Consider the following 49,297-nt stretch of genomic DNA (forward strand, 5'->3'; position numbering starts at 1 on the left):
GTGTGGTGGGCGGCCGAGCGTATTCGTGATCAGATACTGGGTATTACACCTGCGACCGCTGATGCTGAGATGAATAGGTTGGATGCAGCGGTGCATCCGGGGCGTTTTAGGTTGCGGCCTTGGCGCAAAGGTCAACTATTAGGACACACACTATGAGGGTCGCTATGAAGGGCGTATTGTTGATGCTGGCAGTGCTGCTATTGCATGGCTGTGCTAGCTATAAACAACAAACTGAGCCAGCCAGACAAGCCTTGCTTGTGCAAGATTGGGCGCTGGCAGAACAGGCCTTGGTGCGTGATTTAGATGGACAGCGGCGTGAAAAAATTCTGCTGAATTTAGAACTTGGTATGCTGCGCCACTTGGCCAGCGATTATCAAGCCAGTCATCTGTTATTTGAGCAAGCCAAAACCGATGCAGAGCTGGCCCAAACCACCTCGCTAACCGAAGAGTTGCGCGTACTGATGACCAGTCCACGACAACGCATGTATCGTCCGCAAACCTTTGAGCGTTTGTTTATTGAATATATCCAAACGCTAAATTTCCTTGCCTTGAGCGAAGCAGCGGTCACGTCTGATGAACAGCGACAAGCGTTAATCGATGCGCGTGTTATGGCGCGTCAAATGGAAGTGCAGCTGAATGATTTAGCCGCGCAAGTGCTGGATTTTCAGGCCGCCGCCGAGCAGCGCGAAACGCCTTTTTATCGTCTGCTGGCGATTTTACGTTTGTTGAATGGCGACTTGTTCGATCGTAGTGAGTATGTGTTGCGAGATAATGCTTGGCTGCGCTATGTCACCGGCATGGTCTATGAGCAGCGAGGCGAGTGGTCACCGGCGCGGGTGGCCTATCAACAGGCCGCCCAGCTATACGAGCAGGGCTACAGTGAGCAAATGGGTTTAAGCGAACAGGCGGCACAGCAGGCCTGGTTTGATACTTTGCGTATGATGAAGCGTTTAGGTCAATCGGATTGGCCAAAGCTAGCCGAACAAAAACTATCAACCGAGCAGCAAGCGCTTCTCCAGGCCTGGCAAACGGACTGGGTTGAACTCGTGCAGGTGGTTCATCAAGGCTGGATTCCGCAACGAGGTGAAATGAATGCGATGTTGATTGTGAGCCATCGCACCCAGAATATGGAAGTCTATCCGATTATCCTTGCTGCAGGCGATGAAGGGCTGGCGCAGTCAATATGGTTTTATTTGATGTACACCGATAAAGGCCTTGCTCGTTTGGCACTCAATATTTATCAAGATGGCTTACGCGGCATAGTGCGCGGTGCGGTTGGCAGTAAAACGCTATTTTTAGGACCGATTTGGCCGCAAGTGCAAGCGGTGGGCTTAGATCGTGCTGCGCAAACCCCCTTACGGGTGACGATTCCCTATTATGATTTATTGGCCTGGCCGCAGCCAGTTCAACCTAACTTGAGGGTGAATGATCAAGCCTTATCGGCTGTGATGATGGATGCACCTGCCGTGCAGGCGGTGTATGCGCAATTACTCGCGGCAAATGAAGATTTTTATGCCGCCTTGGCGCGTGCCATGATTAAACGTTTAGGCGTGCAGGCCGTAACCCAAGACAATGCCTTGTTGCGCTTGCTGGGCGATTTAGCAACATCGGCAACTGAAGCGGCTGAAACACGAAACTGGCAAACCTTGCCGGCTTATATTCATCTGCACCGTCAATGGGTGGAACCAGGCAAACTTAGCTGGATTGATCCGCAGGGACAAGCTCAGCAAGGTAATTTTGCACCGGGTGAACGTATTTGGTTGCCGGTAACGCGTCTGCAATAAAAGCGTGAAAATGAGAAGGATTTGCAGGTAAAGCAAATAAATATTGGTAAAATGCATCAACTTAAATACCTTTGTGGAGGTTGTAAAATGAAACAGACAATATCATGGTCACCCCTTAGCCGAGCAGGCCTGTTGATGGGTGTGTTAGCGCTAGGACTAGGCATTCAGGGTTGTGCTGGAACCAAGGTTGAACGCGTTGATGCGGCAGAAGAAATTGCGCTGACCGATCAGTGGAATGCGACCGATTCGCGCCTCGTCGCGGATTCAATGATTGATGACATGCTCAGTTTTCCGTGGATAGAGCGTTTTCAATCTGAAACGGGTCAAGTTCGTCCGGTGGTGATTATTCAAACTGTTGATAATCGTACACATCAACAGATTCCAGTAGAGACATTTATTAACGATTTACGACGTGCTGGGATTCGATCAGGTCGAGTTGATTTTGTTGCAGCGGCAGATCAGCGTGGTGAGGTTCGTGAAGAGCGTGCTGCTCAACAAGAATTTTCGCGGCCTGATACGGTGACACCATTTGGTGAGGAAATTGGCGCTGATTTTGCTTTAAGTGGCACAATTACCTCGATTGTTGATCAATTAAATAATCGTCGGGTGACTTTTTATCAAACAGATTTAGTATTAATAGACTTAAAGACTAACCGTCAAGTATGGGCAGGTCAAAATAAAATTCAAAAAATACAACAACGTTCAAGGTTTGGACTGTAAATGTTCTTTATTAAAACACTCGTTTGGTTGCTATTAATTGCCCTGTGGATTGTTGCCATTTTATTGGACTGGGGGCCGGTTCGAGATTACTCGATTATCGCGCTTGAGTCGCTGACTGGCTGGGTTGAACAGTTAAGTCACTTTGGTGATTGGTTAACATCACAAGCGGAACAAGCACAACAAGACGCAAGCCAGTAGCTATTGCCATTAATATAAAATTAAATAGGAGTCAATTTATGAAAAAAACACTTCAAGCACTTGTTGCATCAGCATTGGTCGGTGCAAGTTTACCTGTTGTCGCACAAGGTGGTGAAATGGGCGTTAATGTCCAGCTCGCCAATGATTCGGCTAAATTTGGCTTTTTCAGCAGTGATCTATGGATGCAAGAGACCTATCGTTTTGACTTAGGTTATCAATACAACAGTGATAAAGATTATGTGGTGGATACATCGTTTGCTTATATTGGCAAAGGCGTGCTTGATGCTAATTTAGACCTAGGCGTTAAGGGCAAGTTTGCCTATGCGCAAGCAAAGGATATTGATAAGTTAGGCACGGGTGTGATGTTGGGTGTGCATGCTGCTTACTGGTTACCAACAGCAACGCCCAGCAACGTAACTTTAGAGTATCTAGTTGCGCCAGATATTTTAGCTTTTAGTGATGCCGAGAACTTAAACGAGCTATCAGTGCGTGCAAATATTCGTTTATTGCGTAACCTTGAAGGGTTTGTAGGTTATCGTCGGTTTGAAGTGGAATACAAAGAAGCGAAAGTTAAGTTTGATGATGGCGCGCACATAGGTTTTGAATTAAGTTTTTAATATTAGTATAATCTAATGTTGTAGTTTTGATGGGGTGCTGTTGAAATGTCCCCACAAAATCCTTTGAACACAGAGGTTTAAAATATGTCATCTCTATCGGCTTTAAGCGGCATTAATCGCCGTAAGTTTTTATTGGGTGGTGCTGCAGCTATGGCCGCTGTTGCAGGTCTAGGTGCTATTCCTGCGCGTGCAGAACAATCCAATGCAAAGATTGTTATTACTGGCGCGGGTGCGGCCGGTATTAGTATCGCTAATCGTTTGGCTAAAGCCTTACCTAATGCCAATATTACCATTATCGATCGTCGTGAAACCCATTACTACTGGCCTGGTCTGACCCTGGTGGCTACCGGTGCTTGGGCCAAAAGCAAAGTATTGGATCGCAATGCCAGCTTTATGCCGTCTCGAGTCAATTGGATTAAAGAAATGGCCGATGTGTATGAACCTGATAACAAACGGGTCATTACCGATACGGGTCGAGTGGTCGAGTATGATTTTCTGGTTGTTGCATCAGGTGTTGAATATAACTACGATGCAATCGAGGGTATGGATGTCAATGCGATTGGTCAGAATGGCTTGGCCAGCGTTTACAATAGCCCGGATGCGGCTGCGAAAACCTGGGATGCGATTCGCAAGTACAGCGTTGACGGGGGTAATGGCATTTTTACGCTACCCAGTACGCCGATTCGTTGTGCGGGTGCACCCTTAAAGATGACCCTGCTTACCCTAGACCGTTTACAACAAAACGGCGGGGCAGATAAAGCGCAAATGAGTTTTTATTCAGCGTTAAATGGTGTCTTTGGTTTGCCTTGGTATAACGACTTCCTACTTAATCGTTTTGCAGAACATGACATGGATGTTAAATTCCGTCATGAGTTATCGGCTGTCGATATTGGTGCGCGCAAAGCGACCTTTACCCAAGAGGATGGTAATCAGTTCACAACAGAGTATGACTTGTTGCATGTTGTACCGCCCATGCGTGCACCTCGTTCGGTTCGTGAGTCTAATTTAGCTTGGACTGAGGGGAATATGGCTGCTGGTGGTTGGTTAGCCGTAGATCGTGATACTCTGCAGCATCTGACCTACCCAGAAGTGTTTGGTTGTGGTGATGTGAACGGTACGCCACGCGGTAAAACGGCCGCAACGGTAAAAATGTCGGTGCCCATTGTGGTGCAAAACCTCATTTCAGTGATTGCTGGAGAAGAGCCTGAAGCGACATTTGACGGTTATACCTCATGCCCGCTGTTAACACGTTTTGGTGCAGCCATGTTAATTGAGTTTGATTATGATGGAAACCTAACGCCAACCTATTCATTTATTGACCCGAAAAAAGAATCGTGGTTTGCTTGGATTATGAAAGATCAAATGCTCAAGCCCACTTATTTGCAAATGTTAAAAGGGAATGTGTAAAGTGCTATGGAAGGTTTAAGTTTAGGTTTTTATATGATGGTGGGTTATGCCCAAACGCATTGGTTGGTTATCGCGTTATTTATTCTGGGCGCCATTCTTTTAAATGCGGCTTCGGTCATGAAGTTTGGTGGCCTCGTTAAGCAGTCGGCCTTGAAGCCCACGCTTATGGTGGGCTTGGCAATAGCTGTTGTGTTGTTCTTAGCTATTCCAACCCTTTCCGGTTCATCTTTTGCGTTTATGGCATATTGGCTAGATTGGGCACTACTAATATTTATGGCCGTGGGTTATGCAATCGCACTTTTGTTATGGGTGCATCCGATTGTACGTTTGGTTAAGGGCGTATAAGTAAGTGCATTAAGATTGTCTTATACTTTATGCTTATTTTGCGGCCACTGAATGTGGCCGTTTTTGTATAGTAGTCTACTGGGTGAGTCAAGGAGTGGTGATGGCCGGTATTGGTTTAGTCGTAATCGGTGATGAAATTCTATCCGGTAAGCGTCAGGATCGTCATTTGGCAAACTTAGCGCGGCTATTAAAGCCGCGTGGGTTGACCCTGAACTGGGTGCGATTTATCGGGGATGATCCTGAGATTTTACGACATCAACTTAGTCAAACCCTAGCCTCAGGCGATCAAGTATTTTGTTGTGGTGGTATTGGTGCGACGCCAGATGACCGTACCAGGCAATGTGCTGCCCAGGCGATGGGTTTGCCTTTGGAGGTGCATGAAGAAGGGCGAGGAATACTAGAAGAATTATTTGGCGAACAAGCCTACCCTAATCGGATCAAAATGGTTGAGTTTCCACTCGGTGCGCAGTTAATTCCGAATGGTTTTAATGGCGTGCCTGGTTTTTACTTGCAACAGCACTATTTTATGCCTGGTTTTCCACAAATGGCTGAGCTCATGATGGGCTGGGTGTTGGCTAACCCTTTAGCGGACTTGAGTGGGCGACATACTATTGAACGCGCTATTAGATTGATCGACGCGAGTGAAGCGGAGTGGATAGATTGGATGGTTGAACTTGAAACGGCGTATCCAAATGCGCGTATTTTTAGTCTGCCACATTTTGATCAGCAACGCCGACGTTCTATAGAAATGGGGGTAGAGGCAGGGCCAGAGATTGTAGAAAAGGTGATGAGCCTTTTAAAACAAGAAGCGAATCGGCGAAACCAAGCTTGGGAAGTGATCACAGAACGAGTGGATACCTAATGAGGCCAAAATCCTACGATGTGGTGATCATTGGGGCGGGTGCCGCAGGAATGTTTTGTGCCATTGAAGCGGGTTACCGGGGTCTAAATGTATTGTTGGTAGACCATGCGCCGAAGCCAGGTGCCAAGATTCGGATTTCTGGTGGCGGAAAATGTAACTTCACCAACCGTCGTGTTGAACCGAAGCACTTCATTTGCGCTAATCCGCACTTTGTTAAATCAGCCTTAGCACGCTATCAACCCGACCTATTTATTGAGCGACTAGAAAGGCATAATATTGCCTATGAAGAACGCGATAACGGCCAGCTTTTTACGCTTGACGGTGCAGGCCAAATTATCGCCATGCTGCGCACAGAACTCGATTGGTCCGGTGTTGAGCTGCAGCTAAATTGTCATATTAATTCGGTGCTTAAGCAGCAGGGTGCTTGGACAATAGAAACCTCAATAGGTCAATTAACTAGCACTAAGTTGGTGATTGCAACTGGCGGCTTATCCTATCCTAAGCTGCGTGCGTCTGATTTTGGAATGGCATTAGCTAAGCAGTTTGGATTGGCGGTGATTCCTTCACGACCTGGACTGGTGCCATTAACCATGCCAGCACGTCAGCAGGCCTGGTGGTCAGACCTAGCCGGTTTGAGTTTAGACGTAAAGGTAACTGCACAGCAAGGCCCCACATTTCAAGGCGCGATGTTAATTACTCACCAAGGCTTAAGCGGGCCATCTATTCTACAGGTATCAAACTATTGGCAGTCTGGTGAGCCGATTAGCCTGAACTTGCTACCCAGTCTTACAGATGTCTTGGATTGGTTATGGCATTTAAAGCAAAACGCACAAAGTTTATCAGGTGCACTCAAGCCCTTTTGGCCAAAACGTTTTATACAGGCTTGGCAAGTGAAGTTTGATTTTGCAGATGATTTGGCAAACTACAATCAAGCAAGGCTTGATCAGCTTGCAAAACAGCTCACCGAGTGGCAAATCTATCCCGATGATACAGCGGGCTATGCTAAAGCCGAAGTCAGTCTGGGAGGCGTAGCTACAAGCGAAGTATCGTCAAAAACATTTGAAAGTAACAAGGTCCCAGGGCTTTATTATATTGGTGAAGTACTGGATGTGACTGGGCATTTAGGTGGCTATAATTTTCAGTGGGCTTGGGCATCGGCTCATGCTTGTGCTCAAAGTATATAAGGCCCTCATAAAACGAATAAAGGAGAATTATGAGCTTGTTTAGCGCGGATGAATCCCTGCGTGAACCTTTTAATACGCTTGTAGATAGGTTATTGGCAGATGTCGAATTAAAACCCGCTGATATTTTTCTGCATGCACTAGAAAGCGAGGCGGATACTCAAATGAATTATTGGGTAGTTCGCTTGCTTATCGAGCGCGAGGAGGTTGATCCTCATCATGCGGTGTCTCAAGATTCTGCTGGTGCGGCCGTTATGCCATTACATGCAGCTTGTTTGCTAAAGAATATGGGTGCGCTGGCCGCAATGCTTGATTTGGATGCTTATCAAGGCAGTCCACTTGGCTCGGAGTTTGGATCTGCCTTACGGATCTGTCAGACGCAGGGGTTTGATCATGGCGCAGGATTAATGATGGCACATGCCAAACAGCATGACCTATTAGAAGCTTTGCTTTTGTCCTTGCAAGGGGTGAAACCGCACTGAAAAAAGCTTTCTTTGTCACAGTGTTATGCTAAAATTTTAATAAGAAAATTAACTAACTGTTTCTAGGAGAAACGAAATGAAATTAAAAGTAACTGGAATCGCGATCGCAAGTTTATTTGCCATGAGCATGAACGCCCATGCTGGCGATATTCATCATAATGGCTCATCGGCCTATGTGATTAACTCAGATGGAAACATTGTTCGTACTACTTGGGGTGGTTGTGTCCGTAGTATTCACTGGTCTAAAGAAACAGCCATTGCTAAGTGTGAAGGTTGGGAAGAGCAGGTAGCTGAAAAGACTACAACAGTTGCGCCAGCTCCGGCACCAGCGCCAGCACCCGCTCCTGTTGCAACAGCACCTGAAGCGCCTGAAAAAATTGTTGGTTTATTTGGTTTTGACCAAGCCGATCTCAACTCAAATGATTTCGAGCGTTTAGATCGCTTTGCCGCCTTCTTAAAAGCGAATCCTAATGAAAGTGCAGTAGTGCATGGTCATACCTGTACGATTGGTACACCTGCCTACAACTTAGCTTTGTCAGAGCGTCGTGCTAATGCTGCAAAAGCTTATTTATTAAACAAAGGTGTGCCTGCAGATCGTATTGAAACAGTTGCATTTGGTTTGACTCAACCAGCAGCAAGTAATGATACTGAAGCTGGTCGTGTTCAAAACCGTCGTTTTGAATTGATGCTTGCTGAATAATTAAATTACCAGCGGAACTAAAGTAGGGGTGATAGCTTTTAACTATTGCCCTTATTTTTATTTATAATTATAAAAAAATTATATGCCGCTATAATTCTTACAACTGATAAGTTAATTTTTATAGATAAATCTTTAAGGAGATAGCAATGGCGTTAGTTAATAAAGAAGGTCAACAAGTTCCAAACGTAACCTTTCCAACTCGTCAAAATGGCGAATGGGTCAATGTCACTTCAGATGAGTTATTCAAAGGCAAAACGGTTATCGTATTTGCATTGCCAGGTGCTTTTACACCAACCTGTTCTTCAACCCATTTACCACGTTACAATGAACTAGCACCTGTTTTCTTTAAAAACGGTGTCGATAGCATTGTTTGTCTATCTGTAAACGATACCTTCGTTATGAACGAATGGGCGCGTGATCAAGAAGCGGATAACGTCATTTTGCTACCTGATGGTAATGGTGAGTTCTCTGAAGGTATGGGAATGTTGGTTGATAAAAACAACCTAGGTTTTGGTAAGCGTTCATGGCGCTATTCGATGTTAGTTAAAGATGGCGTTGTTGAAAAAATGTTTATCGAGCCAGAAGTAGACGGCGATCCATTTGAAGTATCAGATGCCGATACCATGTTACATTACATCAACCCTAATGCGGCTAAGCCACCTGTTGCAACCATTTTCACCAAAATCGGTTGCCCATTCTGTGCTAAAGCAAAAGCAGCCTTAGAAGATGCTGGCATTAAATTTGAAGAAATTATGATCAGCAATAGTGGTTTAACGTCACGCACCTTACGTGCAGTTGCTAACCGTGATACTGTACCGCAAGTATTTATCGAAGGCCAGCATGTTGGTGGTTCAGACGATTTAGAAGCTTATTTGGCAAAACAGAAAACCGCCTAATTCCGGTCGTTTTGTTAATAAGTAAGTAACAAGCAGGGAGTAAAACCTAATGTTAGGGTTTTGCTCCCTGTTTTATTTCTAGTCTTTAATAGATAGATGCTATAAGGATAATAGATGAAATATGATTATGATTTGATTGCAATTGGTGGTGGTAGCGGCGGTTTGTCGGTAGTCGAGCGAGCCGCTGAGTACGGTAAAAAGTGTGCGGTAGTTGAAGCTAAAAAGCTTGGTGGCACTTGTGTCAATATCGGTTGTGTGCCTAAAAAAGTCATGTGGTTTGGTGCGCACATTGCCGAAGCCTTGCGTGATGCCCCTGATTACGGTTTTGATCTGGATGTTAAAGGGTTTTCTTGGGCTAAGTTAGTTGAGCAGCGTGAAACCTATATTAAAAACATTAACACCTGGTTTGGTGGTTATATGGAAAAATTGGGTGTCGATGTATTGCAAGGCTGGGGCAAGTTTGTGGATGCGAATACCATCGAGGTTGATGGTAAGCGCTATACGGCAGAAGTAATTGTGATCAGTCCCGGTGGCGTACCGGATATTCCACAAGAGACCGAAGGCGCTGAATTAGGTCTGACGTCAGATGGCTTTTTTGCGTTAACCGAGCAGCCTAAAAAAGTCGCGGTAATCGGTAGTGGCTATATTGCAGTTGAACTGGCTGGTGTATTCCAGGCACTAGGAACGGATGTCAGTTTATTAAGTCGCAAGGATTTGGTCTTGCGCGGCTTCGATGACATGATTCGTGAAAATCTAACCGATGCGATGATTGAGAGCGGCATCCACAAGGAATACCATTTCCGAGTTAAAAAACTGGAACGGGTTGCTGATGGCACGATTACCGTGACCAGTGAAGATGGCCAGTGTCTGACGGGGTTTGACGAGGTGGTCTGGGCAGTAGGGCGTCGTAACCTACTTGAACCTTTAGCACTCGAAAATGCCGGCATTGAACCAACTAATCGCGGCACCATTGAGGTGGATTCTTGCCACCATACCGGTGTGGCGAATATCTATGCTATCGGTGATGTAACCGGTCAACCCCAATTGACCCCCGTGGCCATTCGTGCCGGACGTTTTTTAGCAGAACGTTTATATAATGGTAAGCCTCATTTAAAGCTGGATCTGCATGCGGTGCCGACAGTCATTTTTTCGCACCCTCCGGTTGGTACGGTGGGCTTAGCGGAACATGATGCGCGTAAAGCCTATGGTCATGACAATGTGAAGGTGTATACCTCAGTATTTACGCCAATGCGTTATGCCTTTACGCAGCACCAAATCAAAACCGCTTTAAAGCTGGTGGTCTATGGGCCTGAAGAGCGAGTAGTCGGGATTCATATTGTGGGTGATGGTGCCGATGAAATGTTGCAAGGCTTTGCGGTTGCCGTGCAAATGAACGCGCGTAAATCAGATTTAGATGCGACCATTGCGATTCATCCTAGCTCAGCTGAAGAGCTGGTTACGATGCGTTAAGCTTGAGTTAACGACCTTAGTCAATTCGGCCTAGCGCAAGTCGGTAGGCCGTTAACACATCCGGTTGTTGCGCAATAAGTTGTGCTGCGCGAGTGCCATAACGCTCGCGCAGCGCAGCGTTAGTCAGTAGCTGATTAAGTCGCTGTTGCAGTTTTTCATAATTAGGGCAAATAATTAGCCCGCCTTCCTGTTCAAACAAGGCCGCCTCTGGCGCAAAGTCACGATTATCCGGCCCGGTTAGAATGCATCGTCCGTATGCAGCGGCCTCTAAAAAGTTATGCCCTCCTTTCGTTACAAAAGATCCTCCCATAACGACGATTTTGGCATGTTCAAACCAAGCTAATAGCTGCCCAAAACGCTGCTCAATACACACCAGGCCTGGTGGCGGTGTTGCGGGGAGTGTGTCAGCCAAGCAGACCATAACACCGCGCTGCTGCAGGGTTTTAAACAAGCGTCGCGCGTGATGCGGATGGCGGGGTGCCACAACCAATAATTCGGTGCGCCCCAAGGCTAACCAATGTTCAATCAAAGCGATATCTTCACCTTGATGCGTTGAGGCCATGACGACATAGTCTGCACTTGTCGGTGCGGGTTGATGTCGAGGCTGTTGAAGGTTACTGAGTTTTAGATTCCCCACTACCTGTATTTTGTTAGCGGCCGCACCCAGGCTAATAAAATCCTGCTTATCAGTGGGGTGGCGTACCATGATGCTGTCGCAGGCAGTAAAGCAGGCCTGGTAAGCCTGTTTTAGCCAAGCGGGTGCGCGCAGGCTTTTGGCTGAAAGGCGGCCGTTAATTAAATGAATGGTCAGGCCTGCTTTTTTGGCGGTTTGATATAAATTAGGCCATAGTTCCGTTTCTACTACCCACAGTGCCTGCGGCTGCGCTAGAGCTAAAAAGCGCTGAATGGCACTGGGATAGTCGAGCGGTAAATAGGCGAGTTGAAGTCGTGGATGGCTAACCGACTGCGCGGCACGCATACCGGTAGGGGTGTTGCAGGTGATAAGCCAGGCCTGCTCAGGTTCAGCTTGGATTAATGGCGTAATTAGGCGAACTTCGCCTACTGAAGCGCAATGAATCCAAATAGGTTGAGCAGGCCTGCTGGTGAAGCGGTAGTCAAAGCCTAATCGCTGCAAAATAAAGCGCCAGCTCCCTTGTCGCTTAATCGCCTCCCAAGCTAGCCAAATGAGTAGCAGCGGTGCGATTAAGCGAATAAGCAGTTGGTAGCGCCACATCCGAACAGGACCTAGTGACCCGATAATAACAAGGCTTCCATGATCTCTAGATCACCCGGCACATCAACTTCCGGGGAATCGTAGCGGCTTTCGACCACCTTGATTTTATGCCCCTGTTCTAACACGCGCAGTTGCTCTAGCTTTTCAATATCCTCTAAACGACCTAATGGCCAGCGCGCATATTGATCGACAAAAGACTTGGTGTAAGCATAGACACCGAGATGCTTGTAGGAGTCGTGATCCCAATAATCACGACCATGCGGGATGGTCGCACGTGAAAAATACAGCGCAAAGCCATGAATGTCGGTGACCAGTTTGACATCTTTGGGGCTAGTGATTTCGGCTTCATTAACAATCTTGAACGACAGGGTGCTCATGGCAAATGAGCCATCATAATCGGCTGATTTAAATGGCGCAATCACCGCCTCAATCGACTCGTGATGAACCAACGGCTGATCGCCCTGTACATTGACGATTAAGCAATCATCAGACAAATTTAATGCCGCGGCGGCGGCGGCAATGCGGTCCGTGCCTGATGCGGCTTCTACCGGTGTCATAACCACATCACCGCCAAAGTCACGCACCACGTTTGCAATGCGTTCATCATCGGTTGCCACATAGACACCGGCTAAGCCGTCTGCTTTGGCAATCCGCTCATAAACATGCTGAATCATCGGTTTGCCGGCAATCAGCTTTAACGGTTTGCCTGGCAGCCGTGAGCTGCCGTAACGCGCGGGAATAAAAACGACCGTTTGCATTACATCTTCTCAAATAATGAGCGTAACAATGCGGGGGTGACATGCTGCTGCCAGTCTGGGCCATAAACGTTATCCCATAATGGGGCGAGGCCTGAGGATACCCGAATCATTTTTTGCATATCGTCTTCCGACATGCCTTTGGTGATACCTTTTGGCAGGGTGATATTGTGTTTTTTCATCATGTCACGGAATTCGCGCACGCCTTCAGGATAAAACTCATCCAACACATCCATCACAATACAGTTGCCGATGCCGTGGTGATAACCTAACACATAGGACAAACCATAAGATAAGGCATGACAGGCACCGACTTGGCTATAGGCGATGCTTTGACCACCCATGTAAGAGGCCATCATCAGTTTTTCATCTGCATCAGGATGATCGTCTAGATAAACTTGACGACAAAGATCAAGCGATTTTTCGCCAAAGGCGCGAGCAAATTCATTGATATAGGTGCCATTTAGCGCTTCAATCCCGTGGATGTAGCAATCCATGCCGGTATAAAACCACTGATCAGTAGGCACACCCTTAATTAAATCCGGGTCCATGATAATTTGGTCAAACACCGTATAGTCAGAGTTCATGCCCAGTTTTTTGTCAGGGCCGGTCAATACCGTAGTACGTGATGCTTCTGCTCCGGTGCCGGAAAGTGTTGGAATACCAACATGATGTACGGCTGGGTTTTTAATCAAATCCCAACCTTGATAAGACGCTGAACCACCTTCATTGGTCAGCATTAACGAAATGGCTTTAGCTAGGTCAAGGGTAGAGCCGCCACCTAAACCAACCACGGATACAGGATTGTTGCCTTTACCAAATTTTTGTACTTCAATAGTTAATGCATCTACATAGGTAGTTTTGGGTTCATCGGTAACATCAACCCATAAAATCATGTCCTGTGGTAGTGCTGGAATACGTCCTTCAAGTGGCTTGCCTTTATGCACGCTATCGACCGCAAACACCACAAAGTCTTGGTCAGTTTGGCGTTGTTCGGCCAGCACATCATCAAGCTGCTCAAATGAACCACGACCAAAAATCATGCGTGGCACGGTTTTAAAATTACGAAATTTCATGCGGGAATCCTTACTTCTTAAATACAGTGGCAAACGCATCGAGGCGTTTCTGAATATCGGCGTCTGTCCAGCTCAAATTAATCAGCATCGACAGGGTGCGGCTCATAATGGCATCCGATTTAGGGGTTTTTACTTGCGTATAGTCTGGGCGATCAGCAATCAACTCAATCGGTAATTTGGCCGGTCCCTTCATTTTCTGAATGTGCTGCCAGTTTTTCAAATAGTGCCAATTATTACCATACCAATAGAATACGGCTGGAATACCGGCGGCCTGCAGGCCTGCTAATACTTCACTAGTACGCGCTTCGGTTGGGAGCATAAAACTTAAAAAACCGGCGTTTTCATTGGCTTCATCGGCGATATCACGGAAACTCACTTCGCTATAGTCGGCAAGGGCGCTTTTAAGCGTTTTTTTATTCTGACGCTGAATATCCAATATGCGTGGCAGTTTTGCCCATTGCGCCACACCAACGGCGGCATTCATTTCTGAAATGCGGTAGTTCGCGCCCATAATCGGGTGGCTTTCCGCGCCACGATCCGAACCAATATGGTCGTGCCCATGATCAGAGTATTGATGGGCGTTATCGTAAATGGCGGTATCGTTGGTAATGACTGCGCCGCCTTCGCCACAAGATACGGTTTTAACCGAGTCAAACGAGAAGGTACCCACTTGTCCCCAAGTACCTAATGCGCGCCCCTGATAGGTCGCGCCAGTGGCTTGGCAGGCATCTTCCATCAGAATGATGTTGTGTTTGTCGCAAACGGCACGGACTTTGTCCATATAACCGCCGGAGCCACACATGTGTACAAAGTTGACCGCCTTGGTGCGGGGGGTAATTGCCGCTTCAATGCCTTCAGGTGACAAACACAGGGTTTCATCAATTTCGGCAAACACCGGAATCGCACCAGCCAGCACAATCGCTTCGACTGAGGCGACAAAGGTAAAAGGCGGTACAATGACTTCATCGCCGGCACCAATGCCGGCGGCGGCCATGGCAACGGTTAGCGCCGCGGTACCACTCGATACTAAATGGGCATGTTTAACCGGTAAATCCGCTTGAATCATCTGCTCCATTTCACGGGCTTTCCAGACACCGTTGCGCATGCCATCAAAGTTATAGCGGAAGGTAAACCCTTTCTCCATAACTTCAGCGACCTGCTGTTTTTCTTGTTCGTCAAAAAGTTCAAAACCTGGCATAAGGACTCCGCAATTAGCTTGGCATAAGTTGGTCTAAAAGACTGGCATGTTTAATTTTTTGATAGTTGAGTGTTTGACGCTTGGCCACAAACACACTATGCAAATGCAATAGCGCACTATCAAAGTCATCATTAATAATCAGATAATCAAATTCGTCGTAATGGCTTAATTCACTGACCGCTTCATTCATGCGTTTTTCAATGACTTCAGGCGCGTCAGTACCGCGACCCTTTAAGCGACGTTCTAGTTCAGTGAATGAAGGCGGTGCGATAAAAATACTGGTGAGCTGCTTAAATTGTTGGCGAATTTGTTGCGCACCCTGCCAGTCAATTTCTAAAATGACATCCAAGCCGGCATCTAACTGTTGCATCACCGTTGCACGACTCGTGCCATAGTAGTTGTCGAAAACCTTAGCATGCTCAAGAAATGCGCGCTCAGTTACTTGCTGTTCAAACGTGGCTTTGTCGACAAAATGATAGTTTACGCCATCACGTTCACCGGGTCTGGGCGCACGTGTAGTGGTGGACACCGATACTTTAATCATCGGGTCTATTTCAAGTAAACGGGTGACGAGTGAGGTTTTACCCGCACCGGACGGCGCGGAAATAACATAGAGTTGGCCTAACATAAAAAACACACATAGAATGATTAGTTATACAGTTTATCAAAAAAGCACCTATTTTCCTGTAGGTTTTGCGCATTAACAACGAAATTTTGGATACAATTTGTTTTATGAGCAAACAAAGTATCTTTTTAGTTGGGCCGATGGGGGCCGGAAAATCCACCGTAGGGCGTATTTTGGCCGAAAAATTGGGTTATGAATTTATTGATAGCGACCACGAAATCGAGGCACGAACCGGTGTAACAATCCCGGTTATTTTTGATATTGAAGGTGAAGCCGGATTTCGTGCACGCGAGAGTGCGGTGATTGATGATATTTCGCAACGACCAGGCCTGGTGCTTGCCACCGGTGGTGGCGCGGTATTGTCTGCCGATAATCGTCGTCATTTGGCCGCACGTGGGTTTGTGGTTTACTTGCGTTCCTCGCTTGCTGCGCTGGTTCAGCGAACCAAAAATGATCGTAATCGTCCATTATTGCAAACCGACAATCCAGAGGCGGTGATTGAACGTTTATTAACAGAGCGCGGCCCGCTTTACGAAGACGTCGCAGACTTAATTGTTGATACGCAACAGTCGTCTGTATTTCGAGTTGTGCGGCATATTCAAGACCAGTTGGTGCGCGAAGGTGTCGTCGCCTAATCGCCCTTTTGCTAACGCATCATTTTAATTTAACCTGCTTAGTGTAGATAGCCTACTTTAGGATAGTCCATTGATAACCTTAACCGTAGATTTAGCTGAACGTAGTTATCCGATTTATATCGGCCAAGACCTATTGCAAAAACCTGAACGCATGACCCCGTTTGTTAAAGGCACGCAGGTGATGATTGTGACCAATACCACTGTTGCACCTTTGTATTTGGAGGCCTGCAAGGCGTTGTTTACCGGGTTTAAAGTGGACGCGGTGGTGCTGCCAGATGGTGAAGCTTATAAAAACCTTGAGATTTTGAACCGTATCTTTGATCAGCTGATTGGCGGTCATTTTGATCGTAAATGTACGCTGGTTGCATTAGGTGGCGGCGTAATCGGTGATATGACCGGTTTTGCGGCGGCGGCCTATCAGCGTGGTGTGCCGTTTATTCAAGTGCCGACCACGCTCTTGTCGCAAGTTGATTCGTCTGTCGGCGGCAAAACCGGGGTGAATCACCCGCAGGGCAAAAATATGATTGGTGCGTTTCATCAGCCACAAGCGGTGCTGATTGATACCAATACCCTGAACACGCTGGAAGACCGTCAACTATCAGCAGGCCTGGCGGAAGTGATTAAATATGGCCTGATTCGAGATTTGCCGTTTTTTGAATGGTTGGAGGAGCATCTTGAAGGTTTGATGGCGCGTGATCCAGTCTTGTTGGCCGAGGCGATTGAGCGTTCGTGCCGAAATAAAGCCGAGATAGTGGCGGCAGACGAAACCGAACAAGGCCAGCGCGCGCTGTTGAATTTAGGCCATACCTTTGGGCACGCGATTGAAGCGGGCATGGGTTATGGTGCGTGGTTGCATGGTGAGGCGATTAGCGCCGGGATGATGCAGGCGGCCTATATGTCACAGCTGTTGGGCGATTTGAGCGCGGCGGATGTGGCGCGGATTGCGGCCTTGTTTAAACGCGCTAACTTACCGGTTTATCCGCCGAATGAACTGAGCAACGCACAGTTTATGCAGTATATGGCGGGTGACAAAAAAGTGCAGGCCGGGGGGGGGCGTTTGGTATTGATGAAGTCAATCGGTCAGGCTTATATTAGCGGTGATTACCCGGCGGACACGCTGACACAAACTCTCAACGATTGGCGTATTTAACTAAGTTCATCTTAAAGAGGGTCTTAGCTATCCCTGAACGCCGCCTCTTTTTGCGCAGCAAAAATCGAAGGCGGGAGGGGATAGCTAAGGCCAAATTTACGGCCTCAAATTATTTCATTTCTTCAACGTCTAAGGACCTACCATGCTAGACCATTTGCAACAGCGTTTTGATCACCCCAATGTGCGCTTTTATCAGCGTGACCAATTAATCATGATTGAATTACAAAACGACTATGGTCAAGCGACCTTAACCACTCATGGCGCGACCTTATTAAGCTATATTCCTGCTGGTGGGCAGGATTTATTGTGGGTTAGTGACACCGCTATTTATGATGGCACCAAGCCCGTGCGTGGTGGCGTGCCAGTATGTTGGCCGTGGTTTGGCGCCTACGATGCCAGTAAGATGGGTGCGCACCCAACAGATGCCGCTAAAAAAGCTCATGGCTTTGCGCGCTATGAGTTGTGGGATGTTGAATCAGTGGAAAGTGTGGGCGATGCCACGCGTTTGGTATTAAGTCTTGTATCGAATGCACGGATTCAGCAGGCCTGGCCGTATGATTTCAAATTGAGTTTAGTGGTTACTCTAGGCAAACAGTTATCTATTGAGCTGATTGGCGAAAATCGCAGTGACCAGGCCTGGTTTGTGACCGAAGCCTTGCACAGCTATTTTAAGGTCGCCCATGCACCAGGCCTGGTAATTGAAGGTTTAGAGGGCGTAACTTTTTATGACAAAAACCAAGATTTTGCGCCCTTCACGCAGCAAGACACCCTAAGCCTTCAGCCACCAATGGACTGCGTTTATGTGGATCATCATGCAGCGGTTGTGATCAAAGATCAAGGGCGTGATATTGTGATCGATAAAACGAACAGTGCCAGCACCATTGTATGGAATCCGGGGGCCGAAGGCGTTAAAGCCTTTGCCGATATGCCTGATGATCAATATCAATATATGGTCTGTGTTGAGTCCGGTAATGCGCTGCAAAATGGCTACGAGCTGGCACCGGGTCAGCGTCATGTCATGAGTATGGTTTTATCTTGTCGGTGTTAGGCTGAAGCAAAGAGGAGCAGGTAAATGATTAATGAGCTGGTCAGTGGGGTATTAACCGGTTTTTCTGGTTTAATTCGTCCCTATTTGAGTGAGTTGGGGCTAGCCATGATGGCATCCCTGCTCGTTGTTTATGGTAATGACATTATGAACTTACTTAAACAACAAATTGGCGCATTAAATTTTGTACTTAAATTAACCCTGTTTATTGTTTTTTGCGCGGTGGGCTTTGGCCTGTTAACCAGTCTATTCACACCTTGGTTGATTTCACTTTTGGCTGAGTTAGACGACCTATGGCTGGGCTTGGCGGTATTAGGCTTGTTCTATTTGATAGGCTTTTTGGCTAAAAAGCGCGGCGTGCTTTAGAAGAAGTTGTTAGTTGCAACTAGGCCTGCAAAAGCAGGCCTGCTAATGTCTTGGTTATTTGTTTACTTGATATAGCTCATCAACTTTGTTCCAGTTGACCACGTCCCACCAAGCATTGATATAGTCAGGACGACGGTTTTGGTAGCGTAGGTAATAAGCGTGCTCCCAAACATCTAAACCTAAGATAGGCGTGCCTTTAACCTCGGCAATATCCATTAATGGATTGTCTTGGTTAGGGGTTGAGGTAATTTGTAACTTGCCTTCGCCGTTGACGATTAACCAAGCCCAGCCAGAACCAAACCGGGTGAGGCCGGCTTGGGTAAATTGGGTTTTAAAACTATCAAAATCACCAAAAGTGGCTTTAATATCATCAGCCAGTCCACCTGTTGGAGTACCCATGCTGTCGGGTGTCATCAGGCTCCAAAAAAAACTATGGTTCCAGTGACCACCACCATTGTTCCGCACTGCGGGTGATATCGCACCCGCATTACGAACCAAGTCTTCCAGGTCTTTTCCGTCATGCTCGCTGCCAGCTAAGGCATTATTTAGGTTGGTGATATAAGTATTATGGTGCTTAGAATGGTGGATTTCCATAGTTTGGGCATCAATAGCAAATTCTAACGCGTTATAGTCATAAGCTAAATCAGGCAAAGTGAAGCTCATAGTCTGTTCCTTTGATTAAGATTGTGAATGTTTTAAAACTGTAACAAACAATATTCTATATGCAAATGCGACAAGGTGAAAGCCCTAGTATTTTACTAGGGTATTAAAAAATATTATCTAAGCGCTCAGGTGGCGGTGCCATATCACCTATCTTTTCAACTTCTTGCGGTGGCAATTGAATGAAATAGCCTTTCGTTTGCAAAGCGTCCCAGACTTTCGTAGGATCCTCACGCCCCATTTTGCGAGTGGGTGTCATTTCAAAATCCAGCACATGTTTCGCTTCACCAAACATGACCAGCAACTCTTGGGGTAAATCACTCAGTTGCGTTGTTTGTGGAACCATAATATAAAGCTCGTCTTTTTTGCTGCTTTTGTAAGCTGAAACCGCAAGGCTGGATTGCACTGACGCCATAGTATCTCCGAATTTGACTAGATAAATAAATCATTACGCGCTATTGTAACCGATTAGTAGCGTTGTTTTCTGGCTTGACCGAGCTCAGCCTTTTACTTAATATGCTGCACAATCTTTAAAACATGCTATCACAGCGAATTCACTTAGATAGGGTTGCATAACAGATGATGAAATTTGGTAATAAAGTCGTGGTGCTGGGCGCCGGTGGTTGGATGGGTCGTGAAGTCATTGCACGTTTAAGTGAGCAAAAATACCAGGTCACAGCCGTGGTAAAACGTGCATCACGTAATCGTGACCTTGCCCTGTTTCCACAGGTTAAGGTTCGAGAGGTACAAGACTGGTCGCTCGAAAAAGTGCAGGGCTATTTAGCGGGTCAAGAAATTGTCATTAACCTATTAACGGATCAATCTGTCAGTCATGAAGCCTGTCACGATGAGGCATTGCGCGAATTACAAGCAGGCCTGGTATTAGTTGCAGAAGAGCAAGCTATTGCACGTTGGATTCAACTATCGCACTTAGGCGCAGGTACGCAAGCCGATTCACCCTGGGCACAATTATGTGGCTTGCTCGATGAGATGGTGATTGCCTCACGCTCAATGCTGGTCACTATTTTGCGAGCTGGCCTGCTTATCGGTCAAGGCGACGACACGACAACGCTTTATCAGGCGCAGCTACAAAGATCAAAATTGATGCTGATGCCCAACGCAGAACGCCAAGTACAGCCGCTATGGGTGCGTGATTTTGCGCGCGCCCTGGCCGGCGCTATTAAGCAGCCCGCAAGTTATGGCAAGATCTGGGAGTTGGCAGGTGATGAGGACATGAGCCTACAGGATTTAGCCAGCTGGGTGGCGCAGTTCCAAGGTGTGCAAAATCCAACCTTGCTACCTATGTGTCAAATGAATGCCAAGTTTATGGCGCTACTCGGTCCGCTGGCGCCTTTTAGAGTGACCACGGCTTACCAGAACAAGCGCATGGCCAATGACCAAATCACCGATCAAGCTTTTGCAGATTTAACCGGCTTTAAACCGCGTCAAATTGAAGCGGTACTCAGTGACTATATCAGTCAAATGAAAACGCGCCAGCGTTACGATTTTTTGCGCCGTAATGCGGGACGCAAAACCACGACGAGTGCTTAAAGGTGGACGTCTACCTAGTGGGTGGCGCGGTTAGGGATGCATTATTAAGTATCCCTGTATCTGACCGTGACTGGGTGGTCGTCGGTGGCAGTGTCCAGCAAATGCTCGACCTAGGTTGCCAACAAGTGGGTAAAGATTTTCCGGTATTTCTCCACCCGGTTAGCCGTGAGGAATATGCGCTAGCACGTACCGAGCGCAAACAGGGTAGCGGTTATCACGGCTTTGAGGTGACGGCGGATGCCACTGTGACCCTTGAAGAGGATTTATTGCGCCGTGATCTCACCATCAATGCCATGGCAGTGGCTGAAAACGGCGACCTTATCGACCCTTATGGCGGTAAACGTGACCTAGATGCGCGCATTCTTCGCCATGTCTCGCCAGCGTTTAAAGAAGATCCGTTACGTGTTTTGCGAGTAGCACGATTTCGCGCACAACTTGCCGACCAAGACTTTACCATTGCCCCTGACACACAAGCGCTGATGCAACAGATGGCTCAAAGTGGCGAGCTTCATGCTCTCGTGCCTGAGCGTGTTTGGCAAGAAATCAGTAAAGCCTTGATGACACCCAAACCCAGTTTGTTTTTCAAAACGCTGCACGAAGTCGGCGCTCTGGCCGTTTTGCTGCCAGAGTTAGATGTGCTCTTTAACGTACCTCAGTCACCGCAACATCATCCAGAAGGCGATGCCGGCACTCATAGTTTAATGGTGCTCGATGCCGCCGCCTATTTGCGTGATGATTTAGCGATTCGCTTTGCCGCTTTGGTGCATGATCTGGGTAAAGGGCTGACACCGGAGGATTACTGGCCGTCCCATCCTCAGCATGAAATAGCCGGTGTGCCTTTGGTCAACGCCGTTTGCCAGCGTTATCGCGTGCCAAAAACAATTCAGCGCCTAGCCGTACGAGTCACCGAATGGCACGGCCAGATTCATGCCGGCGGCCCCACTATGCCGTTAGCTGATCAGCTGGCGGTGCTTAAAGGCTGTGATGCTTTCCGTCAGCCTGACGAATTTGATGCGATTTTAACAGTCTGTGAAGCAGATAGTCGTGGCCGACAAGGCTTTGAAGACACCGACTACAGTCAAAAAGCCTATTGGCGTGGGGCGTTATTAGCCGTGCAAGGGGTGGACGCACGGAGTTTGGTATCCGCAGGCCTGCAAGGTGAAGCGATGGCGCAGGCGATCGAGCAATTACGTTTAGCCTGCTTAGATAATTTTTGTACCCGCTGGCTAGACGAGCAAGATTCATAAAGTATTCATCATAACCCCGTCGCAGTTTAGCAGACTTAGCGCATTTAAAATTCGATCTTAAAGGGATGCCATGAAGGCCATTTCACGTGTTAGATGGTTAGCCAAAACAGTTCTCTTGCCCCTGCTCATTTTATTACTGGGCTTTGGGGTATTTAGCTACCTTAAAAACAGCAAACCTATTGCCGAACCGGTTGAAATTGATGAGCGTGCCTGGCCAGTTGAAACACTGTTATTAACCCAGCCACAAACAGAATCGCAATTAGCGCTTGTTGGACGGGTAGAAACCCAGCAACGTATCCGCTTGCATGCGCCCCTTAGTGCCGATTTAATTGCGCTGCCATTACAGGTTGGTGACGCATTTACAGCCGGCACCGAATTAATGGCGTTTGATGAGCAGCAGGTAGCTTGGCAAGTGCAATCCGCACAAGCTGATTTAAGCGAAGCGAAGGCTTTGCTGGATGCTGAGCGAGCTCGTCATGCCAGCGAGCAACAACAACTGGAGCGCGAAGCGGCCATGCTAGCCTTGCGGGAAACCGATGTAGAGCGAAATCAACAGCTGGTTACCCGCGAACTGGCTTCTGAGCAACAACTCGATCAAGCAAAAGAGGCGCTCAATCGTCAGGCTTTAACCTGGCTCAATGCCCAGTTACAGGTTGATCAGCAGGCCAGTCGATTTGCTCAAGCCCAAGCGCGTTTAGATCGTGCGCGTGTGCAGCTAGATACCGTGCAACGTCAAGCCAAGCAGGCGCGTTATGTCGCGCCCATGGCCGGTCGAGTCATGGCACGCCATGCTGCCGAAGGTGAGCCGCTTTCGCAAAATAATCCCGTATTGGATTTTTATAGCCTGGATAGTCTAGAGTTGCGTGTGACCCTGTCCGAAAACCAAGTGACTGCTGTGCGAGATGCGCTGGCTCAAAATCATGACATTACTGGGCGCGCCCTGCCAAACGATGAGGCATTGCAATTTTCGCGTTTCGATGCCAGTGCCACGGTGCGTGGCTTGGATGCGTGGTTAGCCTTTAAGCAGCCAACACAAAGCAGGCCCGGTGAAATGCGTGAGTTGCTGCTGTCAGTGCCCTTGGCGCAACCGGCTTTTGCTGTACCCTACAGTGCGCTTTATGGTCAAAATCGTGTCTATGTTATCGATGGTGAGCGCTTAGAAGCGCGTGATGTGCAGCGCGTGGGTGATTGGATGCAGGGCTCGCAGCGTTGGGCGCTGGTTCGTGGAGAATTGGCCAAGGGCGAGCAGCTATTAATCACCCAGTTGCCTAACGCTGTAGGCGGCTTGCGCGTGCATGCGCTCAATGTGGCAAATGAGGCTAGGCCATGAGTAAGCGCAGTCGTCGAGGTCTCATTGGCTTGTTTACCTACCACAAGGTTGCAGCCAACTTGTTAATGTTACTAATGATGCTGGCGGGTGTGCTGGCATTGATGCGGTTAAACGTACAATTTTTTCCCAATTTTGATTTGGACTACGCGCAGGTTCGGGTGATCTGGCCTGGTGCGAACGCCCAAGACGTTGAGCAAAGCGTCACCAATCCCATTGAGCGAGTACTACGGACCGTTGAAAACCTCGATGAAATGACGTCAACTTCCGCGTTGGGTTCATCTGTGGTGACACTCAAATTTAAAGAAGGCACCAATATGATCGAAGCCGTCGATCAGGTGCGCCAACGGGTGACCGAGCTGCGTAATCTACCGCAAGATATTCAAACGCCGACCATTGAGCGTATCCTGCGTTATGAGCCCATCGCCAAAATATTATTGCTAGGACAGCCCGGTGATGCTGATGGCTTGCGTGATATGGCGCGACAATTTGAGCGCGAGCTGTTAGAACGTGGTGTGGATCAGGTGACCTTTAGAGGGCGCGCGACAGAAGAATTAGCCATTGAATTACCGCTAGCCGTTCAGCAGGCTTATCAACTGAGTATTGCGCAAGTTGCCGAACAAGTAAGCGGTGTCAGCCGCGATGTGCCAGCCGGTCAAGTCGGTTTTGATGATGCGGCGCGTGATGTCCGCGCGCTTGAACAGCGGCGCGAGGTAAATCAGTTTGCAGACTTGCCTTTGCAGGTCAGTGATACCGAGCAACTGCGTCTGGGTGATGTTGCACAGGTGACTCTGCGTCCAGTGCGCGAATCGACTTATCTGAAAGTGGACGATCGTCCTGCCATAGAACTCTATTTACAACGGTCTGAAACAGGTGACACCCTAGCGTCATCACGCATAATGCAGGACTGGTTAGCGGATACTTTACCGCATTTGCCGCCTGGCGTTGATTTAGTCGTTTATGACGAAACCTGGTCACTGGTTAAAGAGCGAATTATGTTGCTGGTCAAAAACGGCCTAGGTGGTTTGCTGCTGGTATTGGCAATTTTATATATCTTTTTAAATGGCCGCGTGGCTTTTTGGGTGGCTGTGGGCATTCCTGTGTCCTTTTTGGCGACCTTAATGGTGCTGTATTTAGCGGGCGGCAGCATTAACATGATCAGCTTGTTTGCGTTGATTATGGCATTGGGGATTATTGTCGATGATGCCATTGTGGTGGGTGAGGATGCGCTCACCCACTATGAGCAAGGGGAGTCCCCCGGAGAGGCCGCTGCCGGCGGTGCAAAACGCATGTTTACGCCGGTTATGGCCTCATCCTTAACCACCATTGCCGCCTTTTTACCACTGATGATCATTGGCGGTGAAATCGGCGGTATTCTAGTGGCGATACCGATGGTGATTATTGCGGTCATTTTGGTGTCGTTGGTGCAATGCTTTTTAGTTTTACCCGGTCACCTCCGTTTTGGATTAGGCTTATTTCAAGGCGCAGAGCCGCGCTGGCGTAAGCGATGGGATGCGGCGTTTGGGCGTTTTAGGCAAGTGTACTTTCGTGCAGTGATTCGCTGGGTGCTTAATAATCGGGTCAGCATGGTAGCGATGACCTTTAGTTTGATTTTGTTGATTATTGGTCTAATTGCCGGTGGGCGGCTGAGCTTTACCTTTTTTCCTTCACCTGAATCGAATCGGATCAATGCCTCGGTACAATTTGTATCGGGCACGCCAGAACAGGTCACAGCAGACTTTATGCAGCAGGTATATCAAGCGCTGCGTGATGCCGAAAACGCCCTAGAGCCTGGCATCGTGAGCACTGCTGTGTTGGCGTACAATCAAGGTTCGAGTGCCAGCAGTGGCGTGTATGGCGCGATGCAAGTCGAACTCATACCATCGGATCGGCGTCAAACACGCAACGGCGAGCTGATGCAGTTATGGCGTGATAAAGTACCGGCAGCACCGGGGTTAGAAAACTTTAACATTGCGGCCCAAAGCGGTGGGCCGCCAGGGCGTGATATTCAAATTCAATTTACCGGTGCTGATGCAGACAGATTAAAGTTAGCCTCAGAAGCGCTGCAAGCGGTCATAGAAGATCTGCCGGGTGTTAGTGGCGTGTCAGACGATCTGCCTTATGGGCGTCAGCAAATGGTCTATCAATTGACCCCTTACGCACATGCGTTAGGCTTTACCACCCGCTCAATAGGCACACAGTTAAGCAGTGTGCTTTCGGGGCAGTTGGCGCAAATTTTTACCCTAGGTGAAGACGAAATCGAAGTGCGGGTTATGTTGCCGCGGGAAGAACAGGCGCAATTAGCGCTACTTAACCAGTTGCAACTGGTCGCGCCCAACGGTGAGTTTGTCAATCTAGCGCAGTTGGTAGAATGGCGAACCCAGCAAGGGTTTGATGTGCTGCGCCATTTTAATGGTCAGCTTGCGGTAACGGTGCTTGGCGATGTAGACCGGAGTCAAAATAATGCCAATCAAATCCTAGCTAACCTTGCTGAAACGGCCTTGCCAGATATTCAGCAACGCTATGGCGTAAACTACAGTTTTGAAGGCACCGCAAAAAATCAAAGTAACACCTTTGGTGATATGCTGATTGGGCTGATGCTTGGCTTAATTCTGATTTATATTGTCCTTGCCTGGGTGTTTCAATCCTACGGTTGGCCGCTGGTGGTGATGCTGGCCATTCCATTAGGCCTTATTGGCGCGATACTCGGTCATTATGTGATGGGTATTGGACTGACGATTTTGTCCCTGTTTGGCTTATTTGGTTTAGCGGGCATCGTGGTAAACAATGCCATTATTTTAGTGAGCTTTTACCAGCGTTTGTTGGCCGAGGGGTTAAGTGTTAATGAGGCCTTAGAAGAAGCGTCGGTGCAGCGTTTTAGGGCAGTATTAGTTACCAGCTTAACCACTATCGCAGGCTTAACGCCGTTATTATTTGAAACCTCGTTGCAAGCGCAGTTCTTAATTCCGATGGCCGTGTCGATAGCGTTTGGTTTAGCCTTTGCGATGGTGCTTATTTTGTTAGTTATTCCTGCATTATTGTCTCTTTATGAGGGCGGTGTCCGCCGTGTTTCCGGCTGGATTGGCCGTCCTAAGGCGCCTGAAATGTCAAGCTAAATGCTTCGCCCACTTGAAGAATTTAGCAAATTAAGCGAAAATAAGCGACCATTTGTTTTTTGAAGCAAGGCACAGGCCTGCTTTACCGGTTTTAAAAACCCCGAATTTTTTTAATGATTGAGGACGTTGATATGCCAACTCGTAGAGAACTCGCTAACGCCATCCGTGCACTTAGCATGGATGCGGTACAAAAAGCCAAGTCAGGTCATCCTGGTGCCCCAATGGGTATGGCTGATATAGCCGAAGTACTGTGGAATAGCCACATGAAGTACAACCCAAAGAATTCAAACTGGGCAGACCGTGACCGTTTTGTACTGTCAAACGGCCATGGCTCGATGTTGATCTACTCGTTACTGCATCTAACAGGCTTTGATCTAGGCATCGAAGATATCAAGCAGTTCCGTCAGTTACATTCTAAAACAGCGGGGCACCCAGAGTATGGTTATGCCGATGGTATTGAAACCACTACCGGGCCATTGGGTCAAGGTATCACCAACGCAGTCGGTATGGCGATCGCGGAGCGCACTTTAGGTGCCCAGTTTAACCGCCCTAACTTCCCAGTTGTTAACCACCACACCTATGTATTTATGGGCGATGGTTGTTTAATGGAAGGTTTATCACATGAATCTTGTGCGATGGCCGGTGCGTTAGGTTTAGGTAAACTAGTTGCCTTCTGGGATGACAACAATATTTCTATCGATGGTCACATTGACGAGTGGATGGAAGAAGATGTGCCAGGCCGTTTCGAATCTTATGGTTGGCACGTTATTCGTGGTGTCGATGGTCATAATGCTGACGCAGTGAATACCGCGATTCAAGAAGCTAAGTCAATTCAAGACAAGCCGACCTTAATTTGTACTAAAACCACGATCGGCTTCGGTTCACCTAACCTTTGTGGCACTCACGACTGTCACGGCGCGCCATTGGGTGATCAAGAAATTGCCCTAACTCGTGAAAACCTTGGCTGGGAGCACGAACCTTTCGTTATTCCGCAAGACATCTATGATGGCTGGGATCACACGGCTAAAGGTGCTGAAGAAGAAGCGGCTTGGAACGAAATGTTTGCGGCCTACGAAAAAGAGTATCCAGAGCTCGCATCTGAATTTAAGCGTCGTATGTCCGGTGAATTACCGGCTAACTTTGCAGTGGAAATGGACAAGTTTATTGCTAAAACGCAACAAGATATGCCAAACATTGCCTCACGTAAAGCATCACAAAATGCGATTGAAGCGATGGGTCCTTTGTTACCAGAGCTATTTGGCGGTTCAGCTGACCTAACCGGTTCAAACCTAACCAACTGGTCAGGTACGGTTAAAGTCAATAAGCAAAATGCAAACGGTAACTACATCTCTTGGGGTGTACGCGAGTTCGGCATGGCGCACATGATGAACGGGATGGTGTTACACGGTGGCTTTAAAGTTTACGGTGCAACCTTCCTAATGTTTATGGAATTCATGCGTAACGCATTACGTATGTCAGCCTTGATGAAAATCGGCACCATCTATGTTTACACTCACGACTCAATTGGTTTGGGTGAAGATGGCCCAACGCATCAGCCGGTAGAGCAGATTGCGACGATGCGTATGATTCCGCGTTTCCAAACCTGGCGTGCGTGTGATGCGGTTGAATCAGCCGTGTCATGGAAAGTCGCAGTGATGCGTAACGAAGCACCGACTGCGTTGGTCTTCTCGCGTCAAAACCTAACCCCGCAACCGCGTACCGCTGAGCAAGTAAGCAATATCGAGAAGGGCGGTTATGTCCTAAAAGATTGCAACTGTGAAGGCGCGTGTCAAGCAGACTTGATTATTATCGCCACCGGTTCTGAAGTCGATCTAGCGGTTAAAGCAGCGGATCAGCTTAACGCAGCAGGTTCTAAAGTACGTGTTGTGTCTATGCCGTGTCCAGAAATGTTTGCAGCGCAAGATCAAGCTTATCAAGATTCAGTATTGATTCCTGGTGTGAAACGTTTGGCCGTTGAAGCAGGGGTTACTGCCTACTGGTATAAGTGGGTTGGTTTAGAGGGTGATGTTGTGGGTATCGATACCTTCGGCGAATCAGCGCCAGCAGGCGAGCTATTTAAAGAGTTTGGTTTCACGGTTGAAAATGTTGTGGCAAAAGCGCAAGCCTTGATCGCCAAGTAATTAGCAGTAATTGATTAAATTTTTGTTTGTTAACTAAACAGGGCTTCGGCCCTATTGAAAGCACGGCAGCAATGCCGGTTTTCCTCAATAGGAGAAAAGTATGACAATTAAAGTAGGCATTAACGGTTTTGGCCGTATCGGTCGTATGGCGTTTCGTGCAGCGGCTAAAGATTTTCCAGGTATTGAAGTCGTTGCAATTAACGACTTGTTAGATCCAGAATACCTAGCCTATATGTTGAAGTATGATTCGGTTCACGGCAACTTCCAGGGTGACGTTGCAGTTGAAGGTAACAGCATGGTTGTGAATGGTAAAAAAATCCGTTTAACGGCTGAGCGTGACCCAGCAAACTTAAAGTGGGACGAAGCAGGTGTTGATTTAGTTATTGAATGTACTGGTTTCTTCTTGACTGAAGAATCTTGTCAAGCACACATCCAAGCAGGCGCGAAAAAAGTGGTTCAGTCTGCACCGTCAAAAGACCATACCCCAATGTTCGTTTATGGCGTAAACCACAATGAATATGCTGGTCAAGCGATTGTTTCAGCCGCTTCTTGTACCACTAACGGTCTAGCCCCTGTTGCAAAAGTATTAAACGACAACTTCGGTATTAAACGTGGTCTAATGACTACAGTTCACGCAGCAACTGCAACGCAAAAAACCGTTGATGGCCCATCACAAAAAGATTGGCGCGGTGGTCGTGGTATCCTAGAAAACATTATCCCATCATCAACCGGTGCCGCTAAAGCGGTAGGTAAAGTATTACCCGCGCTTAACGGTAAGCTTACTGGCATGGCCTTCCGCGTACCAACCTCAGACGTCTCTGTTGTAGACCTAACGGTTGAACTAAACAAAGATGCTACTTACGAGCAAATTTGTACGGCAATGAAGCAAGCATCTGAAGGCGAAATGAAAGGCGTATTGGGTTACACCGAAGAATCGGTTGTATCAACTGATTTTCGTGGTAACTCACACCCATCTATCTTTGATGCCGGTGCAGGTATTGCGCTAGACGGCACCTTTGTTAAGGTGGTTGCTTGGTATGACAACGAATACGGCTATACCTGTAACATGATGCGTGTTGTTGAACACGTTGGCAAATAATCAAGGAGCCAAGTATGTCTTTTATTCGTATGGCAGATTTGGATCTTAAAGGTAAGCGCGTCTTAATTCGTGCTGACCTGAATGTTCCAGTTAAAAATGGAAAGGTCACATCAGATGCGCGTATTCGTGCGTCGATGAAAACCTTTGAAGCGGCGATGAATGCCGGTGCAAAAGTGATGGTGATGTCTCACTTGGGCCGTCCAGAAGAGGGTGTATTCTCTGAAGAAAACTCATTAGCACCAGTTGCAGCTGATTTGTCAGCTAAACTAGGCAAAGACGTTCGTTTAATCAAAGACTACCTAGATGGTGGCTTTGAGGTTGCGGACGGTGAGCTAGTATTGCTTGAAAACGTCCGTTTTAACGTCGGCGAAAAGAAAAACACCGAAGAGCTGTCACAAAAATACGCTGCACTTTGCGATGTGTATGTGATGGATGCATTTGGTACCGCTCACCGCGCCCAGGGTTCAACCCATGGTGCTGGTGTTTATGCCTCCGTAGCTTGTGCAGGCCTGCTATTAACTGAAGAGCTAGAAGCTTTAACGAAGGCTTTAAAAGAGCCAGCACGTCCTTTAGTGGCGATTGTTGGTGGTTCTAAGGTATCAACAAAGCTAACCGTGCTTGAATCTTTGTCAACGGTCGTGGATCAGTTGGTTGTCGGTGGCGGTATCGCCAATACCTTCATCAAAGCGGCAGGTCACAATGTTGGCAAATCTTTGTGTGAAGACGACCTCGTTCCTACTGCGAACAAATTGAATGACATCATGAATGGTCGCGGTGCGTCCATTCCGTTAGCGCAAGACGTAGTAACCGGTAAAGAATTCTCTGAAACCGCTGCGGCTGAAACTAAAGATGTTGCTGCGGTAGCCGATGATGATATGATTTTTGATATCGGGCCTAAGTCTGCAGCCGAATTAGCTGACATTATCAAAAATGCCGGTACCGTTGTTTGGAACGGCCCGGTTGGCGTATTTGAATTTGATCAGTTTGGCGAAGGGACGAAAACCATCTCTAACGCTATTGCGGAATCAAGCGCTTTCTCAATTGCTGGCGGTGGCGACACCTTGGCGGCGATTGATAAATACGGTATCGCTGATCAAGTGTCCTATATCTCAACCGGTGGTGGTGCATTCCTTGAATTCTTGGAAGGCAAAAAACTACCTGCAGTAGATATGCTAGAGCAACGCGCTAAATAGGTGCATGCTTACCAGGCCTGCTAACGAGCAGGCCTGATTTTATTAATCTTAACAATTAACCTACAACTGTCATCTTAATTGCAGCCCAGTACAAGGATGACTCGAGAAGTGAATTGAACCAAGGCCGAGTGGTCTTTCCCCAGCACGGGGAAGCAGTTTATTTTACGAGACATCTTGCCGCGGTGAATGTAAGACGCAGTGTGATAACCGAAAGGAATCTTGCCAAGATGGCTGAAACATTACGCAGAACTAAAATTGTCGCAACGCTGGGGCCGGCTACCGACCGCCCCGGTGAACTTGAACGCATTATCAAAGCCGGTGTCGATGTGGTTCGCATTAACATGTCACACGGTAACCCAGAAGACCATTTAACACGCGCTGAAAATATTCGCCAAACAGCGGCACAGGTTAACCGTGAAGTCGCCATTTTGGTTGATTTACAAGGCCCCAAAATCCGCATAGCTAAGTTCCAAAATGGTCCGATCGAGCTGAAAGAAGGCGATCAATTTGCCCTTGATAATCATGTTGCAAACGAAGCCGGAAATCAGCAAGAAGTAGGCTTAACCTATAAAAACCTGCCCTACGATGTTAAAACCGATGATCTATTGCTATTAGACGATGGCCGCATTGTAATGAAGGTTGATCAGGTCGTCGGCGAGCGTGTTGAATGTACTGTAACCGTTGGTGGCACCCTGTCTAATAACAAGGGGATTAACCTACTAGGCGGCGGCTTATCGGCCAGTGCCTTGACTGAAAAAGATAAACAAGACATCCTAACCGCAGCCAAGATCAATGCAGATTATCTAGCCTTATCCTTCCCACGCTCAGCGGAAGATGTGGATTATTGCCGTAGTTTGGCGGAACAAGCTGGTTTGAAATGCGGTATTGTGTCTAAAATTGAGCGTGCAGAAGCGGTTGCAGACGATGAAACCCTAGATGGCATCATCCTCGCATCGGATGTGGTAATGATTGCGCGTGGTGATTTGGGTGTCGAGGTCGGCGATACGCAATTACCCGCGTTGCAAAAGAAAATTATTAAACGTGCGCGCCAGTTGAATCGCGTGACCATCACCGCAACGCAGATGATGGAAACCATGATTGACAACGCGATTCCAACCCGTGCCGAAGTATTTGATGTAGCTAACGCCGTGATGGACGGCACCGATGCGGTGATGCTATCGGGTGAAACCGCCACCGGTCGATCGCCACATCAAGTGGTCGCCACCATGGCAAAAATTTGTCATGAAGCGGAAAAATCGCGCTCAACGCGTCATTCTACCCACCGCATTGAAGAAACCTTTCAAGCAGTGGACGAAACGATTGCAATGGCCACCATGTATGCGGCCAATCATTTCAATGTAAAATGTATTGCAGCTTTAACCGAATCAGGCAATACGCCCTTGTTAATGTCGCGTATTAGCTCAGGCATGCCGATTTTTGCTTTAACGCCGCATCAAGCAACACGTCGTAAGGTATGTATGTATCGAGGGGTGTATCCTTCGATTGTTGATTTTAAAGATTTTACCGACGATGAAGTGACCGAATCTATCCTGAGTCAGCTAAAACAATTCGGTCGCGTGAATGCCGGTGATCTAGTCGTGGTAACCCGTGGTCAGCGCCAAGGGGAAATGGGCGGTACCAACCGCATGGAAATTGTTAAGGTTCCATAACAACTATTTTTTAAACTAAAAAAGGAGTATCGCAGATGGCGATGATTACACTTCGTGAATTGATGGATTACGCAGCAGAACACCAGTTTGGTATGCCAGCGTTTAACGTAAACAACATGGAACAAGTACGCGCAATTATGCGTGCGGCAGATGCGGTTAATTCTCCGGTTATTCTGCAGGGTTCTGCGGGCGCACGTAAATATGCCGGTGAGCCAATGCTTCGTCACATGGTCGCGGCAGCCGTAGAAATGTATCCACACATTCCGGTTGTTATGCACCAGGATCACGGTTCAGATGTAGGCGTATGTTTGCGTGCAATTCAGTCTGGTTTTACCTCGGTCATGATGGACGGTTCTTTGATGTCAGACATGAAAACCCCTGCATCTTATGAGTACAATGCCGGTATTACTGCTGAAGTTGTTAAGATTGCCCACGCAGGTGGTGTATCTGTTGAAGGTGAGCTAGGTTGTTTAGGTTCACTAGAAACCGGTATGATGGGCGAAGAAGATGGTCACGGTTCAGATGAAAAACTAGACCATTCAGCTTTGTTGACTGATCCAGAAGAAGCGGCTCAGTTTGTTAAAGATACTAACGTTGACTGTTTAGCGGTTGCCGTTGGTACGTCTCACGGTGCTTACAAGTTTACGTCTAAGCCATCTGACGATGTATTGAAAATTGACCAGATCAAAAAAATCCATGAACGTATCCCTACAACTCACCTAGTCATGCACGGTTCTTCTTCTGTACCAGAAGAGTGGTTAAGCATTATCAATAACTACGGCGGTGACATGGGTCAAACCTATGGTGTACCGGTAGAAGCGATTGTTGAAGGCATCAAGTACGGCGTACGTAAAGTCAATATCGACACCGACCTACGTATGGCATCAACCGGTGCGATTCGTAAGCACTTGGCTGAAAACACCTCAAACTTCGATCCACGTAAATTCTTCAAAGCGGCAGAAGACGCGATGATGGAAATCTGTAAAGCCCGTTTCGAAGCCTTTGGCTGTGCGGGCCATGCCTCTAAGATCAAAGCAATGGGCTTAGAAGAAATGCAAGCACGTTATGCTGCCGGCTCATTGGACCAAAAAGTAAACTAAGCCATTAGTTTAAACGGTTTAGATGTTACAAAAAACCCGAGCCTGTCTCGGGTTTTTTATGGCTGGTGTTGCAAAAAAACAACAGTGCAAGATTTTGTTAAATTTTTTGCGTTGTCGCTTGCAACCCATTACAAAACCCCTTATTGTTACGTCCAAGTTAGCAATAAATAGCTAACACGATACAAACTAACTATTAATTAACAAGGAAACACAGCATGAAAAAGAATATTCTTGCAGTTGCAATCGCTGGCGCAATGGCCGCACCTTTAGCCGCTAACGCTGGCGCGCCTACGCTATACGGTCAAATGAACGTAGCGATCGACTCAGTATCTGACAATGGTTCTGCATTTGTTAACCGTAACTCACGTTTAGGCGTAAAAGGTTCAGAAGATCTAGGTAATGGTTTAAAAGCGGTTTACCAGTTAGAAACTACCCTAACTTTACAAGGCGATAATAGCGCAAACGGTTGGGGTGGCCTTCGTAACACCTTCGTAGGTGTTTCAGGTGGTTTCGGTACCGTAGTTGCAGGTCGTCATGACACGCCATTGCGTATGATTCAGCCAACTGATCGTTTCAATGACTCTTTCTACCTAGGCAACAACACCGGTCGTTTCGGTGGCTTAAACCTTGGTGGTGGCGTTAATTTTTCAGGTGAAGATCGTCTAGATAACATGGTCGCCTATATTTCCCCTAACATGAATGGTTTCCAGGTTGTGTTTGGTGGTATTACAACTGCTGCTGAAGATAGAGAAAATAGACAGTCGCTTGGTAATGCATATTCTGCAGCAGTGCAGTACGGTTCAAAACGTGATGGTTTATATGCAGCAGTAGGTGTTACTCAACGTACATCTGATTTATATGCTAAAGATGAAAATATTGACCAGCAAAACATCCGTGCTACTGTTCAGTATGCTGATTCTGGCTTAGTCGTCTCTGCAATGTATAATCAGGTTAACACTAAGTCTTTTGATGACACAAATGGCAAAACTGACCTTGGTAATCACAACAACATCGTGGTAGGCGCTGCTTACACTATGGGTGATTTCACCCCACGTGCTAAGATTGCTTTCGTATCTTATGATGACATAACGCAAAATGGCAATAAGGACAAAAACAAAGATGCAACTAACTATGCATTAGGACTTGACTATGCATTAGGCAAAAGAACGCGTACTTTTGTAGAATACGGTGTACTTGATAAAAACAGCCTAACTGGTGTTCGTGTTGGTGACAAGTCAACTGACGTGTTCACTGTCGGTTTAGCACACAGCTTCTAATCGGTCGTCGAGGCCCGTCCTCGACCCCTTTTATAGCAGTGCCGCCTAACGGCAAAAAACCCCGCCCACAAAGCGGGGTTTTTTTATTGTGATAATCCACCCCCCCCGTCATTGCAAGCATCCCCCCCCCTCAGTCATTGCGAACGAAGTGAAGCAATCTCCAGCCAATTCAACCCCCCGTCATGGCGAGCACCGCGAAGCCATCTACCAAGATCGCCACGGCCTCAGGCCTCGCGACACCGGACTATAATTATCAGCAAATGCAAACTGCCAAGGTCCTGCTTGGGGTGTTAAACTTAATCTTAGTGGGTGTCGCATTTTTTCTTGCCAAGAAAGTGCAGCAAGAAATCGAAAAATTGAGGAATTTATAATGAACGAATGGCTGATTATTTTTATTGTAGTTTTGGCTTTATCGCCACTTATCTATGCCGCTATTCGAGCGATTTTGCATAAGTGAAACTACTTTCTCGCGTTGAGGAGTTATGAAATGGAAATTTTTGCCGTTCTCGCAATTATCTTTTTTATTGGCGGTCTGTTAGCTGTTGCCTGCGAAGCACTTAAACATAAACCTAAATCCTAATCTGGCAAGTTTTGCTATTCTCTTTAAAGGGCATTACGAGCGCTCTGAAGCCATCACCCAAGATCGCCACGGCCTCTGGCCTCGCGATGACGCGACCCCGTCATTGCAAACGCAGTGGCAACTAAAAGTACAACGCCCCAAAGCGGGGCGTATTGGTCGTGTTAAGGCGATAAAGGTTAGTGCTTGGGTTGTTCGTGTTTTTTGAGGTAATCATCCAGTCAATGAGCCGGTCTTGGCAGTGTAATCTCACAAGCTTACTATCAATATTTAACCCTCAGGCTGCTTGTTATTTGCGTTGTGATAGAATAATGATGGTAGATTGTTTCTGGAGTTCTATAAATGAGCACGATGAATATTGAAGTTTATAATGCGTTTAAAAAAGCGGGGGTTCCTGACGAGCAAGCTGTTGCTGCAGCACAGGCAATCGTTGATGAAAGCCTGGCAAGAAAAGCCGATATTCAAATTCTAAAGTCTGAAATGCTTTTTCTTAGGTGGATGTTGGCGTTTAATCTCGCTTTTACCATGGCCATACTCTATAAGTTGTTTTTTGCGTAACAGCCAACCCCCCCCGCCCCCCGTCATGGCGAGCCTCCCTCTGTCATGGCGAGCGTAGCGAAGCCATCTAGAGATCACCACAGCCTTCGGCCTCGCGATGACGCTGCCCGTCATTGCAAACGCAGTGGCAACTAAAACGCCCCAAAGCGGGGCGTATTGGTTGTGTTAAGGCGATAAGACTTATTGCTTGGGTTGTTCGTGTTTTTTGAGGTAGTCCATCAAATCATTGACTGAAACACTGGCTTCTTCAGCCGCCTCTTTGACGCTTAAATTAAAGCGGTTAATCATTTTTAAGGCCATTTCAAGTTTGCCCTCTAGTTTGCCTTCAAGCCTGCCTTCTTGCATGGCGATGCGTTCTACAGATGTGACATAGGCCATTTGTTGTTCCTCCTCAATCTGGTCAACAAGGACTTTAAATTCAATATCTAAATTATGCGGTAAGGTAATCATCCAGTCAATGAGCCGGAAGAGTTCCAGTAGTTGTTGCTGAGTATAGCCTTTTTGATAGAGCAAGCGAATCAGTTGTTTTTTGGCGCCCAGTTTTTGCTGCGGTTTTTTCAATAGTTTTGCATGGAGTTGTGCCGCAAAAATTAATGCAAAGACGTTATCGCTGTGGTGCAGTTCGTCGAGACGATCTTGCCAGTCAATGAGGGCAAATACATTTGGAAATAACAGCGCTAAAAACTCCGGAAAAAGCAGCTCTAAGGCTTCTTTCCATGGGCTGTCATGGTCTTGATTATCGAGGAGAGTTTCGCTCATAGCAGGCCTGGTATAAAGATTAATTACGTCTTATTATACGTATTTATGCCACCTTTTTTGAGGTTTTCCATTACACTGCTATGCAGCAATAATAAGCGGTGCGATAGCGTTTTTTTGGCTTTGATAGGCTTGGTGATAAATCGGCGTGTCTGGAAAGGGGCTGTGGTGTTTAACAAGTTCGGTTAGGTCAGCTAGATTATCAGGGTCTGCTTGTGGTTGAGTATCATTGAGTAGAATCGCATGCAATGCTAGGTTACGATGAGCAATGGCGGTTAGGCTAAGCAGCGCATGGTTTAAACAACCCAAACGGTTGCCGACGACCAGAATGATCGGCAGGCCTAACATTTGGGCTAAATCGGCATTAAGTCCATCAGGCGCAAGCGGTGACAAAAAACCACCGGCGCCTTCTACGACCAGCCGACTAGTAGGCCTGTTATCTGCATCAGGTATATTCGATAAGCAGGCCTGCTGCAGATCACCCAAACGCAGTCTGTTTAATTGCGGGTCAGTACTTTGCCTGATCGCGCGGGCGGGTGAAATGGGCGGTTCGAATAAGTAATGGCAAATGTGTTGCATGGGTGGCGGCGTTTGGCCGGATTGGGCTAGCGCTTGATGTAGCATTTGTGCATCTTCGGAGACCAATTGATTTTGTTGCCAAACACAGCCCGATGCGACAGGTTTGCGTGCAATAATATGAAAGTCCTGCTGTGCAAGTCCTTTAATCAATGCCGCCGATACCCAAGTTTTGCCGACTTCGGTGTCGGTGCCGGTAATAAAAAACCCATTCATCGTTTAGTTTTCGGTTAAGCGTGCTTGCGCCTCTTGGTATTTACTAAGTGTCGCTTTGACGACTTCAGCTGGCAAATCAGGCCCTGGAGCGGTTTTATCCCATTCCAGCGACTCTAGATAATCACGCACAAATTGTTTGTCAAAGCTCGGTGGATTGCTGCCAGTGGCATAGTCCTTTGCCGGCCAAAAACGTGAACTATCCGGGGTAAGAATTTCATCAATGAGGATTAAATTGCCCTGCTCGTCTAAACCAAACTCAAATTTGGTGTCGGCAATAATAATGCCTCGTGCCAGTGCGAACTCGGCAGCCGATTTATAGAGGGCTAAGCTCACTTCCCGGACTTGATTAGCCAAATCGGCACCGATTTTTGCGACCATTTGATCAAAAGTAATATTTTCATCGTGATCACCTACTTCCGCTTTACTTGAAGGGGTGAACAGCGGTTCAGGAAGTTGTTGGGCGAGGGCCAGGCCTGCTGGCAAAGCTAAACCGCAAACACTTTGACTTTGCTGATACTCTTTCCAGCCAGAACCGACTAAATAACCACGAACAATGGCTTCAATTGGCAAGGGTGTATAGCGTCCGACAATGACGCCGCGTCCGTCCAGTTGTGCCAGTTCATCTGGCGTTAGAAAATCACTCAGGCTAAGGTCGCTGGCAAGATGATTGCGAATAATCCCTTGGGTGTGACGAAACCAGAACTGTGCCATTTCAGCTAATATACGCCCTTTGCCAGGAATGGGCGTGGGCAAAATCACGTCGAATGCGGATAGGCGATCAGTGGTGACAATAAGCAGGTGTTGGTCATCGAGTTGATAAAGATCACGCACTTTGCCACGATTAATTAACGGCACTGAGCTTAGGTTGGATTGATGAAGGGCGGGGGTCATATCTGTCTCCTAAATAGCGGCATTAATCGTTGTGAGTTTCAGTCGGGTTAGACACGTGTTGCGACGGTTTGCTGCGACGTCGGCGATTACGACGATGACCTTGGGTGACCCGCTGCGGGCGGGGCTTTTTATCTGTGTCATTATCATCTTCAAGCAGGTCGTCTGGACGTCCATCTTGGTCACCAACCGGTTTAGTAGACAGTGGTGATAACCAGCGGGGGCCAACCCGATCTTGGGACGGAAATTTGAGCGAGCCATAGCGTAATGCTAATACCGCTAGGGCAATTAAAATAATGGTAAAGCCTACAGCCAACATTTCCCATTCGCTGAGCTCTTTCATTTCTAATATCAAATAGCGCGCCATGGCAATAATGGCAATATAAAGTGGCAGTCGAATCGGTAGTTTACCTGAATCAAGGTAGATAGCGACCATCGCGAGCACTTCAAGATACAAAAACAGTAGCAGCAGATCGCCGAGCGTGACGGTTGCGGTTGCAACCATTTGACTCACTTCCATAAATCCGGCATAGATGGTGGCAAGGGCAATAATAACCAAGCCGATTATTTCAAAAATCCCAATCGTACGGCGAATGGCATGGGTGGTTTTGGTATGTTGAACGCTCATTTAGACGCCTTGTTTTCTACTGCACTTTTGCCGCATTATAGTGTTTTTGCACCGGCTAAGGTGAAATTTATCCCGATACTGGTAAAATGCTTGGCATTTGATCGTGTTTAATGACACGATAACGGGTGTTTTTTTAATTTTTAAGAGGATTTGAACATGGCAAAGCAACCAAATTGGATCGCGCCTTCTATTTTATCAGCCGATTTTGCGCAGTTGGGTAAAGATGTTAAAGATGTATTGAACGCAGGCGCAGACGTGGTGCATTTTGATGTGATGGATAACCATTATGTACCTAACCTAACCATTGGCCCATTGGTATGTGAATCACTTAAAAATTACATGGTGCGTGAAAGTTTAACGGCACCAATTGATGTGCATTTAATGGTGAAGCCAGTTGATCGCGTGATCGGTGACTTTGCGAATGCCGGTGCGGACTATATTACTTTCCACCCTGAAGCCTCAGAGCATATTGACCGTAGCCTTCAGTTAATTAAAGGCGCGGGCTGTAAAGCAGGCCTGGTATTTAACCCAGCGACCTCTTTAAGTTACCTTGAGCATGTGATGGATAAAATCGACATGATTTTAATCATGTCAGTTAACCCAGGTTTTGGTGGTCAGGCGTTTATTCCGCACGCCCTGGACAAATTACGTGCCGCTCGCCAGTTGATTGATGCCAGTGGTAAAGAGATTCGTTTGGAGATTGATGGCGGCGTGAAAGCCGAAAACATTGCTGAAGTCGCTGCAGCCGGTTGTGATACGTTTGTGTCAGGTTCAGGGATTTTTGGTAAAGCGAATGCGAGCGATGCGAACCGGTATGACACCATTATCAAGCAGATGCGTGACGAGTTGGCAAAGGCTTAAGTGAACGCCATGGTAGAAAAAATCAAACCAGGCCTGGTGCTTATCGACCTAGATGGTACGCTGATTGATAGCGTGCCAGATTTGGCCTATTGCGTGGATGAGATGATGACGCAACTCGGTTTGCCAGTACGCGGTGAAGCGGTGGTGCGCAACTGGGTGGGCAATGGTGTCGAGCGCCTAGTGCGCCGTGCGTTAATCAATGCGGTGGATGGTGAGCCAGATGAGGCCACCTTTGCCAAAGCCTATCCGATCTTCTTAGAACTTTATCGTGACAATAATGCCAAGCGCTCGCAAGTATATGATGGTGTGGTGGTAGGCATTGAATGGATGCAGGCACAGGGTTATCGTTTGAGTTGTGTGACCAATAAAGCCGAGGCATTTACCTTGCCGTTATTGAAAGATAAAGGCTTGTTAGATTATTTCGAGTTTGTGGTCAGTGGCGATACCTGCGCAGAGAAAAAACCGCATCCAATGCCGTTGTTGCATGCGGCGAAACTGATGAATGTTGCGCCAGATAATGCGTTGATGATTGGCGATTCTAAAAGTGATGTGAAAGCAGCGCGTGCCGCAGGCTTTCATATCTTCTGCATGAGTTATGGTTATAACCATGGTGAAGACATTCGCGATTATGCCCCGGATGTGGTGATGGATAGCATGACCGAGTTGGTCAATTATATGTGTGCACAGGAGAGTTAAGCGATGGCGATGACCCGCGACCAACTGCATGAATTACAAGCTCAAGGCTACAGCCATGCGCCGATGGTGCGTCAGTTGTTGGCGGATTTTGATACGCCTTTGTCGGTCTATGCCAAGCTTGCCGATGCACCCAATAGCTATTTATTTGAATCGGTGCAAGGCGGTGACAAATGGGGGCGCTATTCTATTATTGGGTTGCCCTGTGATACGCAGGTACGGGTTAAGGGTCAGCGCGTCAGTGTTTGGCAAGCGGCTGAGCAGGTCGCTGAACAAGTCGTGGATGATCCCCTTGCTTGGCTGGAAGCCTATCAAACTCAGTTTAAAGTCTACGATCAACCAGGCCTGCCTAAATTTTGTGGTGGCTTAGTGGGCTATTTTGGTTATGACACGGTGCGTTATATGGAGCCACGTTTAGCGGCTAGCACGCCTGCGCAGGACGATTTAAATGCTGACGATATGGTGCTACTGGTTTCCAAAGAGTTGGTGGTGTTCGATAACTTGAATGGCCAGGTGCAGTGTATTGTTCAGGTGCCCTTACAAGATGCCAGCATTGCCGACCCTTATGCTTATGGTTTGCAGCGTTTAAACGAGATGGTTGCACAGCTGGCTACACCCTTAACGCCGCCACAAGACAAACCGAGTGGACAATCGGTAGCTGAATTAGATTTTAAGTCTAGTTTTGGTGAGGCGGCGTTTAAAGACGCAGTGCATAAAATTAAGGACTATATTTTAGCCGGTGATGCCATGCAGGTGGTGTTGTCACAGCAAATGTCCTTGGACTACCCGTATCGTTCGCTAGATTTATATCGGGCGCTGCGTCACCTCAACCCTTCACCCTATTTGTTTTACGTCAATTTAGCTGATTTGCAAATTGTCGGCTCATCGCCAGAAATTTTGGTCCGCCTTGAAGATGCGGTGGTGACGGTGCGCCCTATCGCAGGGACTCGCAAACGGGGTGAATCGGTTGACGCCGATTTGGCCTTAGAGCAAGATTTGCTGGCCGATCCGAAAGAATTGGCTGAGCATTTAATGTTGATTGATTTGGGGCGTAATGATGTGGGTCGGATTGCCCAAACCGGTGCGGTCAAGTTAACTGAAAAAATGACTGTAGAGCGGTATTCACATGTGATGCATATCGTTTCTAATGTCGAGGCCAAAGTGCAACCGGGATTGAGTGCGTTAGATGTGTTGCGCGCAACTTTTCCTGCGGGTACGGTATCGGGCGCGCCCAAAGTACGCGCGATGGAAATTATTGATGAATTAGAGCCGGTCAAGCGCGGGATTTATGCCGGAGCAGTCGGTTATTTGGGCTGGCACGGTAATATGGATACGGCGATTGCGATTCGCACTGCCGTGATTAAAGAGGGTCGTTTATTTGTGCAGGCGGGTGCCGGTATTGTGGCCGATTCAGTCGCACAAAGCGAATGGGATGAAACCATGAATAAAGGGCGCGCGGTGTTCCGTGCCGCCGCATTTGTAAGCCAAGGTATGGGAGCTGACGATGTTGTTAATGATTGATAACTATGATTCCTTTACTTACAACCTTGTGCAGTATTTTGGTGAACTTGGGCAAGAGGTGAAGGTCGTGCGCAATGACCAGTTAACGCTGGACGATATTGCCGCTTGGCAGCCTGAGTTTTTAGTGATTTCGCCCGGCCCTTGTACGCCGACTGAGGCGGGGGTGTCCGTCGCGGCCATCCAGCGTTTTGCTGGTGAGATCCCTATTCTAGGGGTGTGCTTAGGTCATCAAGCGATAGGTCAGGCCTTTGGTGGAGAGATTGTTCGAGCCAAGCAGGTGATGCACGGTAAAACCTCGCCGGTCTTTCATCATAATGCTGGGGTATTTAGCGATTTACCCAACCCAGTGCAAACCACCCGCTACCATTCGTTGGTGATCAACCAGGCCTGCTTACCGGATTGTTTAGAGGTAACGGCTTGGACGCAAACTGAGTCGGGTGAGTTTGATGAGATTATGGGCGTGCGACATAAAAGCCTGCCCGTTGAAGGGGTGCAGTTTCACCCTGAATCCATCTTGACCGAGCAAGGTCATCAAATGTTGCAAAATTTTTTAAATCAGACAAGAGTGAGTTAGCCGATGTTAATTGCGCAAGCCTTGCAGGCATTGTTAAAAAAACAAGATTTAACTGGCTCACAAATGCGCGAGGTGATGCAGTACTTAATGTCGGGCGCGGCCAGTGATGCTGAAATCGCCGGTTTGCTAGTGGCCTTGCGAATGAAGGGCGAAACAATTGATGAAATTGCCGCTGCCGCTGAAGTCATGCGTAGCTTGTCGGTGAAGGTGTCCGTGAACGATAGTCAGGGCTTAATTGATACCTGTGGCACCGGCGGTGACGGTGCGAATATTTTTAACGTGTCTACCGCAACGGCATTTGTTGCAGCAGCAGGCGGCGCGAAGGTGGCTAAGCACGGTAACCGTTCGGTCTCGAGCAAGTCGGGTAGTGCCGACTTATTGGAAGCCGCTGGGGTGAATCTAGGCTTAACCGCTCATCAAGTCGAAGCCTGCATTGAGCAGTTAGGCGTCGGCTTTATGTTTGCGCCCGCTCATCACGGTGCTATGAAGCATGTGATTGGGGTGCGAAAGGCATTAGGTGTGCGTACGATATTTAATTTACTCGGCCCTTTAACCAATCCGGCTAATGCACCCGCGCAGGTATTAGGTGTGTATGATCGCGGTTTATTGGTCCCTTTTGCCCAGGTCTTAAAGCAGTTAGGCTCACAGCATGTCATGGTGGTGCATGCAGCGGATGGGTTAGATGAAATTTCGGTGGCGGCACCCACCTTTGTTGCCGAGTTGCGCGATGGCGCGATTAAAGAATGGCAAATTAATCCAGATGAATATGGCATGGCGCATAGCAGCTTATTGCCCTTGGCCGTCTCATCGGCACAAGAAAGTTTGGCGCTAATTAAGCAAGCTTTTTCGGGTGAGTCAGGCCCAGCAGCCGATATTATTAGTTTAAATGCCGGTGCAGCGCTGTATGTGGCGGGTCAAGCAGGTAGTTTTGCTGAGGGTGTGCAGCGTGCGAAACTGCTCATACAAGACGGTTCGGCACAACAAAAATTGGATCAGTTGGTTGAGCTTAGTCAGGCTATCTAATGAGGATGTAAGGAATACTATGGCGACGCCAACAATATTAACCAAGATTAATCAACGTAAACTGGCTGAGATAGCTGCAGCAGAAGCCTCCGTGCCCTTGGCAAATATAGCCGAGTTGGCTCAGCAGGCCTGCTTAGACAATCCCACGAGGGGTTTTGCACAAGCTTTGCAAGCTAAAGTGGCAGCAGGCCAAGCGGGCGTCATTGCTGAGATAAAAAAAGCCTCACCAAGCAAGGGTGTATTGCGTGAAAATTTTGATCCTGTTGCAATTGCGCAAGCCTACGAGCGTGCGGGGGCGGCTTGTTTATCTATTTTAACGGATGTAGATTTTTTTCAAGGTTCAGCGGATTATTTGCGCCAAGCGCGTGCGGCCGTCAGTTTACCGGTGATTCGCAAAGACTTTATTATTGCGCCCTATCAAGTCTATGAAGCACGGGCGATGGGGGCAGACTGCATTTTATTGATTGCGGCGTCTTTAGACGATACACAGATGCGCGACCTTACTGAGCTTGCGCAGTCCTTGCAAATGGATGTGCTGATTGAAGTGCATGATGCGCAAGAATTAACCCGTGCGCTACAAATTCCATTACCCCTAATTGGCATTAATAACCGCAACTTACATACCTTTGAGGTGAGTTTGCAAACCACGTTGGATTTACTGGCTGCTTTACCAGGCGATCGTCTAGTGATCACAGAGAGTGGCATTTTAAGTGCCGCAGATGTTGCGATGATGCGCAGCCATAATGTCCATGGCTTTTTGGTTGGTGAAGCCTTTATGCGTGCTCATGATCCAGGCGATGCACTGGCGAAGATGTTTGCTTAACATTAAAGCAGGCCTGGTTGAGTGTTTCTTAACCAGGCCTGCTTATTTGTAAGAATTAATAGAAATTAATTAAATTAAGTAGAGTAAAAGTGATGAATAAAATCGCAACCGTTAAATGGGTGGATGGCATGAGCTTTGTCGGTGAAACGGCTTCGGGTCATGCGGTTGTCATGGATGGGCCACCGGATATTGGTGGCAAAAATCTTGGCCCTCGCCCGATGGAAATGGTGTTGTTGGGTTTGGGAGGTTGCACGGCGGTCGATGTGATGATGATTTTGCAAAAGGGCGGGCAGGCGGTGCGTGATTGTCGCATTGAAGTCAGTGCGGAGCGCGCGGAAACAATTCCTAAGGTTTATACCAAAATCCATTTGCATTACGTGGTGACGGGGTCTGGTTTACAGGACAAGAAGGTGGCGCGCGCAGTGAATTTATCGGCTGAAAAATACTGTTCGGTATCTAAGATGCTTGAGCAGGCCGCAGAGCTTACCCATGATTTTGAACTAGTGGATGATGCAGAATAATGCAATTTACTGATTGATTTTACTTGCTTTTTTACTGTTGATCGTCATAATTCGCGTTTTCAAGTTTTTTAACCGTTATAGATTAAGTGAAGGTGGGCCAGATTATGTCCGAAAGTATTTTAAAAACCGGCAACGAGCATTTTGAAATCATTGAAAAAACCACCGTGATTGAATCCTCTTGGCCCACCCATGATCAAGCAGTAGAAGATTTAACTCAAGACCATTTTATTGTGCGCGATGGTAAGGAATATGCAGGCACGCATCTGATTATCGATCTTTGGGGGGCAAAGCGTTTAGATGAGTTGGAGCTGATGGAAGACACCTTGCGCGAGGCGGTTACGCAAGCGGGTGCGACCTTGTTACATATTCATTTGCACCACTTTACACCTAACGGCGGTATTTCCGGGGTGGCGGTTCTGGCTGAATCGCACATCAGTGTTCATTCATGGCCAGAGCGCGATTTTGCGGCCTTTGATGTGTTTATGTGTGGTGATGCCCAGCCCGAAAAAGCGATCGCTGTGTTAGAAGCCGCTTTTACGCCCAGTCGTGTGGTGGTTGATACTTTGTTACGCGGCGATGTGGATACGGCCAGTGCTGAGGATGCCGCGTGAGTGAGTTGAGTTATTTAGAAACCTTGCATCCCTCTTGGGGTCAGGCGTTTATTATGGATGAGGTATTGTTTGAAAACAAAACCGAGCATCAGCATCTGATTATCTTTAATAACGCCCAATGGGGTCGGGTAATGGCGCTAGATGGTGTGATTCAAACCACCGAACGTGATGAGTTTATTTATCACGAGATGTTGACGCATGTGCCTATGATGGCGCATCCAAAGCCCCAGCGTGTCTTGATTATTGGCGGGGGCGATGGCGGTATTCTGCGTGAGGTGCTTAAACACCCAGATGTTGAACAAGTAACCCAGGTAGAGATTGATGAGGCGGTCGTTACGCTGTGTCGTGAGTATTTTCCGAATCACTCCCAAGGTGCGTATGATGATCCGCGTTTGAATTTGGTAATTGGTGATGGCGTTGATTTTGTCAACCAGACCCAGCAAAAATTTGATGTGGTCATTTCGGACTCAACGGATCCGGTTGGGCCGGGTGAAGTCTTGTTCACATCCCGTTTTTACCAAGGTGTGCAGGCCTGTTTAGCTGAGGGTGGCGTGTTTGTTGCCCAAAATGGTGTCAGCTTTTTGCAGGGCAATGAAGTTAAAACCTCTGCCCAGCGTCTGGGCCTAACCTTTGCAAAACGAGGATTTTATTCCGTGGCGGTGCCAACCTACGTGGGTGGCATTATGACCTTGGCTTGGGCTAGCGATTCAGTGGACTTGCCATCTGTGTTGCCTCGTGGGTTTGAGCTGGCGACACGCTATTACACGCCTGCGTTGCACCAGGCCTGCTTTGCGCTGCCCCGTTATGTTTTAGATCAGCTTTAAACAAAAGGCAGGGCTTGTGTACTTGGTGGTGTTGGTTCAGTTTGCTCGTCAAGTGCTGTCAACACGGCATAGGCCATAACCTGTGCAAGGCGCTGCGCTTCTTGGGTTGTAATGGTATAGGCTGGCATGCTGTAAACCAGCTTGCCAAAAGGTCTTAGCCAAACGTTTTCCGTTAAAGCTAGCTGTTGAATCCGGCTGGCTAAATCTTCTCGACTCAGTTCAATGACCGCGACGCCGCCAAGGCAGCGCACATCAACAATATCTGGATGCTGGAGTGATTGCCAGGCCTGGCTGAAAATGGCTTGAATTTGATTCACCGCCGCTTGCCAATCATATTCTTGTAATAATTTAACACTGGCATGGGCAATGCGGCAGGCTAGTGGGTTGGCCATAAAGGTGGGGCCGTGCATTAGCAGGCCTGGTTCCGCTCTACTGATACCGTCGCGAATCCGCTCGTTACAAAGTGTAGCCGCTAAGCTAATCATGCCGGCGCTCAAGCCTTTGCCAAGTGTCATTATATCGGGTTGCAGCCCGGCCCATTCACAGGCGAAAAGCTTGCCTGTTCGCCCCAGTCCGGTTGCAATTTCATCGGCAATGAGTAACACATCATATTCACGACAAAGGGCTGTGGCTTGACGTAAGTAGTCAGTAGAATAAAAACGCATGCCTCCAGCGCCTTGGATAATCGGCTCAAAAACAAACGCAGCTATGTTTTGATGGTTTTGCTCAAGTACAGCTTTAAGCGAATCTAAGCAGGTCTGGTCAGTAAGTGGCTGGTCGGGGTGGTGAGATATGGGCGGTGCTTCAGCAAACAAATTGGGCATTAAGTTTTGGGCAAATAAATGGTGCATGCCATCCACAGGGTCGCAAACCGACATGGCACCAAAAGTGTCACCATGATAGGCATGTTTTAGGGCAATAAATCGAGATTTCTGTGGTTGACCAATAGATTTCCAGTATTGCAGTGCCATTTTTAGCGCCACTTCGACGGCAATGGAGCCCGAGTCGGCAAAGAAGATATGTTGTAAGTTTTTAGGGGTAATAGCTAAAACCGCATCCGCTAATTCACTAGCAGGTTGATGGCTAAAACCACCAAACATAATATGCGGCATCTGATTTAGTTGGTCGTGGGCGGCAGCTAGAATGTTTGGATGATTGTAGCCATGAATAGCAGACCACCAGGAGGACATGGCATCGAGTAAAACGCGACCATCAGCAAGTTGAATAGAACAGCCGTTTGTGTCAACAGCTTCAAGGGCGGGTTGCCTTGCAGGTAGTGTGCTATAGGGGTGCCAAATGTGTTGCTGATCAAGTTGGGTAAAGTTCATATAGTGAATGATTACCTCCTAAACAAAGAATGAAATAATGCCGGTAATTATTTTAAAACTTTAGCATTCTTTTGTTGACAGGTGTTTTTTTTAAAGTAGAATACGCAACCACATTTGGAGGGTTTCCCGAGCGGTCAAAGGGGGCAGACTGTAAATCTGCTGGCTCAGCCTTCGTTGGTTCGAATCCAGCACCCTCCACCAAATTCCTGCGGGTGTCGTATAATGGCTATTACCTCGGCCTTCCAAGCCGAAGACGTGGGTTCGATTCCCATCACCCGCTCCATTTCATGATTTAGAAATTCAGCTCTCATAGCTCAGTTGGTAGAGCGCTTCCATGGTAAGGAAGAGGTCACCAGTTCGATTCTGGTTGAGAGCTCCATTTTTAGGCTGGGGTGCCCAGTCAATTAGTAATGCTAAAACGGGGTTCGTCATGGCAAAAGCAAAGTTTGAACGTACAAAGCCGCACGTAAACGTGGGCACGATTGGTCACGTTGACCATGGTAAAACTACCTTAACAGCGGCGTTAACGATTGTTCAAGGTAAGAAGTTTGGTGGTGACGTAAAAGGTTACGATCAGATTGATAACGCACCAGAAGAAAAGGCGCGTGGTATCACCATTTCGACAGCTCACGTAGAGTATGAGTCAGACACTCGTCACTATGCGCACGTTGACTGTCCAGGGCATGCTGACTATGTTAAAAACATGATCACTGGTGCGGCGCAGATGGATGGTGCGATTCTAGTATGTTCGGCCGCTGACGGCCCTATGCCACAAACGCGTGAGCACATTTTGTTATCACGTCAGGTAGGTGTACCTTACATCGTTGTGTTCCTAAACAAAGCGGACATGGTTGATGACGAAGAGTTGTTAGAATTGGTTGAGATGGAAGTGCGTGAGTTGTTGTCTGAGTATGACTTCCCAGGTGATGACACACCAGTAATCAAAGGTTCTGCACTAAAAGCGATCGAAGGTGACCAGTCTGACATTGGTGAGCCAGCGATTGGTCAGCTAATTGAAGCGCTTGATACGTACATTCCAGAGCCAACGCGTGAAACTGACAAGCCGTTCCTAATGCCGGTTGAAGATGTATTCTCAATCCAGGGTCGTGGTACGGTAGTAACCGGTCGTGTTGAGACGGGTGTTGTAAAAGTGGGTGACGAGATCGAAATCGTAGGTATTCGTGATACCACT

At 47.5% G+C, this 49,297-nt stretch carries 52 protein-coding genes and 3 tRNA genes (1 of these 55 running past the window's edge); 43 read left to right on the forward strand and 12 right to left on the reverse strand.

The window, feature by feature from the left end:
• From mnmC to gorA, 13 genes are all read left to right on the forward strand, one after another.
• Positions 1–156: the end of an FAD-dependent 5-carboxymethylaminomethyl-2-thiouridine(34) oxidoreductase MnmC1 gene (gene mnmC / locus BM293_RS09780; RefSeq protein ID WP_093449045.1), read on the forward strand. It extends 1,122 nt beyond the left edge of the window; the window shows 156 of its 1,278 coding nt (coding positions 1,123–1,278); its start codon lies beyond the left edge, outside the window; its stop codon occupies positions 154–156.
• Entirely contained in the window at positions 153–1,784 is a 1,632-nt protein-coding gene (locus BM293_RS09785) for a COG3014 family protein (protein ID WP_093449047.1), read from the forward strand. Before mnmC ends, BM293_RS09785 begins: the two co-directional genes overlap by 4 nt.
• An 87-nt stretch (positions 1,785–1,871) precedes the next feature.
• Complete coding sequence (locus BM293_RS09790; protein WP_093449050.1) at positions 1,872–2,504, forward strand: penicillin-binding protein activator LpoB; 633 nt, start codon at positions 1,872–1,874, stop codon at positions 2,502–2,504.
• Positions 2,505–2,702, forward strand: coding sequence for a hypothetical protein (locus BM293_RS09795; RefSeq protein ID WP_093449052.1), 198 nt, complete (start codon positions 2,505–2,507; stop codon positions 2,700–2,702).
• Between the two features lie 38 nt (positions 2,703–2,740).
• Positions 2,741–3,319 (forward strand): YfaZ family outer membrane protein, encoded by a 579-nt coding sequence (locus BM293_RS09800; protein WP_093449055.1) that lies wholly within the window; start codon positions 2,741–2,743, stop codon positions 3,317–3,319.
• 84 nt (positions 3,320–3,403) lie between these two features.
• A complete protein-coding gene (locus tag BM293_RS09805; protein WP_093449057.1) occupies positions 3,404–4,726 on the forward strand; it encodes an NAD(P)/FAD-dependent oxidoreductase in 1,323 nt (440 codons plus the stop codon).
• Positions 4,727–4,732: 6 nt separating this feature from the next.
• Positions 4,733–5,071 carry a glucose transporter gene (locus BM293_RS09810; RefSeq protein WP_093449059.1) on the forward strand — a complete coding sequence of 113 codons (339 nt, stop codon included), beginning with the start codon at positions 4,733–4,735 and terminating at the stop codon, positions 5,069–5,071.
• 100 nt (positions 5,072–5,171) lie between these two features.
• The gene (locus BM293_RS09815; RefSeq protein WP_093449061.1) at positions 5,172–5,933 is read left to right on the forward strand and encodes a competence/damage-inducible protein A; all 762 of its coding nucleotides are present in this window, start codon (positions 5,172–5,174) and stop codon (positions 5,931–5,933) included.
• Complete coding sequence (locus BM293_RS09820; RefSeq protein ID WP_093449064.1) at positions 5,933–7,117, forward strand: BaiN/RdsA family NAD(P)/FAD-dependent oxidoreductase; 1,185 nt, start codon at positions 5,933–5,935, stop codon at positions 7,115–7,117. Before BM293_RS09815 ends, BM293_RS09820 begins: the two co-directional genes overlap by 1 nt.
• A gap of 29 nt (positions 7,118–7,146) precedes the next feature.
• Positions 7,147–7,596, forward strand: a complete 450-nt coding sequence (locus BM293_RS09825; protein WP_093449066.1) for a hypothetical protein — start codon at positions 7,147–7,149, stop codon at positions 7,594–7,596.
• Positions 7,597–7,672: 76 nt separating this feature from the next.
• Complete coding sequence (locus BM293_RS09830; protein ID WP_093449069.1) at positions 7,673–8,296, forward strand: OmpA family protein; 624 nt, start codon at positions 7,673–7,675, stop codon at positions 8,294–8,296.
• A 146-nt stretch (positions 8,297–8,442) separates the two neighbouring features.
• Positions 8,443–9,192, forward strand: a complete 750-nt coding sequence (locus BM293_RS10470; RefSeq protein ID WP_093449072.1) for a glutathione peroxidase — start codon at positions 8,443–8,445, stop codon at positions 9,190–9,192.
• A 114-nt stretch (positions 9,193–9,306) separates the two neighbouring features.
• Positions 9,307–10,662, forward strand: a complete 1,356-nt coding sequence (gene gorA, locus BM293_RS09840) for a glutathione-disulfide reductase (protein WP_093449075.1) — start codon at positions 9,307–9,309, stop codon at positions 10,660–10,662.
• Positions 10,663–10,678: 16 nt separating this feature from the next.
• Here the strand turns inward: gorA and BM293_RS09845 are convergent, their stop codons facing one another.
• Genes BM293_RS09845 through gmk form a run of 5 tightly spaced genes read right to left on the reverse strand, consistent with a single transcriptional unit; the run spans position 10,679 to position 15,553 of the window.
• Positions 10,679–11,896, reverse strand: a complete 1,218-nt coding sequence (locus BM293_RS09845; RefSeq protein ID WP_093449078.1) for a 3-deoxy-D-manno-octulosonic acid transferase — start codon at positions 11,894–11,896, stop codon at positions 10,679–10,681.
• An 11-nt stretch (positions 11,897–11,907) separates the two neighbouring features.
• Complete coding sequence (gene kdsB / locus BM293_RS09850) at positions 11,908–12,654, reverse strand: 3-deoxy-manno-octulosonate cytidylyltransferase (RefSeq protein WP_093449080.1); 747 nt, start codon at positions 12,652–12,654, stop codon at positions 11,908–11,910.
• Positions 12,654–13,727 (reverse strand): iron-containing alcohol dehydrogenase family protein, encoded by a 1,074-nt coding sequence (locus tag BM293_RS09855; protein ID WP_093449082.1) that lies wholly within the window; start codon positions 13,725–13,727, stop codon positions 12,654–12,656. Before BM293_RS09855 ends, kdsB begins: the two co-directional genes overlap by 1 nt.
• A 10-nt stretch (positions 13,728–13,737) precedes the next feature.
• Complete coding sequence (locus tag BM293_RS09860) at positions 13,738–14,925, reverse strand: DegT/DnrJ/EryC1/StrS family aminotransferase (protein ID WP_093449085.1); 1,188 nt, start codon at positions 14,923–14,925, stop codon at positions 13,738–13,740.
• A 13-nt stretch (positions 14,926–14,938) separates the two neighbouring features.
• Positions 14,939–15,553, reverse strand: coding sequence for a guanylate kinase (gene gmk, locus BM293_RS09865; protein ID WP_093449087.1), 615 nt, complete (start codon positions 15,551–15,553; stop codon positions 14,939–14,941).
• Between the two features lie 104 nt (positions 15,554–15,657).
• Between gmk and aroK the strand changes: the two genes are divergently transcribed.
• The 4 genes from aroK (at position 15,658) to BM293_RS09885 (ending at position 18,746) form a co-directional block, all read left to right on the forward strand.
• Positions 15,658–16,185, forward strand: coding sequence for a shikimate kinase AroK (gene aroK / locus BM293_RS09870; RefSeq protein ID WP_093449089.1), 528 nt, complete (start codon positions 15,658–15,660; stop codon positions 16,183–16,185).
• 70 nt (positions 16,186–16,255) lie between these two features.
• On the forward strand, positions 16,256–17,335 hold the full coding sequence (gene aroB, locus BM293_RS09875; protein ID WP_093449091.1) for a 3-dehydroquinate synthase: 1,080 nt from the start codon (positions 16,256–16,258) through the stop codon (positions 17,333–17,335).
• A gap of 142 nt (positions 17,336–17,477) precedes the next feature.
• The gene (locus tag BM293_RS09880; protein ID WP_093449095.1) at positions 17,478–18,383 is read left to right on the forward strand and encodes a D-hexose-6-phosphate mutarotase; all 906 of its coding nucleotides are present in this window, start codon (positions 17,478–17,480) and stop codon (positions 18,381–18,383) included.
• Positions 18,384–18,407: 24 nt separating this feature from the next.
• A complete protein-coding gene (locus tag BM293_RS09885; protein WP_093449097.1) occupies positions 18,408–18,746 on the forward strand; it encodes a DUF3392 domain-containing protein in 339 nt (112 codons plus the stop codon).
• A gap of 54 nt (positions 18,747–18,800) precedes the next feature.
• Here BM293_RS09885 and BM293_RS09890 read toward each other — a convergent pair whose 3' ends face one another.
• Positions 18,801–19,409 carry a superoxide dismutase gene (locus BM293_RS09890; protein ID WP_093449100.1) on the reverse strand — a complete coding sequence of 203 codons (609 nt, stop codon included), beginning with the start codon at positions 19,407–19,409 and terminating at the stop codon, positions 18,801–18,803.
• Between the two features lie 103 nt (positions 19,410–19,512).
• On the reverse strand, positions 19,513–19,821 hold the full coding sequence (locus tag BM293_RS09895; protein WP_093449102.1) for a YcgL domain-containing protein: 309 nt from the start codon (positions 19,819–19,821) through the stop codon (positions 19,513–19,515).
• 164 nt (positions 19,822–19,985) lie between these two features.
• Here BM293_RS09895 and BM293_RS09900 point away from each other — a divergent pair, with 164 nt between their 5' ends.
• From BM293_RS09900 to BM293_RS09960, 13 genes are all read left to right on the forward strand, one after another.
• Positions 19,986–20,957 carry an NAD(P)H-binding protein gene (locus BM293_RS09900; RefSeq protein WP_093449105.1) on the forward strand — a complete coding sequence of 324 codons (972 nt, stop codon included), beginning with the start codon at positions 19,986–19,988 and terminating at the stop codon, positions 20,955–20,957.
• A 2-nt stretch (positions 20,958–20,959) separates the two neighbouring features.
• Positions 20,960–22,204 (forward strand): multifunctional CCA addition/repair protein, encoded by a 1,245-nt coding sequence (locus BM293_RS09905; RefSeq protein ID WP_093449107.1) that lies wholly within the window; start codon positions 20,960–20,962, stop codon positions 22,202–22,204.
• A 70-nt stretch (positions 22,205–22,274) separates the two neighbouring features.
• Entirely contained in the window at positions 22,275–23,534 is a 1,260-nt protein-coding gene (locus tag BM293_RS09910) for an efflux RND transporter periplasmic adaptor subunit (protein WP_093449110.1), read from the forward strand.
• Entirely contained in the window at positions 23,531–26,647 is a 3,117-nt protein-coding gene (locus BM293_RS09915) for an efflux RND transporter permease subunit (RefSeq protein WP_093449112.1), read from the forward strand. Before BM293_RS09910 ends, BM293_RS09915 begins: the two co-directional genes overlap by 4 nt.
• 131 nt (positions 26,648–26,778) lie before the next feature.
• Positions 26,779–28,788, forward strand: a complete 2,010-nt coding sequence (tkt, locus tag BM293_RS09920; protein WP_093449115.1) for a transketolase — start codon at positions 26,779–26,781, stop codon at positions 28,786–28,788.
• A gap of 100 nt (positions 28,789–28,888) precedes the next feature.
• Entirely contained in the window at positions 28,889–29,887 is a 999-nt protein-coding gene (gene gap, locus BM293_RS09925) for a type I glyceraldehyde-3-phosphate dehydrogenase (RefSeq protein WP_093449118.1), read from the forward strand.
• A gap of 14 nt (positions 29,888–29,901) precedes the next feature.
• On the forward strand, positions 29,902–31,080 hold the full coding sequence (locus BM293_RS09930) for a phosphoglycerate kinase (protein WP_093449120.1): 1,179 nt from the start codon (positions 29,902–29,904) through the stop codon (positions 31,078–31,080).
• Between the two features lie 227 nt (positions 31,081–31,307).
• A complete protein-coding gene (pyk, locus tag BM293_RS09935; RefSeq protein ID WP_093449123.1) occupies positions 31,308–32,750 on the forward strand; it encodes a pyruvate kinase in 1,443 nt (480 codons plus the stop codon).
• Positions 32,751–32,785: 35 nt separating this feature from the next.
• Positions 32,786–33,850: a class II fructose-bisphosphate aldolase gene (gene fba / locus BM293_RS09940; RefSeq protein WP_093449125.1), complete on the forward strand. Its 1,065-nt coding sequence runs from the start codon at positions 32,786–32,788 to the stop codon at positions 33,848–33,850.
• Between the two features lie 215 nt (positions 33,851–34,065).
• The gene (locus BM293_RS09945) at positions 34,066–35,127 is read left to right on the forward strand and encodes a porin (protein WP_093449128.1); all 1,062 of its coding nucleotides are present in this window, start codon (positions 34,066–34,068) and stop codon (positions 35,125–35,127) included.
• Positions 35,128–35,309: 182 nt separating this feature from the next.
• Positions 35,310–35,498 (forward strand): hypothetical protein, encoded by a 189-nt coding sequence (locus BM293_RS10250; RefSeq protein ID WP_093449130.1) that lies wholly within the window; start codon positions 35,310–35,312, stop codon positions 35,496–35,498.
• Positions 35,499–35,669: 171 nt separating this feature from the next.
• A complete protein-coding gene (locus BM293_RS09955) occupies positions 35,670–35,912 on the forward strand; it encodes a hypothetical protein (RefSeq protein ID WP_093449133.1) in 243 nt (80 codons plus the stop codon).
• Positions 35,913–36,046: 134 nt separating this feature from the next.
• A complete protein-coding gene (locus BM293_RS09960) occupies positions 36,047–36,262 on the forward strand; it encodes an integrase (RefSeq protein WP_093449136.1) in 216 nt (71 codons plus the stop codon).
• A gap of 180 nt (positions 36,263–36,442) precedes the next feature.
• Here the strand turns inward: BM293_RS09960 and BM293_RS09965 are convergent, their stop codons facing one another.
• The 4 genes from BM293_RS09965 to BM293_RS09980 form a co-directional block, all read right to left on the reverse strand.
• Positions 36,443–37,021, reverse strand: a complete 579-nt coding sequence (locus BM293_RS09965; RefSeq protein ID WP_093449138.1) for an RpnC/YadD family protein — start codon at positions 37,019–37,021, stop codon at positions 36,443–36,445.
• Positions 37,022–37,099: 78 nt separating this feature from the next.
• Positions 37,100–37,810 carry a dethiobiotin synthase gene (gene bioD / locus BM293_RS09970; RefSeq protein ID WP_093449141.1) on the reverse strand — a complete coding sequence of 237 codons (711 nt, stop codon included), beginning with the start codon at positions 37,808–37,810 and terminating at the stop codon, positions 37,100–37,102.
• Positions 37,811–37,813: 3 nt separating this feature from the next.
• The gene (locus BM293_RS09975; protein ID WP_093449143.1) at positions 37,814–38,701 is read right to left on the reverse strand and encodes a phosphoribosylaminoimidazolesuccinocarboxamide synthase; all 888 of its coding nucleotides are present in this window, start codon (positions 38,699–38,701) and stop codon (positions 37,814–37,816) included.
• 22 nt (positions 38,702–38,723) lie between these two features.
• Positions 38,724–39,326, reverse strand: a complete 603-nt coding sequence (locus tag BM293_RS09980; protein WP_093449146.1) for a phosphate-starvation-inducible protein PsiE — start codon at positions 39,324–39,326, stop codon at positions 38,724–38,726.
• A gap of 156 nt (positions 39,327–39,482) precedes the next feature.
• Here BM293_RS09980 and rpe point away from each other — a divergent pair, with 156 nt between their 5' ends.
• The 9 genes from rpe (at position 39,483) to speE (ending at position 46,777) form a co-directional block, all read left to right on the forward strand.
• Entirely contained in the window at positions 39,483–40,187 is a 705-nt protein-coding gene (gene rpe, locus BM293_RS09985) for a ribulose-phosphate 3-epimerase (RefSeq protein WP_093449149.1), read from the forward strand.
• Between the two features lie 9 nt (positions 40,188–40,196).
• On the forward strand, positions 40,197–40,883 hold the full coding sequence (locus BM293_RS09990; protein ID WP_093449151.1) for a phosphoglycolate phosphatase: 687 nt from the start codon (positions 40,197–40,199) through the stop codon (positions 40,881–40,883).
• Positions 40,884–40,886: 3 nt separating this feature from the next.
• Entirely contained in the window at positions 40,887–42,401 is a 1,515-nt protein-coding gene (trpE, locus tag BM293_RS09995) for an anthranilate synthase component I (protein ID WP_093449154.1), read from the forward strand.
• Positions 42,385–42,975: an anthranilate synthase component II gene (locus BM293_RS10000; RefSeq protein WP_093449156.1), complete on the forward strand. Its 591-nt coding sequence runs from the start codon at positions 42,385–42,387 to the stop codon at positions 42,973–42,975. Before trpE ends, BM293_RS10000 begins: the two co-directional genes overlap by 17 nt.
• 3 nt (positions 42,976–42,978) lie before the next feature.
• A complete protein-coding gene (gene trpD / locus BM293_RS10005; protein ID WP_093449159.1) occupies positions 42,979–43,998 on the forward strand; it encodes an anthranilate phosphoribosyltransferase in 1,020 nt (339 codons plus the stop codon).
• A 19-nt stretch (positions 43,999–44,017) separates the two neighbouring features.
• Positions 44,018–44,821, forward strand: a complete 804-nt coding sequence (gene trpC / locus BM293_RS10010) for an indole-3-glycerol phosphate synthase TrpC (protein WP_093449163.1) — start codon at positions 44,018–44,020, stop codon at positions 44,819–44,821.
• Between the two features lie 92 nt (positions 44,822–44,913).
• Positions 44,914–45,342, forward strand: a complete 429-nt coding sequence (locus BM293_RS10015; RefSeq protein WP_093449166.1) for an OsmC family protein — start codon at positions 44,914–44,916, stop codon at positions 45,340–45,342.
• Positions 45,343–45,446: 104 nt separating this feature from the next.
• Positions 45,447–45,953 (forward strand): adenosylmethionine decarboxylase, encoded by a 507-nt coding sequence (gene speD / locus BM293_RS10020; protein ID WP_093449168.1) that lies wholly within the window; start codon positions 45,447–45,449, stop codon positions 45,951–45,953.
• Positions 45,950–46,777, forward strand: a complete 828-nt coding sequence (speE, locus tag BM293_RS10025; RefSeq protein WP_093449170.1) for a polyamine aminopropyltransferase — start codon at positions 45,950–45,952, stop codon at positions 46,775–46,777. Before speD ends, speE begins: the two co-directional genes overlap by 4 nt.
• Here speE and bioA read toward each other — a convergent pair.
• Positions 46,774–48,105 carry an adenosylmethionine--8-amino-7-oxononanoate transaminase gene (gene bioA, locus BM293_RS10030; RefSeq protein WP_093449172.1) on the reverse strand — a complete coding sequence of 444 codons (1,332 nt, stop codon included), beginning with the start codon at positions 48,103–48,105 and terminating at the stop codon, positions 46,774–46,776. The two genes, speE and bioA, sit on opposite strands and share 4 nt — an antisense overlap.
• 116 nt (positions 48,106–48,221) lie before the next feature.
• On the opposite strand from bioA, the gene BM293_RS10035 reads away from it, so the two are divergent.
• From BM293_RS10035 to BM293_RS10050, 4 genes are all read left to right on the forward strand, one after another.
• Positions 48,222–48,306, forward strand: a tRNA-Tyr gene (locus BM293_RS10035).
• Positions 48,307–48,313: 7 nt separating this feature from the next.
• Positions 48,314–48,388, forward strand: a tRNA-Gly gene (locus tag BM293_RS10040).
• A gap of 20 nt (positions 48,389–48,408) precedes the next feature.
• A tRNA-Thr gene (locus BM293_RS10045) sits at positions 48,409–48,484 on the forward strand.
• 51 nt (positions 48,485–48,535) lie between these two features.
• Positions 48,536–49,297, forward strand: a 762-nt coding sequence (locus BM293_RS10050; RefSeq protein ID WP_143607766.1) for an elongation factor Tu, incomplete at its 3' end; no start/stop codon positions are given.

Origin of the sequence: Thiomicrospira sp. ALE5, from assembly GCF_900112445.1 — a bacterium.
GTDB lineage: Bacteria > Pseudomonadota > Gammaproteobacteria > Thiomicrospirales > Thiomicrospiraceae > Thiomicrospira.

What these genes read in the sequence shown, in the direction of transcription:
- BM293_RS09860 (WP_093449085.1), bottom strand. Translation starts at nt 14,925, where the DNA reads ATGCCAGGTTTTGAACTTTTTGACGAACAAGAAAAACAGCAGGTCGCT.
- fba (WP_093449125.1), top strand. Translation starts at nt 32,786, where the DNA reads ATGGCGATGATTACACTTCGTGAATTGATGGATTACGCAGCAGAACAC.
- rpe (WP_093449149.1), top strand. Translation starts at nt 39,483, where the DNA reads ATGGCAAAGCAACCAAATTGGATCGCGCCTTCTATTTTATCAGCCGAT.
- BM293_RS09890 (WP_093449100.1), bottom strand. Translation starts at nt 19,409, where the DNA reads ATGAGCTTCACTTTGCCTGATTTAGCTTATGACTATAACGCGTTAGAA.
- BM293_RS09960 (WP_093449136.1), top strand. Translation starts at nt 36,047, where the DNA reads ATGAGCACGATGAATATTGAAGTTTATAATGCGTTTAAAAAAGCGGGG.
- bioA (WP_093449172.1), bottom strand. Translation starts at nt 48,105, where the DNA reads ATGAACTTTACCCAACTTGATCAGCAACACATTTGGCACCCCTATAGC.
- BM293_RS09980 (WP_093449146.1), bottom strand. Translation starts at nt 39,326, where the DNA reads ATGAGCGTTCAACATACCAAAACCACCCATGCCATTCGCCGTACGATT.
- BM293_RS09855 (WP_093449082.1), bottom strand. Translation starts at nt 13,727, where the DNA reads ATGAAATTTCGTAATTTTAAAACCGTGCCACGCATGATTTTTGGTCGT.
- BM293_RS09885 (WP_093449097.1), top strand. Translation starts at nt 18,408, where the DNA reads ATGATTAATGAGCTGGTCAGTGGGGTATTAACCGGTTTTTCTGGTTTA.
- gap (WP_093449118.1), top strand. Translation starts at nt 28,889, where the DNA reads ATGACAATTAAAGTAGGCATTAACGGTTTTGGCCGTATCGGTCGTATG.
- aroK (WP_093449089.1), top strand. Translation starts at nt 15,658, where the DNA reads ATGAGCAAACAAAGTATCTTTTTAGTTGGGCCGATGGGGGCCGGAAAA.
- BM293_RS10015 (WP_093449166.1), top strand. Translation starts at nt 44,914, where the DNA reads ATGAATAAAATCGCAACCGTTAAATGGGTGGATGGCATGAGCTTTGTC.
- BM293_RS09795 (WP_093449052.1), top strand. Translation starts at nt 2,505, where the DNA reads ATGTTCTTTATTAAAACACTCGTTTGGTTGCTATTAATTGCCCTGTGG.
- BM293_RS09785 (WP_093449047.1), top strand. Translation starts at nt 153, where the DNA reads ATGAGGGTCGCTATGAAGGGCGTATTGTTGATGCTGGCAGTGCTGCTA.
- gmk (WP_093449087.1), bottom strand. Translation starts at nt 15,553, where the DNA reads ATGTTAGGCCAACTCTATGTTATTTCCGCGCCGTCCGGTGCGGGTAAA.
- BM293_RS10000 (WP_093449156.1), top strand. Translation starts at nt 42,385, where the DNA reads ATGTTGTTAATGATTGATAACTATGATTCCTTTACTTACAACCTTGTG.
- pyk (WP_093449123.1), top strand. Translation starts at nt 31,308, where the DNA reads ATGGCTGAAACATTACGCAGAACTAAAATTGTCGCAACGCTGGGGCCG.
- BM293_RS09910 (WP_093449110.1), top strand. Translation starts at nt 22,275, where the DNA reads ATGAAGGCCATTTCACGTGTTAGATGGTTAGCCAAAACAGTTCTCTTG.
- tkt (WP_093449115.1), top strand. Translation starts at nt 26,779, where the DNA reads ATGCCAACTCGTAGAGAACTCGCTAACGCCATCCGTGCACTTAGCATG.
- BM293_RS09815 (WP_093449061.1), top strand. Translation starts at nt 5,172, where the DNA reads ATGGCCGGTATTGGTTTAGTCGTAATCGGTGATGAAATTCTATCCGGT.
- kdsB (WP_093449080.1), bottom strand. Translation starts at nt 12,654, where the DNA reads ATGCAAACGGTCGTTTTTATTCCCGCGCGTTACGGCAGCTCACGGCTG.
- BM293_RS09880 (WP_093449095.1), top strand. Translation starts at nt 17,478, where the DNA reads ATGCTAGACCATTTGCAACAGCGTTTTGATCACCCCAATGTGCGCTTT.
- BM293_RS09845 (WP_093449078.1), bottom strand. Translation starts at nt 11,896, where the DNA reads ATGTGGCGCTACCAACTGCTTATTCGCTTAATCGCACCGCTGCTACTC.
- speD (WP_093449168.1), top strand. Translation starts at nt 45,447, where the DNA reads ATGTCCGAAAGTATTTTAAAAACCGGCAACGAGCATTTTGAAATCATT.
- BM293_RS09825 (WP_093449066.1), top strand. Translation starts at nt 7,147, where the DNA reads ATGAGCTTGTTTAGCGCGGATGAATCCCTGCGTGAACCTTTTAATACG.
- BM293_RS09915 (WP_093449112.1), top strand. Translation starts at nt 23,531, where the DNA reads ATGAGTAAGCGCAGTCGTCGAGGTCTCATTGGCTTGTTTACCTACCAC.
- BM293_RS09830 (WP_093449069.1), top strand. Translation starts at nt 7,673, where the DNA reads ATGAAATTAAAAGTAACTGGAATCGCGATCGCAAGTTTATTTGCCATG.
- BM293_RS09800 (WP_093449055.1), top strand. Translation starts at nt 2,741, where the DNA reads ATGAAAAAAACACTTCAAGCACTTGTTGCATCAGCATTGGTCGGTGCA.
- BM293_RS10470 (WP_093449072.1), top strand. Translation starts at nt 8,443, where the DNA reads ATGGCGTTAGTTAATAAAGAAGGTCAACAAGTTCCAAACGTAACCTTT.
- gorA (WP_093449075.1), top strand. Translation starts at nt 9,307, where the DNA reads ATGAAATATGATTATGATTTGATTGCAATTGGTGGTGGTAGCGGCGGT.
- BM293_RS09990 (WP_093449151.1), top strand. Translation starts at nt 40,197, where the DNA reads ATGGTAGAAAAAATCAAACCAGGCCTGGTGCTTATCGACCTAGATGGT.
- trpD (WP_093449159.1), top strand. Translation starts at nt 42,979, where the DNA reads ATGTTAATTGCGCAAGCCTTGCAGGCATTGTTAAAAAAACAAGATTTA.
- BM293_RS09930 (WP_093449120.1), top strand. Translation starts at nt 29,902, where the DNA reads ATGTCTTTTATTCGTATGGCAGATTTGGATCTTAAAGGTAAGCGCGTC.
- BM293_RS09965 (WP_093449138.1), bottom strand. Translation starts at nt 37,021, where the DNA reads ATGAGCGAAACTCTCCTCGATAATCAAGACCATGACAGCCCATGGAAA.
- BM293_RS09975 (WP_093449143.1), bottom strand. Translation starts at nt 38,701, where the DNA reads ATGACCCCCGCCCTTCATCAATCCAACCTAAGCTCAGTGCCGTTAATT.
- BM293_RS09945 (WP_093449128.1), top strand. Translation starts at nt 34,066, where the DNA reads ATGAAAAAGAATATTCTTGCAGTTGCAATCGCTGGCGCAATGGCCGCA.
- trpC (WP_093449163.1), top strand. Translation starts at nt 44,018, where the DNA reads ATGGCGACGCCAACAATATTAACCAAGATTAATCAACGTAAACTGGCT.
- BM293_RS09805 (WP_093449057.1), top strand. Translation starts at nt 3,404, where the DNA reads ATGTCATCTCTATCGGCTTTAAGCGGCATTAATCGCCGTAAGTTTTTA.
- BM293_RS09810 (WP_093449059.1), top strand. Translation starts at nt 4,733, where the DNA reads ATGGAAGGTTTAAGTTTAGGTTTTTATATGATGGTGGGTTATGCCCAA.
- BM293_RS09900 (WP_093449105.1), top strand. Translation starts at nt 19,986, where the DNA reads ATGATGAAATTTGGTAATAAAGTCGTGGTGCTGGGCGCCGGTGGTTGG.
- bioD (WP_093449141.1), bottom strand. Translation starts at nt 37,810, where the DNA reads ATGAATGGGTTTTTTATTACCGGCACCGACACCGAAGTCGGCAAAACT.
- BM293_RS09820 (WP_093449064.1), top strand. Translation starts at nt 5,933, where the DNA reads ATGAGGCCAAAATCCTACGATGTGGTGATCATTGGGGCGGGTGCCGCA.
- BM293_RS09895 (WP_093449102.1), bottom strand. Translation starts at nt 19,821, where the DNA reads ATGGCGTCAGTGCAATCCAGCCTTGCGGTTTCAGCTTACAAAAGCAGC.
- BM293_RS09790 (WP_093449050.1), top strand. Translation starts at nt 1,872, where the DNA reads ATGAAACAGACAATATCATGGTCACCCCTTAGCCGAGCAGGCCTGTTG.
- BM293_RS10250 (WP_093449130.1), top strand. Translation starts at nt 35,310, where the DNA reads ATGGCGAGCACCGCGAAGCCATCTACCAAGATCGCCACGGCCTCAGGC.
- trpE (WP_093449154.1), top strand. Translation starts at nt 40,887, where the DNA reads ATGGCGATGACCCGCGACCAACTGCATGAATTACAAGCTCAAGGCTAC.